The sequence below is a fragment of the Klebsiella sp. A52 genome (assembly GCF_018388785.1).
In the GTDB taxonomy this organism is placed as follows: domain Bacteria; phylum Pseudomonadota; class Gammaproteobacteria; order Enterobacterales; family Enterobacteriaceae; genus Klebsiella; species Klebsiella aerogenes.
This window is the reverse complement of record NZ_CP074437.1, coordinates 1,550,303-1,607,973: the sequence shown is the minus strand read 5'-3', so window position 1 is coordinate 1,607,973 and position 57,671 is coordinate 1,550,303. Positions and strand designations below refer to the sequence as shown.

The following is a 57,671-nucleotide window of genomic DNA, read 5'->3' as shown; positions in this document are numbered from 1 at the left end:
AATGCTGGAATGTACCGATATCGCTTTTCTGACGCTGGATGATGAGGATGCGCTGTGGGGAGCGGTACCGGTTGCCGAGGTTATCGCCCGTACCCACGCCGCTGGCGTCGAAGAGGTGGTGGTGAAGCGCGGCGCCGACTCCTGTCTGGTGGCGATTGCCGGCCAGCCGCTGCTGGAGGTGCCCGCGGTGAAGCTGGCGAAAGAGAAAGTCGTCGATACCACCGCGGCGGGCGATTCGTTCAGCGCCGGCTATCTGGCGGTGCGCCTGACCGGCGGCGACGCGGAATCCGCGGCGAAACGCGGACACCTCACCGCCAGCACGGTTATCCAGTATCGCGGGGCGATTATCCCACGCGAAGCGATGCCGGACTAAGCTCCGATTCCCCCTGCTTGCGCTGCGCTTAGCAGGGCTACCAAATCGAACAGTGCTGTAGCCCCGGTAAGCGGTAGCGCCACCGGGGATTTTGAGGCCACCAACCGCGGCAGTTTCAGTAGCCATGGGGACAGAGGTAGAGTTAACAACTCCAGCTCGCAATGGCACGAACCGTAGGCCGGATAAGGCGTAGCCGCCATCCGGCGCAAAAGCGGATCCGCACCCGCTTCCTGTGTTACTGCGCTGGAGGAATATCCGTCGCCTCATTATGCGCATCAGCCGCATCCGGCGTGGCGCTCACCGCCGCAGCGGGCGCTGGCGCCATCAGTTTTTCCCACGTCGCTTTCAGATCCTTCATGTTGTACTCCGGCTCGCCTTTCGGCTGCTGCAGCACCAGCGCCATATCCTGCGATAACTGCTGGCGCAGATACTGGTTCAACATGTCGACCGTCAGTGAGTTAAGGAACTCCTGGCGCAGCTTTTGATACTGCTCCGGCGCGATATCCACCACCTGATTTTGCAGCGAACGCATGCGTTGGCTAATCAGAATATCGGTATCCGTGCGCGCATAGGTAGCGAACAGCTTTTGCAGTTCGAGGTTTTTCTGCGCAATCAGCGCATCAAACTCTTCCTGCGGCAGGCCGTTGTCGCGCACCTTCGCCAGCTCGCGCGATACCGCGCTCAGGTTGGCGTTCAGGCGTTCGCCCGGCGAGTCGATATTGATTGCGCACTGGGCGCGCTGGTACAGCACGCGGCAATCAAAACCGAGGCCGATATCTTTTACGTTGCTTTTGCTCAGGTTCTGCTGCACATGCCAGAACAGCGCTTCCCGAGCCAGGTCATCGCGCCAGTAGCGCTGCAGCGCGGCGGAATCGCGGATCGGCTGCCATGGGGAATCCCACATGATCGACAGCTTATCCTGACGCACGGCATCGGTCATGATGCTGACCGGCGTAGCCGGCAGAGGTGACAGCGTTGGCACCGCCGCCGGCGTCTCGCGTTTACCTTTCAGTTCGCCGAAGATTTTGTTGATTTGCTCCGCGACGCTGCGGCTATCGACGTTGCCGACGACAATCAGCGTCATCGCGTCCGGGGTGTACCATTTCTGATAAAATTCTTTCAGCTGTTTAATATCAACCGGTTGTTTCAACGGCGCCGCCGGATCGTGGCCGAGCATCGTCGAGCCCTTCAGGCGATAGCGCCACCAGCCTTCCTGAGTATCCAGCGGCCAGGTCGCCACCATATCGCTGCCCTGCAGCGCATGATTGACCGCTTGCTGGGTGATGCTCAACTTACCGTTAGCATCCGCCAGCCAGTTCAACGCCTCTTTAAGCAGGTCGTTGCGGTTGTTCGGCAGGCTCAGATTAAACAAGGTGAAATCGTACGAAACGATCGCCGGCGGCAGAGGACGCTTCGGGTCAATACTCTGCTGCCACAGCGAACGCGCCTGCATCGTCGGGAGGCTGCCGCTTTGGGTCAGCGCCAGGCGCGGAATGAAATGACTGAAGCCGCTCTGCTGAGTGCTTTCGCTCAGCGAGCCAATATTCACAGCCAGGCGGACTTCGACGCGATCGCTAGGACGCTGCGGCGTGGCCAGTACCTGCCACGAAAAACCGTTCGCCAAAGTCCCCTGTTGCCAGGCCGGGTCCGGCTGGAGCGCTTCTGCCTGCACAGAACCGGCCGTCGCTATCATCAGCAAACCACCGGTTAAGAGTCGAATTTTTGTGCCCTGCATGTGAACCCCTGATGAACATTCCTGGTTACATAGGCAACCCATCGTCGGATTGCCGAAAAAGGTGGTGAATCAAATACGTCGGTTAGACCACGCGAAGGCGAAAATGTCGCATGAAGACGTAAAATAATCATGAGGTATCATTCCCCCAGAAGGGGAATGATACCTAATTTTGCGCAGGAGCCCATAGTTCATGGGCATAACATGAGGAATTACGAGGATAATTCTTGTGATTTGTCCGCGGGAACGCGGTTATTCAACACATCATCGAGCTGTTTGGCATCGAGTTCTTTCACCCATTTCGCGACGACCACGGTCGCCACGCCGTTACCCACCAGGTTGGTCAACGCGCGCGCTTCCGACATAAAGCGGTCGATACCGAGAATCAGCGCCAGACCCGCCACCGGCAGATGCCCCACCGCGGAGATGGTTGCCGCCAGTACGATAAATCCGCTACCGGTAACGCCCGCCGCCCCTTTCGAAGAGAGCAGCAGCACCACCAGCAAGGTGATCTGATGGAAGATATCCATATGGCTATTGGTGGCCTGGGCGATGAACACCGCCGCCATCGTCAGGTAGATGGAGGTGCCGTCGAGGTTAAAGGAGTAGCCGGTCGGTATTACCAGCCCCACCACCGACTTACGACATCCCAACTTCTCCATCTTATCCAGCATTCGCGGCAGCGCGGACTCCGAAGAGGAGGTCCCCAGCACAATCAGCAGCTCTTCGCGGATATAGCGAATGAACTTGAAGATGCTAAAGCCGGTGGCCCGCGCGATTGAGCCCAGTACCAGCACCACGAACAGAATACAGGTGATGTAGAAGCAGATGATCAGTTGGCCCAGCTGTACCAGAGTACCGACGCCGTATTTACCGATAGTGAAGGCCATCGCCCCGAAAGCACCGATCGGCGCCAGGCGCATAATCATGTTAATGATGCCGAAAATGACCTGCGAGAAGCTTTCAATGACGTTGAAAATCAGCTGGCCTTTGCTACCTAAACGATGCAGCGCAAAGCCAAACAGGACGGCAAACATCAGCACCTGCAAAATATTACCGCTGGCGAAAGCGCCAATTACGCTGCCCGGGATAATATCGAGTAAGAAGGCGACAACACCCTGATCTTTAGCCTGCTCGGCGTAGACCGCCACCGCGTGCGCGTCCAGCGTCGCCGGATCGACGTTCATGCCCGCGCCGGGTTGCACCACGTTGACAATGATAAGACCGATAATCAACGCAATGGTACTCACCACTTCAAAGTAGAGTAACGCCACCGCACCGGTACGACCGACGGCCTTCATGCTTTCCATTCCGGCGATCCCTGTCACAACGGTACAGAAGATAACTGGAGCAATGACCATTTTAATCAGTTTTACGAAGGCGTCGCCGAACGGTTTCATCTGCGCGCCAAGTTCCGGGTAGAAATGGCCCAGCAAAATACCGATGGCTATGGCCGATAAAACCTGGACATAGAGGCTTTTGAAGAGAGAGAGTTTCATAGGGTGTCCTTTGGGAATAACCACAGACAATGAAAGGTTATCTGTGTCTGTGGCTTAAAAATAACACCCTGGAAACATTTCAGAAATAAGTAACCGCGAAGTTGCAACGGAATTGTTAAAATATTTGAGCTGACTCGCACAAACAACTAAAAATGTTACAAACTTGCATCATCCTTTTCAGCGTGCAGGAAGCGCTGCATAAAGCTTTCCAGCGGTAAGGCGCAACCAAACAGGTAACCCTGAGCGATGTCCACCCCCGCCGCTTGCAACCATTTCAGCTGTTCTTCTTTTTCGACGCCCTCAGCGACAATCCGCAGCTTGAGCCCGCGTGCCAGCTGAATTATCGCCGGGACCATGCTGGTATCATCCGGCACCATATCAATAAACGCCTTGTCGATTTTCAGGATATCCACCGGCAGCGATTTCATATGTTGCAGCTGGCGCAACCCGGCATAACCCATGCCGAAATCATCCAGCGCAATGCGCGTACCGGCGTCGCGCAGCGGGCGCAGCAGGGCAATCACCGCCTGCGGATCGTCAAGACGGCGGCTTTCCGTCACCTCCAGCACCAGCGTGCCCGGGGCGATACGGTAGCGTTCAATGAGCGCCAGTAGCTCAACGCCGCGCTCGGGATGCAGCAGTTGCAGGAGAGAGACGTTCACCGACAGCGGCAGCATGATCCCTTGTTGCTGCCAGGCTGCCAGTTGACGGCAGGCTTCTTCCATTACCCAATAACCTACCGGCACCATCAACCCGCAGTTTTCAATACGCTCGATCAGATCGCACGGTAGCGACCAGCTGCCATCGGCCTGTCGCTGACGCAGCAGAACTTCCGCACCGCAAATATCGCCGCTGGCAATATCCACCTGCGGCTGGAACCAGATGGCGAACTGCTGATTATCGAGCGCGGTGAGGATGTCATGCTCTTCCATTAACCGGCGCTGGGCTTTTTCCATCTGCTCAGGGTCAAAGAACTCGATCTGATTTTTACCCTTACGCCGCGCCGTCACCGCGGCGGAAACCGCACGGCGGTAGAACTGCTCGGCATTCAGCTCGCTATTAAACATCGCGATGCCGACGCTGGCGCAAGGGCGCAGCTGGACACCGTGCAGCGGCAATCGCTCGCTAATAGAAGTGAGCACTCGCTTACTTAGCGACACCGCTTCCCAAGGCTCGCTAAGTCCGGGCGCGTAAATGGCGAAATCGTAACCGCTCACCTGCGCCAGTACCATATTGGCCGGGATAACCGCTTTTAGTTTCTCGACCAGCGTTAAGAGCAGCATCTCGCGCTGGCTCTCTTTCAGGACGCCCGCGGCATCTTGCAGGGTTTCACACGCCACCACCAGCAGCGCCGAAGGCTGCGGACGGGTCGCGGTCTGCTCCAGCATCGCCATCAGAAAGGCTTTGTTGGGGAGCTCAGACACCGGAAAACGGGTCGATTGCAGCGATAGCTCATCATACTGGCGCAACAAGGACTGCTGATTGCGGTTGTAGCAGCGCACCAGCATGCCGATTTCATCGTCCTGGTGCAGTCGCGGTAGGCTCAGTTGATGCCCGAGACGATCCTGAGGCGGAATATCGTTGAGCTCGCGAGCGATGGCGCGCAGTGGGCGAACAATCAGTCGGTTGATGCACCAGGTGAGCGCTACCGTTAAAACCAGCACCAAAAGTAAGTAAGTAGTCACTAACGTCGCAAGCGCGCTCATGACGAATTTGTACATGCGATAGGAATCCGCCTGCAGCACCAGATAAGCCAGCGGCTGCGGGTTAGCAGGGCGTTCCAGCGAGTAGATTGGCAGAGATATCTGCACCGGCAGTTCAAACAGGCGAGTGATCATCACCGGCACCGGGCGTTCGGGAATAAAGCGCATCCGCAGCGCCTGGAATTGATTCGGTAGCACCACATCCGCCCGGCTGACGATGCCAGCAGGCTGAATGCGGCCCAGAATGGCTTCCGCTTCGGGAATGTCGGCTTTCAAAATTGCCGCCGACAGCGGTTCGCGAACGGAACGGGCGATACTTTCTAATTGCGTGGCCGTGGTATAGCGACTCTGTTGCACAAAGTGAAACAGTAAAATGGAACAAAAGACCAGGACAAACGCCATGGACACGCTCGCGACCATCGCCATCTGTTTAATTGTAAGTGAGCGGCTGACGCGCAACTGTGTTCTCCACTGAAACTGAACGACTATCCGGCGAGATCCATCACTACCGGTCGTTTTCAGGCTGATTATATACGCAAATTGTTCGCTCTCGCCCGCAAGACGGGTTCTTCCCGAAAGCGGCGGGCGAGGTACGGCGAGTATACGCGAACAGCGGGGTGGATTGGCGATTAGACGTAGAAATCAGGCTAATCTGCTACCAATCCGCATAAGGTACCAACGGCTGCGGCGGCATATCCATGTCGCCCTGCCAACCGGAAGCGGAATAGCGCACGTACAGCAGCGCGTGGCTCGGCGTGTAATCTTTGGCCTGCTGAATATCCACCGCCGCGCCGACAAACCAGTTGCCGGTAACTCGCCGTTCCACCAGCGCCCGTGCGGTATAACCGAAGCCCTGGCTGCTGCCGCCCTCTTCTTTTAGCTGGCTGGCCTCGTAGCGATACTGCGACGGAATCAAATTCAGCAACGGATAGCGCGCCTGAGTTTGCGTGCGCGAATGGGACCATGACACCGAACCGCCGAGTTCCCATGACCAGTTTTCGGTACGCTGACGCCAGATGACCGGCACCGAGAAAGAGAGATACTCCTGCGGGCTGTAGTAACCGCCCTGACCCAGCGTGTAGCCGCTGAGGTCTTTGTCGTAGTGCCAGATCATATTGGTCAGGCCGACGGTCACCCGGCGATTATTTTCATTGATCGCTTTATAGTAGTAACCGGTCATCCAGCGCACGCGCCAGTTGTCCTCGACGTTTTTGCCGGTGAGTTGGTCCGCACCCAACGATGACCAGATGCCGTTCGCCTCGCCTTTATCGTAGCTCAGGCTGATACCGCCGCCGGCGGCGCGTACCCCGCCCCAGGTTGTACCGGTGTGGCCGTCGTTAGGGTTATCTTTTTGCCCGCCGAAGGAGAGCAGCGAGCTGGAAATGGGCCGCCGGTGGACGTTGACGGTATAGCCGACCGGCCCGGCATCGCCGCTATAACTCAGTCCCCCCACGACATCGACCACGTTAAAGCCCATCGGCGTGGTGCCGATATCGCCGCTCCAGGTATCGTTCTTCCAGCCGACCGCCACGCTGGCGCCGCCGTCGCTCTGATTTTTGCTGCCGCCATAGCAGCTAATTTCGCCGCAGGTCCCCCAGCTCGGCGAGTAGCCGCCGTCGCTATTGGTGGAAAACGTCCCGGCGTTCATATTCACCACATCGGTACGGAAGAACATCCGTCCGTCATACAGCGGCGCGTCCACCTGCAGCATGGTGGTGTGCGCTTTGAGGTCTGAATAACCGCCGGTGCCGCTCGATCCCCAGTAGTCGTGCTCAAGGGTAACGTTAAGATCCTGCTGGCGATAAAGATCGGCGGCGTCGCTGCGGATCCCGCGCTTCAGCCAGTCATCCTGGCTATCGTTGCGGGTCAGGCGGGTAAAGGTGTCATTATCCTGCGGGCGAACGCGGGTCACGCCAGAGGCTACCATCGCGTCTTTATAGCTTTCCAGGGCCTGCTGTGGTTGATCGCTTTGCGTCTGGAAGCGCGCGGCATCACGCAGCACCAGCGCGCTTTCCATCGACGGCGGCTGGCTTTTCGCCTGCGGCACGATGCGGTCGAATATTTGTTGCGCGCCCGCGGTATCGTCAAATCCGGCGCGGGCCAGCGCTACCCGGCGCTGCATGTTGATCGATTCCGTATCCGCATCCTTCAACTGCGCGACCTGCGCGCGGGCGGCATTTTTATCGCCCTCGGCAAGATAGACTTCCGCCAATCCCAGGCGCGCATCGCCATTATCAGCCTGCTGGCTCAGCACCCGATGATACTGGGCTATCGCCTCTGCGCTATCGCCGCGCTGCTGCGCCCAATCCGCCAATGCCAGATCGTAGCGTACCGATTCCGGCTGCCGTTTAATCAAGGCAATAGCCTGCGCTTCCTGCCCGCTATCGCGAAGTTGGTTGGCCTCGCGCATCACTTTGTCGCTTTGCAGACGCCCTTCCAGTTCACGGATATTATCGGTCCACTGTCCGCGCGGCAGCGCGTTAATTTGCGCCAGCGCCGCATCATCCTGATTATTACCGGACAGATAGAGCCCGTAGGCGTAAACCCGTTCGGCATCGCCCGGCTTGCGGTTGGCCATGTTACGCATCAGCGCGTCCGCTTCCGGCCGCTGGCCGGCGCTGACCAGATCTTTCGCCAGCCGATAGGTTATCCACACGCTTTCGGGATCCAACGCCAGACGCCGCCGCTGCACCTCCGCGGCCTGCGCCCAACTGCCCTGGCTTTCCAGCGCTTCAGCCTGTTTTTCCAGTCGGTCGTTAGTGAGACTGCGTTCGATATCATCAATACTGCGCCGCTGACTAGCGGATAGGCTGGCAATATAGGCGCTGGCTTTTTCAGGCGACTCACGGCGATAAACATTCGCCAGACCGCGTACCGCGAGGTTATTGCCGCGATCCATCCGCAGCGCCTGTCGATAGTAGCGCTCGGCAGCGGCGTCATCTTTGCGCGCCGCGGCGACATCGCCTAACCCCAGTACCGCGTAGCTGTCAGTGTTATCCACCCGCTGCGCCTGGGCGTAAGCATTTTGCGCCTGCGCCAGTTGGCCTGCTTTCAGCGCGTTATCACCCTGTTTAATCAACAGCCAATAGCGGTTGGTCTTCAGCAGACTGTCCCACTTATCGCGATTCGGGCTTTTCGGATCCATCGCGATCGCTTTATTGAGCTGCGCCACCGCCCGCACCCGGTCGCCGCGCTGTGAGTAAGCGGCGCCCAGCGCGCCGACGGCATCGCTATCGCGGGCATCGGCGCGTACCGCCTGCTGCAGATCGGCCACCGCCTGCGCCGCATTGCCGGATTTCACCGCCGCCAGTCCTTCGCTTTTAGCGCGGAAGGTCGGATCTTTCAGTTGAGTTTGTTGCTGCGCCAGCAGCAGCCGGGCATTAGCGGCGGCGGATCCGGCGGGAAACAAGAGCAGGAATCGCTGTAATGCCTGAACGCTGCCGCTGCTGACCGGCATAGTTTTAATTTCGCCGAGCCACATATCTGCCGCGATACCGCGACCTGAAGCCGAACGCGCCATCTGTTCCAGATAGGCGAAGCCTTCCTGCTGCTTGTTATCTGAAAACATCTGCTTCGCCAGCGAGGTCAGCAGAGTGACGTTATCCGGGGTACTGGCATTGAGTTTTTTTAGCTGGCTAACGCCTTCACTATGGCGAGCGGGCAATCGCGCCACCAGCGTCCAGTATTCGATAGCCGCTTCGGTATCCGTCGGGACGCCGCCGAAGAGCTTTTCATAGGCGGCGATGGCTTCATCGACCTTTCCGGCCACGCCGAGCAGGCGCGCCTGCTGCAGCTCTTGCTGTCCTTTGCCTCCGCTGAGATCGATCTCGCTGCGCGTCGCTTTTAATACCGCTGAGTCAGGGGCCAGTTTCGCCAGCAGATCGAGCTGCTTTTGCGCGCCGGCGGTGTCGCCCTGACGCAGCAGGTAGCGAGCCCGCGCGGCGAGATAATCCGGGTTATTCGGGTCGATCAATTCCAGTCGATAAAGCGACTGACGTACCAGGTCTTCACGGCTGCTCGCCTCGCCGAGACGCACTTGTTCCAGCAGATGCTGCTGCGCAGGGGTATTCGCCGCCTGCGCCAGCGGCAGTAGTGCGAGACCGACAGACAGCGTGATGAAGCTTAGTGAGAACTTGCGCATTCCTGGTTCCAGTCAGGTTGTAATTCGCCACCTGCGGCGAAACGAAAACGATGTTGATCCCACCCCTGGCCGAACAGCGTCAGCACCGCGCTATAGTAGGCATCCGCGTCGGGATAATGATCGGCGACCCGTTGGCGCTGTAGCGCGCGGGCGTCCTCATCTTGTAAAAACGGCAACATGGAAGCGGAGAAACCAACCGGACCCTCGCCGGTGGTTTTCCCGCTGGCGATATTGGTTTTTTCCGGCGGCAATCCCTGTTTGATCGTCTGAGTCGCCATCGGTTTGAAACGCGCCAACAGCGGCGCTTTTTGTTTATCGGCGTTATTGAGCATCCCGACCCACAGATAGACGCGAATAGCGTCATAGCTACCAATAATCGGCTTATCGGTTTTCAGCTGCCAGCCGCTGCCTTTCTCATAGCGCACCCAGTCCGGCGAGAAGCCTTTCGGCGCCGTTTCCAGCAGCAGCCGCAGATTGCTGTCGCGGATCTTCGGCCACGGCGCGCCAAAGCGGGTAAAGTAGGTGGCGAGCTGCGGCGGCAGATAGCTTGGATTAAAGCGCCAGCCCTTGTCGTCCGCGAAACCGACTTTCCCCGGCAGTACCGACGGCCCCAGTCCCGGAACATCAGCGACTTCTTCATCGGCAATCCGCGCCAGCAGCGCTTTTCCTACCTCAGTATAGTTATCAACCTTCCACAGGCGTCCGGCTTCCAGCAGCGCCCAGGCAATCCACAAATCAGAATCCGATGCCGAATTGGTGTCCAGCACCGTCCATTCATCCTCGCTCTTTTTCCCCCATAGCCATCCCGGCAGATGGGCGCGCAGATCGCCCTGCGCCAGGTTGTTCTGCGTCCACTGAAATAGCTTATCGAAGCCCTGACGATCGTTGGCCGCCAGGGCGAAGAACAACGCGTAGCTTTGCCCTTCGGAGGTAGTGATTTTGCGCGCATCGCTGGGGTCGATCACTCGCCCTTCGGCGCTGACATACGCTTTTTTAAACTGCTCCCAGGCGGGCCACTGGCAGGCGGCGCTCACCTGCCCCGCCGCCAGCATTAAAACCGAGAGAAGTACCCCACGAAATGCGTTCATCAGCAATTACTCATCATCAGGATCAAGACGGCGACGGCTGAGAATACGCAGCATACGCCACAGCACCCACGCCAGCAGCACAATGCTGACGGCCGCCAGAATCGCCAACAGTATCGGATGGCTGGAGAGCGCAAACCAGATGCGCTCGAACCACGGCAGGTGGCCGACATAATAGATATCGCCAACCCGCAGGCTATTGACGCCGGATTCACGAATCACCGCCACCGAACCGAACATCGCCGCCCGTTTACCGCTGTCATTTAAGGCGTTTGTGAGCAGCTCGTTACCGCGTGGGCTATCGGCCATCAGGGCGATCACGCTGCGTTGGTCGTTGTAGGGCGACTGGAAGCCAATAATGGCCGCCATCGGCCCGGAAGAGGTGATGTCGGTTCGCGTATGCGGCGTGCGCGCGTCATCATCCGGATAGATGCTCGCCAGGTCATAATGACGCATCGGCGTTTTCACCCAGCTTTTGGTCGCCTCGACCAGTAGATTGATTTTGGTATCGTCTTTCAGCGACGGCGGAATAGCGCCAATCAGCATCAGATCGGCATCTTTGCCCTTAATCTGGTTGCCGTCGTCGGTCATCTGCACGTTGATAGCCGCCAGCCCGGTCTGTGCGCCGATGCCGCCTACCGCCTGCAGCAGCGTCTCAACCTGACCCGCATCAGGCGTTTTCGGCACCACGATTAGCGTCTGAGAAAGATCGGCCATGCGGGTATACGGGAAACCGGCATTAGCGAAGACGCGCAGATCCGGCATCGCCAGGAAGTGGTAATACTTCGAAAAGTCGATGGTGGAGTCATCGCCGATCACCACGTGGTTCTGCACCGGCTGGAAGGTAATACAGTTATCGATGTTGCCGCCGGGCATCGGGTTCATGTACTGAAAATCGAAGCGCAGCTGGTTCATCGCGCCAAGACGCAGCGCGGGTATGGTCACCTGGTTCTGGCCATCCAACAGCCCCTGCAGCACCGGCAGGCGTAAAATTAGCTTATTCACATCCTGCGAGCTATTGAGGCTAAACGACTGCAGGAACTGATCGTTAAGGCTGATATCCATCCGCGAGCTGTCTTTGATAGGCGGCATGGTATAGCGATATTTCAGATCCATATCGATGCCGTTGGCGCGAAGCAGGTATAGATCCGGCGGTAGGTTCAGCGCCAGGTTAATCGAATCTGGCACCAGGCCGCTTGATTGCAGCTGCTGCTCATAGGTTTTCAGCTCGCCGAAAGTCACCGGTCTGTCGGTACGGACCCAGTTCGGCGCGTCATACGGCTGGCGCGCCTTCAACTCTTTCACGCCATCCACTACCACGCTATCGCCGCGGAACAGAATATTGCCCTGGGCAATACCCTTCGCCGCCACCAGCAGGTCTTGATCGTTGCGACCGAAGATCACCAGCAGCTTGACGTACGGGTTGCTCGGGTGGTTGACCATTTCGATGGTCGGCGCTTTCACCGGCGGATGGTCGCGCAGGAAGTCCGGACGCTTATCGTTGGTGGCGAAGATGATAGCGTTGCGTTCCGGTATCTCATTGAAGTGGACCGGGAACTGCTGACCGCGCCAGCCGGCCTTGCTGCCAAACCAGGAGGCGACAATCGCCGCCGCCTGCTGCTGTTTGACGTCAGGCGCAGCAGCAAAAACCATCGGCAACGTCAGCGGACGGTTGTCGCGCGAGTCGTAGAACGGTACCGGGAAGTGGGACAGGTCGTTACGTACCTGCAGCGACTGATAGGTTAAATCCAGCGAGCTCTCACGGCCGATATCGAGCCACAGCGTACTGCTGGCCGGGTTTTCGCAAACGTCGCGATAGTGGCCGACAAACTCCAGCCGCACGCGGTTAAAATCGGTGATATACAGTGGATCGACGGGGATCTGGGCGCTCACTTTTTTACCCAGTTGCTCTTTGGTGACCGGCAGTACGCCCATCAGCTCGTCGTTGAGATAAACCTTCAGCTGCGATTGCACCGGCAGCAGCGATGGCGACGGCGTGTAGTCAAGATTGAGCAGCGCTTTGGCGACCACTTCATCACTGCGCATGCCGAATTCCACGGCGCCCTCTGGGTGCGAACCGCGTAGCACCATACTCCCCGGCGGCGGTGCGATTTGCGCAAAAGTCAGCTTCACGTCGCGAGAGGGAATGTTGTCCGCCACCACCACCGGCGCGGCAGGATCGATAACCGCCGCCGTCGGCTGGCCATCGATAATCACCGGCGCTGGCTGGGCCGCACCCGTTGTGGCGGGAGCGTCGACCACCGCGGCATTCGGCGTCGCCGCCGGAGCCGAAAATGTTGCGAAGGGGTACCAGCTGCTCATTCCCACCGCCACTGCACAAATCAAGGAAAGTTTTCTTTTCATCGCATTATCATCATTGTTGAGCCATTGCTGGTTCTGCCGAAAGCACCGCCGCGGCGCGTTCGGGACGGCGCGGCAAAAACGATACAATCCAGGCCACCAGCGAGGTGAGCGAGCGGAAAATAACCTTCACCGACGGCGGCGAGAACTCCGCCAGGTGACGATATCCACGGAACCCCAGCTTGAGGATATCCAGCAGGCTTTCCATCGGCTTATCTTCCGGGAAGCTGTCCTGCCAAAGCGCCCACGTATCAGCGCGGGCAAACGTACACTGCACAAAATCAATATGTTGCTGGTTAGTCAGCGGCAGCAATTGCAGGCCGACTTCACCGCCGTTGACCCGCGCGACGCGAACCGGGAAGACGTATTCTTGCTGTCCGCGTTTGAGCAGCAAATTCACGTGTTGCCCTTCCAGTACCCGCGCGTCGCCGTGAATTTTTATCCCCAGGCCGCCGTCAGAGTAGTCATGAACGGTACAGGAGAACAGGTGGCCATCCGGGCGGGCAATCGCCGCCGGCATCGACATCTCTACGCGGTGCGAACGCCGCACCTGCTTGCTCTCCACCGACACCGCCACGGCGCCGCCGAGGATAATTAAGTTATAAAACACCCAGATGATGCTGACCCAGACGGTTAAAATTTCGTTCTCGGGTCCGTACATAAAGCGCCAGATGCCGACCGCCACGCCCACCAGATTAAGCAACACCAGATAAATATAGGGGCGTGAGATAACCCAATCGACATACTCGTCTTTCACTAGTCCGCCTTTGGCGGTGACGTTGAACTTGCCTTTGTGCGGGTTAATCAGCGCGACGAAGGTCGGCGGCGCGATATACCATGCCAGCACCGTTTCGTAGATTTCACTCCAGAAGGAGTGGCGGTACTTGCCCTGGATCTTCGAGTTCGTCAGGCTGGCATGGATCATATGCGGCAGCACGAACAGCGCGATCATAAGCGCCGGCGCATAGATGATATAGGCGTGTAACAGCAGGAATGCCAGCGGCGCGGTAAGGAAGATAAGCCGCGGGATACCGGACAAAAAGTGCAGCATCGCGTTGACGTAGCAGATACGCTGCGCCAGCTTCAACCCTTTACCAAACAGCGGGTTATCAAGACGGAAAATCTGCACCATTCCGCGCGCCCAGCGAATACGCTGGCCGATATGCGCCGACAAGCTTTCCGTCGCCAGCCCCGCCGCCTGAGGGATGCGCATATAGGCGGAGGTATGGCCACGACGATGCAGGCGCAGTGAGGTGTGGGCATCCTCGGTGACCGTCTCGACGGCGATACCGCCGATTTCATCCAGCGGGCCGCGGCGAATGACCGCGCAGGATCCGCAGAAAAAGGTCGCATCCCACATATCGTTGCCGTCCTGCACCAGGCCGTAAAACAGCGTCCCCTCGTTCGGCGTTTTACGAAAACGGCCCAGGTTGCGTTCGAACGGATCCGGCGAGAAAAAGTGGTGCGGCGTCTGCATCATCGCCAGCTTTTTATCCTTCAGGAACCAGCCCATGGTCATCTGCAGGAAGGAGCGGGTCGGCACGTGGTCGCAGTCGAAAATAGAGACGAACTCGCCCTTCGCATACTTCAACGCATTGTTGATATTACCGGCCTTGGCATGTTCGTGGCTGGTACGCGCGATGTAATGGACGCCGACATCTTTTGCGAACTGGCGAAACTCTTCGCGCCCGCCGTCATCAAGGATCCAGATATTGAGCTTATCCTTCGGCCAGTCGATACCCTGCGACGCGTAGATGGTATTTTTCACCACGCTAAGATCTTCGTTGTAGGTCGGGACGAAGATATCCACCGTCGGCCATTCGTTCATATCTTCCGGCAGCGGCACCGGCTGGCGATTGAGCGGCCACACCACCTGGAAATAGCCCAACACCAGCACAATCCAGGCGTAGGTTTCGGCAAACAGCAAAATCAACCCGCACACCAGGCTGACCGGATCGTTCCAGTTCAGCGTGGAGGTATAGCGCCACCAGATGTAGCGACAGGAAACGGTCAGCGACAACACGATCAACATCAGGGCGGAGAAACGCCCCGGAATACGCCGCACCAGCAGCGCGACGCCCCACAACAGCAGCAGGAAAATAAATTGCGACAGCGGGTTAAACGGCTGGGTGATACACAACAGCGCCAGAATCAGCGAGAAGAAGGTGATGGTACCCAGCACCAGCCGCCGCAGCTGTGGATGCAGGTGCTCAAGCTCTTTCTGCTTATCGAGATGGCCGGTACGGGTGTTGACCTTTTCCGGTAATTTTTCCATCCACTGCGCGTAGCGCCCGTGAACCCCTTCCAGCGCCGCCAGCGAGCGCCAGTTAATTTTTTTATCCGGTTCCGGCACCCGGGTCGCCAGTAGCCAGAGCGACTGCAGCAAATAGCGTATCGGATCTAACGGGCGTGGGCGATGCGGATTAATATGCGGAAAATAGTCGCCGTGGTGTTCGCGAATAGCTTGCCAGCGCGGCGTCTCAAGCGGCATTAACGCCCACGCCAACGACACCCACAGGCATCCGAGAAAAGCTGAAAGCACCGACGCGCCATGCTGACGATAGTCATCATAACGTGCGCTCAAGCGCTCGCCCACCGGCGGCGCCAGCAGCAACGTACTCAGGCGGATCATGCCGCTCCCTCTCTGGCATAGTGCAGCAGACACCAGTTGGCCAGCGTCAGCACCTCTTCCGCCGCCAGCGAATCCTGGCGATATTCGCCAAGCGGCTGTTTAGCCGCCAGACATTCCGCCATCGCTTCATCGCGGTGAATCGTGACCGGCAGAATACGGCGCTGGCTTTCCAGCCACAGTTGATAGAGATCTTCCTGCAGCTGACTGCCGACGCGCAGGTCGTTAATCAAAATATCCGCATTAGCAGGCAGCGCCTGCTGATGCAGGCGAATATGGCTATTGCCGTCGGGATGCACAACCTGTAGAGCGCGATGGCAAACGCTCAGTAATTCGCGGGTAAGCGGAGAGTAGCCTTCGGGTATATCAATCAGCAGCCAGCGGTGGCTCCCCTGCTGGTCGAGCAATTTGATTTGCTCCGCGATGGGTTCCAGCGTCGGACTGAACTTATCTACGTGCTCACGTTCGCCAGGCGTCAGGCGGCCAAACGGCAGAAGATCGATATGCGCGGTGTAGCGCAGCCCGGCGTCGCGCCAGTCACCTCCGTCAATCAACGAGCGCGCCCAGCCGTTGCGATGGTCGAAATCAACGTTGAAGAAAAAGCGCAGCATATTGTCCGGGCTGGCATCGACCACCAGCACGGTTTCACCGAGCAGCTGTAGCGCCCAGGCCAGTGCGGCGGTAATAGATGTGGTGCCTACGCCGCCGCGTATGCCTTGTAATCCCAGAATCGCCATCGACGGCTTCCTTACTTTTTCTCAGCTAATTCGGCCAACAGCGGCCAGCGTTGCAACGCCGCAGCGAGCTGCTCGCGTCGGGAAATGTCGTGGTAATCAATATCCGGCAGGGAAAATGCCCGGCTTAATGCCAGGAAATCATTTTGGAAGGTATATCCCAGCGTTGCGTCGCCAGGTACCGTAGGGTCTTTTTCCGGCATTTCTCTGTCCATTCGAAAAACACATTATAAAACCAGGAAGTGGAAACCGCTCATCCCTAAAATTACGTGTACATGCTAAAACTGATGTCCTTTAATTTCAATGTTAGGTTTACTCTCACGCTTTCGCTAGTAAACTAATCATTGTAAATAGGGCACGCGAGGAACATCGTGGATATTGTATATACATTGGGTATTTCATCATTATGGGACGAAGTATGCCATATGCCCGTTGGCGGGGTATGGTGGCTTAATGTCGACCGCTATGCCGACGCCGTCAGCCTGCTGAATCAAACGCTGGAAAGCCAGGCTCCGGAAAGCAAGGTCGCCGCCATAATAATGGGTAAAAAACCTAATGAAGTCATATCATTAAAAAAAGATCGCGGTCCTGATAAAATCGCACTATTCACGATGCCAGATCGCCCGGAAGGCCTGCAGGAGTTGCACCGCGACATACTTTGTTCTATGGAACCTGGCAACTATTTATTTATTCTGCTATGTACAGAAAATTCCTGGCAAAATATAAAAACCGAAGAATTACTCCATTGGGTAGAAAAATCTAATCGATGGGCCAAATACCATAACTGCTCTCTTATGGTACTTAATTCGGCTAATGATACCGACAAACAACTTTCTCCGTTATTACGCCAGTACCGCGCCCTTTCCGGGCTGGCGAGCATTCGTTATCAGGGCGATAGCCATCTATTTGATATCGCGTGGTGGGGCAGTGAGAAAGGTATTAGCGCGCAGCAGCAGCTGGTTATTTTACACGATGATGAGGGCTGGCGGCTGGCGCAGAGCGAAGAAGCGGCAGTGCAACCGCGTAGCGACGAAAAAATCGTCCTCAGTAATTTGCGCGTGCTGGAAGGGGCGCCTGCGCTTTCCGAATACTGGACGCTGTTCGAAACCAATGACGCCGTCTTTGAAGCCGGTCGTACCGCGCAGGCGGCCACCTTGCTATTTTCCATTACCCAAAATGAGCAAATAGAGCAGCTCGGACGCTATATCCATACCCTGCGTCGCCAGCGCGGCAGCGCCTTAAAAATCGTGGTACGTGAACAAACGCCGAGCCTGCGCGCCACCGATGAACGCTTGCTGTTAAGCAGCGGCGCCAACATGGTAATCCCCTGCAGCGCCGGGCTTTCTCGCTGCCTCACGCTTATTGAAAGCGTGCAAAAGCAGAAATTTACTCGCCACGTTCCGGAAGACTTCAACACGCTGTTGACCTGGAGCCGGCCGCTTAAACTTCGCGGTTATCAAAAGTGGGACGCCTTCTGTGAAGCGGTCAGCAATATCATGGCCAACACGCTGCTGCCGCCGGATAGCAAAGGGGTAATGGTGGCGCTGCGCCCCGCGCCGGGGCTACGTGTCGAACAGGCGTTAACCCTTTGTAAACCCAACCGCATGGGCGATATCGCGACGATCGGTAATAATCGATTAGTGCTGTTTTTATCGTTTTGCCGGGTAAATGACCTGGACACGGCGTTAAACCATATCTTCCCTTTACCGACCGGAGACATTTTTTCTAACCGTATGATTTGGTTTGAAGATAAGCAAATTTCCGCGGAAATCCTGTTGATGCGCGGCATATCTCCTGACAACTGGAACACGCCGCTGCCGATTACGGTGGGCAAAAACGAAGCCCTTAACGTTAAACACGATGGGCGCCAGTGGCGGCGAATCCCTGAACCCTGGCGACTCTCCACCGACGGAGAACCGCGGTCATGATGTCTATCGCCGATATCATTCAGCTGATCGTATTGTGCGCCCTGCTATTTTTCCCGCTGGGATACCTGACGCGCCATTATCAGCGCCGTATTCGCACCACTTTACGTTTGATGTTCTTTAAACCCCGTTTCGTGAAACCGGCCGGCGTACTGCGCCGGGAGAGCGCGACCAGGCAGGGCAAACCGAAAAAATGACCAAAGCAAAAACTACCGCTACGCCGCTTCCGCTATGGCAGTACTGGCGCGGCCTGTCCGGCTGGAACTTCTATTTTCTCGTGAAGTTTGCCCTGCTGTGGGCGGGATACCTGAACTTCCATCCAATGCTCAACCTGGTGTTCCTCGCCTTTTTGCTGGTGCCGATCCCCCGTGAAAAACTGCACCGGATACGCCACTGGATAGCGATTCCGCTCGGCTTTGCCCTGTTCTGGCATGACACCTGGTTACCGGGTCCGGAAAGCATCATGAGCCAGGGCTCGCAAATCGCCGGTTTCAGCGCCGATTACATCTGGGACCTGATCACCCGTTTTATTAACTGGAATATGGTCGGCGCCTTCTTTGTGCTGCTGGTGCTGTGGCTATTCATCAGCCAATGGCTGCGCGTTACCGTCTTCGTTTCGGCGATCATGGTCTGGCTGGTTATCAGCCCGCTGCTGCCCTCCTTTACTTTATGGCCCGCCGGCCAGCCGAACACCACAGCGGCCACGCCAGCGGCAACGACCGGTGGAACGACATCAGCCGCGGCATCAACCAGCGCCGCCGCCAGCGGCGATATCCCACCGCAGACCGAACCGCCAACCTCAGCTAACCTTAGCAATTGGCTGAAAACTTTCTATGCTTCTGAACAGAAAAGAAAAACACCGTTCCCGGATCAGCTGCCTGGGGATGCGCAGCCGTTCGATCTGCTGGTTATTAATATCTGCTCCCTGTCATGGTCAGACATTGAGGCTGCCGGGTTGATGGATCATCCGCTGTGGAAACATTTCGATATCCTCTTCAAAAACTTTAACTCCGCCACTTCCTACAGCGGCCCGGCAGCCGTTCGCCTGCTGCGCGCCAGCTGCGGCCAGCTATCGCATAACAACCTGTATCAGCCGTCTGGCAACGAGTGCTACCTGTTCGAAAATCTGGCCAAACTCGGCTTTACCCAACAGCTGATGCTGGGGCATAACGGCGTATTCGGCGACTTCCTCAAAGAGGTTCGCTCGCTCGGCGGCATGCAGAGTCCGCTGATGGATCAGAGCGGTTTACCGGTAATCCTGCAAGGCTTCGACGGATCGCCGGTTTACGACGACCAGGCGACGCTCGATCGCTGGCTACAGTCTACCGAGAAGCTTAACACGCCCCGTACCGCGACCTTCTACAACACGCTGCCGCTGCACGATGGCAACCATTATCCCGGCCAAAGCAAAACGGCCGACTATAAGGCCCGCGCGCAGAAGTTCTTTGATGAGCTGGACGCCTTCTTCACCGAACTGGAAAAATCGGGGCGTAAAGTGATGGTGGTGGTGGTGCCGGAACACGGCGCCGCGCTGAAGGGGGATAAGATGCAGGTTTCCGGGCTGCGCGATATCCCAAGCCCGTCGATTACCAACGTACCTGCGGCGGTGAAATTCTTCGGCATGAAGGCTCCGCATCAGGGCGCCGCGGTGGAAATCACTCAGCCTTCCAGCTACCTCGCGGTTTCTGAACTGGTGGTGCGCGCCCTGGACGGTAAGATGTTTACCGAAGATAACGTCAACTGGCAGCAATACACCGCAAATCTGCCGCAGACCGCGGCGGTATCAGAAAACTCCAACGCCATTGTCATTCAGTATCAGGGCAAACCCTACGTGCAGCTAAACGGCGGCAGTTGGGTACCGTATCCGCAGTAAAGACGAAAAAGGCCGCAGGAGAATTCCTGCGGCCTGTTCGGGCGCAAATTGCCAACGCAGCAGACTCACGCCCGCCGGTCCGTCACTTCTGGTTGTGCATCCAGCTGACGATAATGCTGACCACGATGCCAGCAATTATCGGCGCCGCCAGATCGTCCCATAAGATCAGACCTAACTGTGTGAGCGTCATAGAGCCGCCTGTATTGCAATGGCAACCGTTCGCGGCTATCTTTAACTTGTCTGGAGTTAGTGATAGCCCTCGTTCAGTTGCCTGGTTAACACCAGCAACGTGCGAGGGTTTTCTCTTTCCAGCAACTTATCTATGCCGCCGGGGTTCAAGCCCCCGCAACATTGCGCCTCACCGGGCGAACCCGGCTTGGCGTCGATTCTACTGCTCCTTGTCATCGCCTTCACCACGCCCTTTGGCAATCTGCGAGGCGCATTCCAGCCCTCCCCCGCAGAAATCATCACGCGACAACCCGCTTCCCATCACGCCCGCGCTTTCTCGGGATTCTCATCCTGATCAACGGCAAAGCAGGCCACCAGTTGGCCACCGTAATCCTTAAGCTGCGGCTGAAGCTGGGTGCATGGGCCAAAGCGTCGGCGGCAGCGCGCATTGAAGGCGCAGCCCGGCGGCGGATTCAGCGGGCTCGGCAGTTCGCCGGTGAGCTTAATGCGCTCGCGTCGATCGTCCGGGTTCAGACGCGGCGTCGCTGACAACAGGGCCTGAGTATACGGATGACGCGGGTTATTAAAGATCTGGTCCTTGGTCCCCTTCTCCACGCAGCGGCCAAGATACATCACCATGACTTCATCAGCGATGTGCTCGACGACCGAGAGATCGTGGGAAATAAACACGTAGGACAAGCCTAAATCCTGCTGCAGGTCCATCATCAGGTTCAGCACCTGGGCACGTACCGAAACATCCAGCGCGGAGACCGGCTCATCGGCAATCACCACATCCGGATCCAGCATCAGCCCGCGGGCAATAGCGATACGCTGGCGCTGGCCGCCGGAGAACATATGCGGGTAGCGATCGTAATGTTCCGTTTTCAGACCCACCTTCGCCATCATCGCCAGCGCTTTTTCACGCCGCTGCTCTTTGCTCAGGCTACTGTTGATCAACAGCGGCTCTTCCAGAATCTGCCCCACTTTTTTACGCGGGTTCAGCGAACCATATGGATTCTGAAACACAATCTGGATTTTTTGCCGCCGCAGCTTTTGCGCCTGCGGGTCGTGCTTGAGCAGATCCTGCCCCTGATAATACAGCTCGCCGCCGGTGGGAATTTCAATCATCGTCAGCAAACGACCCAGCGTCGATTTGCCGCATCCCGACTCTCCCACCACCGCCAGCGTTTTACCGCGTTCAAGGGTAAAGGAGACGCCGTCCAGCGCTTTTACCAACCGTTCCGGAGCAAACAACCCTTTCTTTACCGGATAGTGTTTTTTCAGATCAATGGCCTGCAACAGCGGTTGTTGCGTGGCGGCCTTTTGCGTACTCATAATCCAGGCCTCCCGGCATCATCGAGTGGGTAGTGGCATTTTGACTGACGGCCGCCGTCGAGATCCGCGAGCGCGGGCTCTTCGCTCCGGCATTTATCCGTGGCATAGGGGCAGCGCGGGTTCAGCAGGCAGCCGTTTGGGCGGTCATATTTCCCCGGAACAACCCCCGGTAGCGATGCCAGACGCGCCTTATCCTGGGCAAACTCCGGCAGCGCGCGCAGCAGCGCCTGGGTGTAAGGATGGCGCGGCGCGCGGAAGATATCTTTCGCATCCCCGGTCTCCACCACCTGACCCGCGTACATGACGATAATTTTATGCGCGGCTTCCGCCACCAGCGCCAGGTCATGGGTAATCAACACCAGCGCCATATTTTCTTGCTGCTGCAACTCCAGCAGCAGTTCGATAATCTGCGCCTGAATGGTCACATCCAGCGCGGTGGTCGGTTCATCGGCAATCAGCAGTTTTGGCCGGCAGGCGATAGCCATCGCGATCATCACGCGCTGGCTCATCCCACCGGAAAGCTGATGCGGGTAAACGTCCAACCGCGACGCCGGGTCAGGAATACCCACCAGGTTCAGCAGGTCGATCGCCCGCTGGCGGCGGGTTTGCTTATTGCCGCCCTGATGGACCTTAATCGCTTCCATTATCTGATAGCCGACGGTAAAGCACGGGTTGAGGCTGGTCATCGGATCCTGGAAGATCATTGCCACTTCCGCCCCCACCAGTTGACGCCGCTCTTTTTCCGAAATTCGCTGCAGATCGCGGCCGTTAAATTCCAGTTTGTCCGCCATCACCCGACCGGGGTAGTCAATCAGGCCCATAATCGCCAGCGAACTCACCGACTTACCTGAACCCGACTCGCCTACGATACCGACCACTTCGCCCTGCTTCACGCTATAGCTGATGCGGTCCACGGCGCGGAACGGCGCATTTTGCTCGCCGAAATGCACCGATAATTTATCTACATTTAATAACGCCATCTCGAACCTCTTACTGCTTCAGTTTGGGATCGAGCGCGTCACGCAGACCGTCACCCATCAGGTTAAATGCCAGCACCGTCAGCAGGATCGCCACGCCCGGGAAGGTCACCACCCACCAGGCGCTTTGTGCGAACTGCAATACGTCGGAAAGCATGGTGCCCCACTCAGGCGTCGGCGGCTGCGCGCCCATGCCGAGGAACCCCAGCGCTGCCATGTCGAGAATGGCGTTAGAGAAGCCCAGCGACGCCTGAACGATCAACGGCGCAAGACAGTTAGGGAGAATATTAACGAACATCTGGCGCATCGCGCCGGCGCCCGCTACGCGGGAAGCGGTCACGTAATCGCGGTGCACTTCCACCAGCACCGCCGCGCGCGTCAGACGCACATAGTGCGGTAGGGCGACGAAGGTGAGCGCCAGCGAAGCATTGACGATTGATGGTCCGAAGATAGCCACCAGCACCAACGCCAGCAGCAGGCTGGGCAGCGCCAGCATGATATCGACCACGCGCATGATGATGGAGTCCACCACCCCGCCGAAATAGCCAGCAACCAGCCCCAGCACCACGCCGAGGATTAGCGACAACACCACCACCAGACAGCCCACCAGCAGCGACAGGCGCGCGCCGTACATCAGGCGCGAGAGAATATCGCGCCCCACGTCATCGGTGCCAAGCAGGTGCGCCATACTGCCGCCATCCTGCCAGAACGGCGGCGCCAGCAGCGAATCACGGAACTGATCCGCCGGGTTATAAGGGGCGAGAAAGTTGGCGAATACCGCGATGATAATCATCACCGCCACGTATACCAACCCGACGACTGCCCCTTTGTTGCGTTTGAAATAGTGCCAGAACTCCTGCAGCGGGGTCATTGGCACCGGCGCGGCGACAACTTTATTTTCTGTAATTTGTGACATGATGGCCCCTTACTTCTTATGCCGGATACGCGGGTTCACCACGCCGTACAGCAGGTCGACCAGCAGGTTGACGAGAATAATCATCGTCGCCACCAGCAGCACCCCGCCCTGCACAACTGGATAATCGCGGCGCTGTAGCGCATCGATAAGCCAGCGGCCTAAACCTGGCCACGAAAAAATCGTTTCGGTCAGAATGGCGCCCGCCAGCAGCGTGCCCACCTGCAGACCAATCACCGTGACCACCGGCAGCATCGCGTTGCGTAGCGCATGGATGACAATCACCCGCATGCGGGTTAACCCCTTAGCGCGAGCGGTACGGATGTAATCCTCGCCAAGCACTTCCAGCATCGACGATCGGGTCATACGCACGATCACCGCCAGCGGAATCGTACCCAGCACGATGGCGGGTAGGATCATATGCATTAAGGCATCGATAAAGTCGCCCTGTTCACCCCAGATGGCGGTGTCAATCAGCATAAAACCGGTCAGCGGCAGGGTATCGTCAAGGAATACCGTATCGCTGATACGCCCGGATACCGGCGTCAGGTTCAACTGCACCGAAACCAGCATAATCAGCATCATGCCCCACCAGAAGATAGGCATCGAGTAGCCGGTCAGCGCCAGGCCCACGGCGGTATGGTCAAAGATGGAGCCGCGTTTTACCGCAGCCAGCACGCCCACCGGAATACCGACGGCGACGGCGAAAATCATCGCGCAGACGCCCAGTTCGAGGGTGGCCTTAAAACGCGGGACAAACTCTTGCCACACGGGAATGCGGCTTTTCAGCGAGATCCCTAAATCACCGTGCAGTACGCCCCAAATATAATGGGCATATTGCTGCCACAGCGGCTTATCGAGGCCCATTTCGGCCAGCAGCTGCGCGTGACGTTCGGGGGAAATACCACGTTCGCCCGCCATAATCATCACCGGATCGCCGGGGATCATATGCACGAAGGCAAAGGTGAGAAGGGTAATACCGATAAATGTCGGGATGACGAGTCCCAAACGTCGGAGAATAAACTGCAACATAACCCGGATTCTCTCTAGTGACGCCAGGCCTGGTGACAAGGCGTCTGTATTGCTCACAAATGTATTCCCCGAATAGCGGGAATACGCCCCCCGCCTCTCCCACGCGGGGAGAGGGGGTCAGGCATCGTGCTTATTATTCGACAGAGACGTTATCGAAGTGGTGTTTGCCAAGCGGATCAACCACATAGCCTTTGACTTCTTTACGCACTGGCTCGTAAACGGTGGAGTGGGCGATGATCAGCGCCGGAGCCTGGTCATGCATCACTACCTGAGCCTGTTTGTACAGTTCAATACGCTTGTTGTGGTCGTCGGTGGCGCGCGCCGGTTGAATGAGGTCTTCAAACGGCTTGTAGCACCAGCGAGAGTAGTTAGAGCCGTCTTTCGCCGCGGCGCAGCTGAACAGAGTTGCGAAGAAGTTATCCGGATCCCCGTTGTCGCCGGTCCAGCCCATCATCACGGTCTGGTGTTCGCCCGCTTTTGCACGTTTCAGGTACTCGCCCCACTCATAGGTGACGATCTTGGCCTGTACGCCGACTTTCGCCCAGTCAGCCTGGATCATTTCAGCCATACGGCGCGCGTTCGGGTTATACGGACGCTGTACCGGCATTGCCCACAGGTCGATGGTGAAGCCTTTTTCCATGCCCGCTTCTTTCAGCAGCTGCTTCGCCTTTTCAGGATCGTAGGTGTAGTCTTTAACGTCATCGTTATAGCCCCACATGGTCGGCGGGATCAGGTTCTTCGCCGACTGGCCGGCGCCCTGATAAACGGCTTTGATGATCGCTTCTTTGTTCACCGCGTAGGTCAGCGCCTGGCGAACTTTGACGTTATCGAGCGGTTTTTTCTCGGTGTTGAAGGAGAGATAACCCACGTTCAGACCCGGCTGTTCCAGCAGGTTGATGTTTTTATCTTCCTTCATGCGCGCGATGTCAGCCGGGTTCGGATAAGGCATCACCTGGCATTCGTTTTTCTGCAGCTTGGCGTAGCGTACGGAAGCGTCAGGGGTGATGGAGAAGACCAGACGATCGATCTGCGGCTTGGTGCCCCAGTAGCCCGGGAAGGCTTTATACAGAATGCGCGAGTCTTTTTGGTACTGCAGCAGTTGGAATGGGCCAGTGCCGATTGGGTTAAGGTCTACTTTTTCCGGCGTGCCGGCTTTCAGCATGTTGTCGGCATATTCTTTCGACAGGATAGAAGCAAAGTCCATCGCCAGGTCAGCGAGGAACGGCGCTTCCGGGCGAGTCAGCACGAACTGGACGGTATTATCGTCCACTTTCTTCACTTCGCTAATCAGGTCCTGCAGGCCCATCCCTTCGAAGTACTCATAGCTGCCGCCAGAGACTTTATGGTAAGGATTTTTGTCATTTTTCTGACGGTCGAAGGAGAACACCACATCGTCGGCATTCAGATCGCGCGTCGGTTTAAAATCTTTATTATCCTGCCACTTCACGCCTTTACGCAGGTGGAAGGTATAGGTTTTACCGTCCTCGCTGACATCCCACTTCTCAGCCAGGCCAGGAATAACTTCTGTCGTCCCGGTTTTGAATTCAACCAGGCGGTTGTAAATAGGCACCGAGCTGGCGTCATAGGTGGTACCAGAGGTGAATAGCTGTGGGTTAAAGCCTTCCGGCGAACCTTCAGAACAATAAACCAGGGTTTTAGCTTGTACGCTTGCGGCGACGGTCATGGCGACCAGGCTCAGACCAAGCTTCAGCATCCCTGACTTTTTCAAGGAAATACTCATTATTCTGCTCCAAAACTGTGATGTTGTTTGCATATAGCCGCCAGACCTTTATTTATTTTTTACCCGGTCTGGTCGGTGGTGCCCGAAGGCGTTGAGAGAGATGGGGATTCCGTTCGCTAAAACGACTGAGTTGCAGTACGGATTCTCCATGAAATGCCCCTCATGCCGTACAATCTGTCAACAGAATGGAGAAACGTCAATACAGCTAACCGGGTTTTGCGTCAGGGGTGAGAATCGGTGGGCAAAGATTAAAAAAACTTGATGGCGCTATTTTCAGCAGAGAAATTTATGCTACCGGCAATAAACCAGAATAAAGCCCTTAATAGTTTGCAACATCTGGTGATAAACAATTCTTAAAAATGGTGAAAATTTCTTCCCATGTGGCCATTATGTGAGCGATTAATAGCGCGAACGTTAAAACGCACAGCGGAAAATGCTGTACTTAGTCATAAGCTTCGCGAAAAAAGATCTATTCATCGATAAAAAAAAGCAATGGAAGATGTCACAAAACAGCGAACAGCTGGCGAGATGCGCGGGGAAATGCGATTTTTGTGATTCTGACAAGGTTTTCACCCCGGCTTGCGCTGCGCTGAGCCGGGCTACCGGGCTGGTTATGCGCTGTGCGAATGTAGCCCTGATAAGGCGCTTGCGCCGCGATCAGGGAAGCGCTCGAGTCGAACCTCTGCTCCCGGAGGTTCTCATCCTCTTCGGGCCGCAGATGCAAAAAAGCCTGCTCGTTGAGCAGGCTTTTCGAATTTGGTCGGTGATAGAGGATGACTCGCCACTTCGTGGCTCGCCCTACGGGCCGTTGCTGACGCAACGTTCTCTCGCTACGCTCGAGTCGAACCTCTGCCCCCGGAGGTTCTCATCCTCTTCGGGCCGCAGATGCAAAAAAGCCTGCTCATTGAGCAGGCTTTTCGAATTTGGTCGGTGATAGAGGATGACTCGCCACTTCGTGGCTCGCCCTACGGGCCGTTGCTGACGCAACGTTCTCTCGCTACGCTCGAGTCGAACCTCTGCCCCCGGAGGTTCTCATCCTCTTCGGGCCGCAGATGCAAAAAAGCCTGCTCATTGAGCAGGCTTTTCGAATTTGGTCGGTGATAGAGGATTCGAACCTCCGACCCCTTCGTCCCGAACGAAGTGCGCTACCAGGCTGCGCCAATCACCGAATGCGGGGCGCATCTTACTGCTGGGATGCACACCCGTCAATGCCTTATTAGCAAAAAATCAATCAAGCGGCGAGAATCTCGCCACTGCAGCTATTCTTTCACCGCTTTCTTCGAAGCCGGCACGCGACACCAGTTATTGTTTTCATTAATCCCGCCGTCCGGCGAGGTATAACCAAGACAACCCATAATGGTGTCATACAGCTCAACGTGACGGTGCGGAGCCTTCGTCGCCGCCTGCTGCTTGAGACGCGCAAAGGAGGCGGCATGGTCCGGGTTCGCCAGATACTTATCCGACATCCAGACCATCATCGGCACGCGGAACTGTTCCGGCGGCGCCATCATGCGCGGCGTACCGTGCAGATGTTCGTGTTCATTAATCGACTCGCCGTGATCGGCGGCGTAGAACACGATAGCCTTTTTATCCCGCAGTTGGTCCAGCACGCTAACGATAAAGTGATCCACGTAGGTGACGCTATTATCGTAAGAGTTTATCAACTCGGCCTTCGAACATTTGCTATCCACGCCGATACACTCCGGTTTCCATTGCGCGAAGCTGCGCGGATACCGCTGGGTGTAGTTAAAGTGCGATCCCTTGGTATGCAGGATAATCAAGCGCTTGCCATCAGGATTTTGCTCCATACCGCGCTTCATCTCATCGACCAGCAGCATATCATCCACGTTCTTGCCGCGGTTGCGCGGCTCGGCGCCGATCTGCTCGCGATAGGCGATATTGTTGGCCATCGTATTGCTGTAGAACCACATCTCGCTCTGCATGGCGTACAGGTCGCCGGCAAAACCTAGCTGGTGCAGAACAGCGAACACATTCTGCTCTTTCAACGTCCGCTGCGGATTATCATCCGCCCCGCCCTCGCGCACAAACATACAGCGCAACGACAGCTTGGTGGCGGTATCGCAAGAGGTGCCGCGGAAAGCGACAAGATTCTTCTCTTGCGCCAGCTTCGGCGTGGTATTGCGGTTATAGCCGAGTATACCCATATGATCCCAGCGGGTGGTCTCGCCGATGATAAACACCACGTAAGTATCATCAAGATCCTGCGGCGCCACGTAGGTGAATTTTTTCGCCGGATTAATCAATGATTTATTATCAGACGACTCATCCACCTGCGCCCAGGCGTACAGCCCGAGCGCCGACAGCCAGTTAGAAGGCAGATACGAGTTGGCAATGACGCCGCCGTAGCTTGGCATATCGACCTCTGAATTGCGCTCAACGTTCTTCTGGCGCACTTCCAGCAGGCGAATCGGCCCCCAGACCATCAGCCCGGCCAGCACGACTATCAGGATATTTTTCACCCGCTGACCCGGCGTTTTGACCTGTTGCAGCAGCGTCTTACGGCAGCGGTTGCTCCAGATAAGAAGGAGCGGCAACACGCTAACCGCGGCCAGCCAGAGGATCAGATGCCAGCCGATAACCTCTTTCGACAGGTCAATATCGGTGGTCATCACCGAAGCGATTATGCCGTAGCCAATGACCACATTGAGGAAAGTCATGTAATAACTCGCCCCAGCGGAAAACAGCACCACCAGCGTGGCTAAGATGCGCCAGACCCGACGGCCAAATAACGAGAGCAGACGCAGCAGGAAGAAGGTGACCAGCACCGTCGCCACCAGTTCCACCACTCCGGACAACCCTTTCCAGACGGTAAACTCTTGAGCGTAACCATCGAAACGACGGAAAAACACCGCGGCGTTCATAAACCAGCCGATGTACAGCGCAAGCCAAAAACTCAGCTTCTGCTGCGACATCGTTTTAATGTATTTCATGCAAGCAAACCTGGGAAACGAAGAGATAAAACCGCCCTGATTAAAACGATATAAACAGGAAGATTAATTAAGTGCGTCTGGGTTGGTTATCGGAAACCTCTACAAAGCGCGCTAAGTAGACCACAGCAAATGGGAAAAGTATCCGCGAGGAATGTGATTCAGCCAGATATTTACAAAATATCTGGCTGGTAAGGCATTATTCGCTTAGGAAGGGCGATGCTATCAGGCGTGCGCCTGGTGGTAAATTTCGCTTTTCGGCTGACGAATGGTAGTGGAAAGCGCCAGCGACAAAATCAGCAGAGCGAAGATGACGCAGAAAGTGACGTAGAAGCCGCCGAACACGGAGGCAATCAGCGAACCGCAAATACTACCGATACCGAAGCCGAGATAAATCACGCCGTAGTTTTTCGCCAGGTTATTGAGGCCAAAGAACTCGCTTACCAGCGACGGGAAGACGGTAATGGTGCCGCCGAAGTTAAAGGCCACACAGGCAATCGCCGCAAAGAAGGTCATCGCATTTAGCGGCGCGAACAGCAGGGCCGCCATACCAACCAGGGAGACCACCTGACCGATGGTAATTACGCGGATACGGGAGATTTTGTCGGACAGGATACCCAGCACCAGGCGGCCGCTCAGGTTAGCGATAGAAATCACGGTAACCGCATTCGCCGCCGTCGCCACGTCGAGATGCACCATGCCCTGCGCGATATCTTTTGCTACACCAATCACATACAGACCGCTCATGCAGGCCGTCAGGAACATCACCGCCAGCATCCAGTACTGCGGTTTACGCATGGATTCAGCAAGGGTGAAATCATTTTCGACAACGCCGTTGGCGGTAGTGGTCGCGGGATGATTCGGCGCATCTTTCATCATGGTGGCGCCAAAGACGATCATCACCAGTACGATAGCGCCCCAGATAACAAAGGTTTTTTCCAGCCCGACCGTCGCCAGCAGGTGACTATCGATAAATTTAAAACCGAGGCTGCCAAGGCCATAAGCACCAATTGAGAAGGCGGAAATCAGACCTTTACGCTCGGGGAACCACTTCACGCAGTTCGACAACGTCAGCAGATAGCCCGCGCCGTCCGCCAGACCGACCAGCAGGCCGGCGCTCAACCACAGCATCATCAGGCTGTTGGCATGGGCTGTGAGGAAAAAGCCGACGCCAAGCAGGATGCCGGATGCCATGGTGACGCGTTTCACGCCAAAGCGTTCCTGCAATTTACCGGCAACGGAAGAGGATAGCGCCAGCCCAAGACTTAACAGGCCGAAAGAAAATGCCACCTGGCTTACTGGCTCGTCCAATTTGCTGGCCAGAGAACTATTAAACAAACTCCATGTATAAACCGATCCCAGAGCGAATTGCGTAATGATCGTGCCAATCAGCGTGAGCCAACGGGTATATTGAGTGTTTGCAGCGTTCATAGCAGATGTCCTGAAGGATTAACTGCCGCCACAATAACCAAATCCCCAAATCCGGTGGGGGAAAACGGCATGAACTGCCATCAACGAGGAATGAAATGCATTTATGGCGGAATGAATGACATTGCAAAACATTCATTCCCTAAATTTCACTCAAAAAGTTAGTGTGCGCTACCTCACAGAAACGCGCCGTTACTGAGATTTTACAGTAACGACTGCATTTCAAATGCGTAACAAATTCGGTCAGAAATTGGCACTGACGCCCATCAGATACAGCGTATTTTCACCCGACGGAACGTTATCTGCCTGTGAAAGTGTGGCCCACGCCGCCAGATGTGAACCCAGCGGCATATCTGCGCCCAGCGTGACGTCGCCCCAGCTACCGTCTTTTCCGCGGCTAATCGACGCATTGTTATCGATAGAGATAGACTGGTTATAGCTCACCTGCGCCCATGGATGCACGCCCCATAGCTGTTGGTAATCCATACGCCAGCCGAGCGTGTTGACGTAAATACTTTCGCCCGCGCGACGCGTCGCGGGCGGCGGGTTGAGATCGCTACGCAAGCTGGCGACCGGCCCGGAGGTCACGCCGCTGGCCAGCGAGTAGTTCCATCCCACGCTCATGCCGTGACTCAAATCCGGCGGCGCCAGCGCCTGATTCAACGCCAGTCCGGCGGGCGCTTCTGACGCCCTCATTCGCTCGGCGAGAATATCTTCATAACGCGGTTGGTGATCGCTATCCCATGTATAGCGTTCCGACGTATTACTTTTTGTATCGTTAGCGATATATTCCTGTTGCCAGGCATTGGCGCCTGAAACACACGACACCCAGATAGTGATGCACGCCGGGGCCAACCCACCCCGGAGGCCATTGCATTTCTTTATTATCATTAATGCGACTCCAAAAGAGCCGAATCGGCAATGTTGCTGTGTTTTTATACTCAAAATAATTCGAGCTGCCGCCCACTTCTACGCAACTTGAAGTATAAGGAGTTGATGGGAAGTGGTTTCCCTGTATTAACTATTATCTTTATCTTTCAGCCGTCAAGGCGGATGAAAAAGTTTTCTGACGAAAGGGAGAGAAACATGCAACGTTGCGGATGGGTAAGCCAGGATCCTCTTTATATCCAGTATCACGATAACGAATGGGGAGTCGCCGAGAGAACGCCGCAAAAGCTGTTTGAAATGATCTGCCTCGAAGGCCAGCAGGCGGGACTCTCGTGGATAACCGTACTGAAAAAACGGGAAAACTATCGTCAGGCCTTTCACCAGTTTGACCCGGTTCGCGTAGCGGCCATGGATGAAGCAGACGTCGAGCGCCTGCTACAGGATGCGGGCATCATCCGCCATCGGGGAAAGATCCAGGCCATCATCGGCAATGCGCGGGCGTTTCTCGCCATGGAAGCCAACGGCGAAGCATTCAGCGATTTCGTCTGGTCGTTTGTCGATAATCAGCCGCAAATTACTCATGCCGCGACGCTCGCCGAAATCCCCACCACCACACCAGCCTCCGATGCTCTATCTAAGGCGCTGAAAAAGCGCGGCTTTAAATTCGTCGGCTCCACTATCTGTTATTCATTTATGCAGGCCTGCGGGTTAGTCAACGATCACGTGACCGGTTGCTGTTGCCACCCCGGGAGACCAGCATGATCAAAAAATGGGATGCCGCAGAGACCGGCCCGCTACTCGAGTTGTGGCTGGAAAGCACTATTTACGCGCATCCGTTCATTGCAGAAAGCTACTGGCGGGAGAGTCTGGAAGTCGTGCGCGATGTCTATCTTCCCGCCGCCGCCACCTGGGTGTGGCAGGAGAATGATGCGCTGAAAGGGTTTGTCAGCGTGATGGATTCGCGCTTCGTCGGGGCACTTTTCGTCGCCCCGCAAGCAATCCGCCACGGTATCGGCCGCGCGCTGCTTGATGAGGTCAAGCAGCACTACGACTGGCTAAGTCTGGAGGTTTATCAGAAAAACGTGCGGGCGGTGAATTTCTACCACGCGCAGGGCTTCCGTATAGAAGACTGCGCGTGGCAGGACGACACCCAGCATCCGACCTGGATTATGCATTGGCCGGCGGGTCAAATGCGCTGAGCGCCAGCGCGGGTCCATCATATTTTTCCAGCCATGCCAGCGCCGTATTCCCGGCGCAACCGTTGCCCAGACGCGAGGTCGGAATATCTTTCGTCAGCACGTTCACCGCGCCGTTTTTGCAAATTCCGGCATCGGGGTCGATATCCGGCCACGCGCCTTCATGCAGGCAAATCACCCCCGGGCGAATACCTTCCGTGACCACCGCGCCGGCCAGTACCTGACCACGTGAATTCCACACCCGCACCAGATCGCCGTCGGCGATATTGCGCGCCTGCGCGTCCAGCGGATGGATAGTCAGCGGTTCGCGCCCGGCGACGGCGTAGCGTTCTCGCAGCGAAGTCTGGTTCAACTGGCTATGCAGGCGGTGCGCCGGGTGGGCGGAAAGCACCTGTAGCTGACCCGCCTCGGCGTTGCCGTGCCACTCATCAGGCTCGAGCCACATCGGGTGCGGCGGACAATCGGCATAGCCAAAGCCGGCAATGGTCGGCGAGTGAATTTCAATTTTCCCGCTCGCGGTTTTTAACGGGTTAGCCTGCGGGTCTGCGCGGAATGCCGCGAAGCGGGAGAAACGGGCGTTATCCGGGTTTTCCGGCATTTCAATTAGCTGGTTAGCCTGCCAGAATTCGGCAAACGGCGGCAGCGTCACCTGCTGCTGCGCCCCGCGTTGGACGGCAATCTGGTAGAAGGTCTCCAGCCATTGCAAATCGTTTTTTCCTTCGGTGAAACGTTCGCGACCGCCCGCCTCCCAGCGTTCGCTCAGGTCCGCAAAGACATCAAAATCGTCGCGCGCTTCATCGCGCGGCGCGACTACCCGCTTCATCGGCACCAGATGCTGATTGCTGTAATCGCCGGTCATGGTCAGATCATTGCGCTCAAACGAAGTGGTCGCCGGTAAGACGATATCGGCATGGCGCGCGGCGGCGGTCCAGAAGCATTCGGAAATCACAACCAGCTCCGGCTTCTGCCAGGCCTGAATCAGGCGGTTGGTATCCTGATGATGGGTAAAGTTGGCGCCGCCCGCCCACCAGATAAAGCGGATATCGGGAAAGCGTCGCGTCATCCCGTTGTGCTGATAGCTTGCCCCAGGGTTTTCCAGCGCCTCAACGATACGGGCGACCGGGATTTTCTCCACCGCATCGGTTCCTCCCGCCACGCTCCCCTGCATAGAGGCCAGCACCGCGGCGCGGCGCGTCGGGTTGCCGCCGTTGGCAAAGTGGTAAGAAAGACCAAAACCGCCGCCGGGCGTGCCAATCTGCCCCAGCATCGCCGCCAGCGTCACCAGCATCCAGTGTTTTTGCTCGCCAAACTGCTGGCGCTGCATGCCCCAGCCGGACATCAGCATGGTGGTATTTTCATGGAAAAGTTTTGCCAGTTCGCGGATTTTATCCGCCGCTACGCCGCAGATCGCCGCAGCCCATTCGGCGGTTTTGGCGACGCCATCGCTTTCACCACTCAAATAGCGGGCGAAAATGTCATAACCGCTGGTACAGCGGGCGAGGAATTCATCGTCCTGCCAGCCATGCTCGACCAGGGTATGGGCGATCCCCAGCATCAACGCGACGTCAGTGCCCATATGCGGCGCGATCCACTCCATTGATTCGCCAAAGAAATCAACGCTTTCCGATCGCATGGGATCGATACAGATCAGCCGTTTGCCGCTCTGGCGCAGGCGATCAAACCAGGGGATCCCTTGTTCATCCGAGGCGTTCCAGGCAATTTTCAGCGTATTCAGCGGATTAGCGCTCCACAGCACCACCACCTCGCTGTGCTCCAGAATAAGCGGCCAGCTGGTCTGCTGCTGATAAACTTCATTACCGCCTACCACGTAAGGCATGATCGCCTGCGCCGCGCCGGTTGAATAATCGCCGAGGTGTCCGGTATAGCCCCCGGCAAGACTCATATAGCGCTGCAGCAAGGTTGCCGCCTTATGCAACACGCCGTTAGAACGCCAGCCATAGGAACCGGCGAAAATCGACTGCGGGCCGTAGCTTTCGCGGATCCGTCGATGCTGGGCATCAATCAGATCAAGTGCCTGCTCCCAGCTTACCCGCACGAATTCATCCTGGCCGCGTACGCCCTGCGGCTGTTGCGGCGAGGCGAGATAGCCTTTTCGCACCATCGGATAGCGAACGCGAGTTTTACTATGCACCTGTTCGCGCACCGCCGTTTGCAGCGAGTTGGCGAAGGGAGTGTCCAGCGCGCCGCGGGACGAAATCACATTTTCACCATCCGTCTCTACCAGCATTGGCCCCCAGTGGGCCGCGGTTAGGATGGTTTTAGTTGCAGATGAGGTTGGCAAAGCAGGCTCCTGGGTCAGCGAATGCAGGTGTTGTGGCGGTTTGTTAGTCAACCGTTCAATGTTACTTACAAAAAGAGATACCCTGCGGGGAATTTTCTCCGTATTCGGACGTCATAATCAACCGTCACGCTTGCGGTGGCAAAGAATAAAAAGGATTAAGGAAATAAGATGAAAAAACGCGTACTGATGATTGCTGCTATCGTTAGCGGCACACTGGCTATTTCTGGTTGTACTACCAACCCTTATACCGGCGAACGCGAAGCAGGAAAATCCGGCATCGGCGCGGGTATCGGCTCCTTAGTGGGCGCAGGCGTCGGCGCGCTCTCCTCTTCCAAACATGACCGCGGCAAAGGCGCGCTGATTGGCGCAGCGGCAGGCGCGGCGCTCGGCGGCGGCATCGGTTACTACATGGACGTGCAGGAAGCGAAACTGCGCGAAAAAATGCAGGGAACCGGCGTCAGCGTGACGCGAAATGGCGACAATATCGTGCTTAACATGCCGAATAACGTCACCTTTGACAGCAGCAGCGCCAACCTGAAACCTGCAGGCGCCAACACCCTGACCGGCGTCGCGATGGTGCTGAAAGAGTACGAGAAAACCGCCGTTAACGTCGTCGGATATACCGATAGCACCGGCAGCAACGATCTGAACATGCGTCTGTCACAACAGCGTGCCGACAGCGTCGCCAGCGCGCTCATCACTCAGGGCGTGGCAGCTAACCGTATTCGCACCACCGGCATGGGCCCGGCGAACCCGATCGCCAGCAACAGCACGGCGGAAGGCAAAGCGCAGAACCGTCGCGTGGAAATTACCCTCAGCCCGCTGCAGTAATCTTCTCGTTTCCGGCCCGGCAGCCTTCCTGCCGGGCAAAATGCTTGATATCGCTATTTTTCGCGCTAAGGTGTTGGCAGATTTTCAGCAAAGGAAGCCATCATGGCGAAAGCGGCGCGAGCAACCATCAGCGACGTGGCGAAAGCCGCGAAGACCGGTAAAACCAGCATTTCACGCTATCTCAACGGCGAAAAACATCTGCTATCCGACGATCTACTGGCGCGGATTGAAAAAGCGATTGCCGAGCTCAACTACCGTCCCAGCCTGATGGCCCGTGGCCTGAAACATGGCCGTACCCGCCTGATTGGCCTGATCATCGCCGATATCACTAACCCTTACTCCGTGAACGTGTTAAGCGGGATCGAAGCCGCCTGCCGCGAAAAAGGCTTCACCTTGCTGGTATGTAATACCAACAACGAAATCGATCAGGAGCTCCACTATCTCGACCTCTTACGCAGCTATCAGGTTGAAGGGATTGTGGTTAATGCGGTCGGCATGCGCGAAGAAGGCCTCAACCGTCTGCAGCAATCCGCGCTGCCGATGGTGCTTATCGACCGTAAAATCCCCGATTTCGCCTGTGATGTCGTGGGGCTGGATAACACCCAGGCCGCCACCACCGCCACCGAGCATCTGGTAGAAAAGGGTTTTGAAGCGCTGCTGTTTTTAAGCGAGCCGATTGGCTCCGTTAACACCCGCCGCGAACGTCTGGACGCCTTTCGCGCCACCCTACAGCGCTATACTGGCGTAGTGGCGGAAAACGCCGAGGTGCCGCTCAACGACGGCGCTATGATGGATAACGTCCTGCGCCAGTTCCACGCCCGCCACCGCGGAATGCGCAAAGCGGTGATTTCCGCCAACGGCGCCCTGACGTTACAGGTAGCCCGCTCGCTGAAGCGCGTTGACCTCATCTGGGGCAGCGATATCGGCCTGCTGGGCTTCGATGAGCTGGAATGGGCGGAGCTGGCCGGCGTCGGCATCACCACCCTCAAACAACCAACCTGGCAGATTGGCTATGCCGCAGTCGAACAGGTCGTCAGACGTATCGAAGGCGGCAGCGACCCCATCTGCGAGCGGGTGTTCTCCGGCGAGCTCATTGTGCGGGGATCAACTTCTCGTTAACGATTCATCGTGATGACGATCATAAATTAAACATCCTGGCCTTTTCTTTGGAACCGGTACCATCTAGCGTAATAGGGAGTTAAGCCCCACCACGCCAGGAGTTTGTTCAATGGCCAGAAAAATCATTGTCGTCACCGCCGCTTATGGCAACGACCACGTTAAAGCGCTTGGCGGGCAGTCCGCCGTATTACCCTTTATCGCCGGTTCCGGCGCCGATGGCGTGGAAATTCGCCGCGAGCTGTTCAGCGCGGCGGAACTGAAGCAGTTGCCGACGCTGGCGGCCGACATTGAAAAACGGGGCCTGCTGGCCTGCTACTCCGCGCCGCAGGCGCTGTTCGCCGACAATGGCGAGCTCAATCCTAATCTCCCGTCATTACTTGAGGAAGCGCAAGCCCTCAACGCCCTGTGGCTGAAGCTCTCCCTCGGTCATTTCATCCATAATCAACAGCTGGAGACGCTGCGCGATATTCTGAGCGACAGCGGCATGGCTCTGGTGGTCGAAAATGACCAGACCGATTGCGGCCAACTGGCGCCGATGCAGCGTTTCAAAGCCGCCTGCCGGGTCCATCAGATGCCGGTGACGCTGACTTTCGACATGGGGAACTGGCTGTGGGTTGGCGATTCGCCGGAAGAAGCCGCACGCCATCTGGCCCCCGCAGTCAGCTATATTCATGTGAAGGCGGCGGAGCCTCATCATGAGAAGTATCGCGCCGTCCCACCGGACCAGGCGGACGCACGCTGGCTGGCGCTGCTCGATAACCTGCCCGCCGACGCGCCGCGCGGTATTGAATTCCCGCTGGTCGGCGACGACCTGACCGCCGTCACCCGCCATTACGTTGATCTGTTACGCGAGGATTAAGCCATGGAAAACTTAGATGTCATTACCATTGGCGAAGCCATGGCGATGTTTGTCGCCACCGAAACCGGCGAACTGGCGGAAGTTGAACGCTTTATCAAACGCGTGGCCGGCGCTGAACTGAACGTGGCGACCGGACTGGCGCGACTGGGGCTGAAGGTGGGCTGGGTGAGCCGCGTCGGCAACGATAGTTTTGGCCGTTTCGTGCTGAATTCACTGGCCAAAGAAGGTATCGACGCGCGCGGCGTAGCCGTTGACGAGCGCTACGCTACCGGCTTCCAGATGAAATCTAAAGTCGAAAATGGAACCGATCCCATCGTGGAATATTTCCGTAAAGGATCGGCTGCCAGCCATCTGTCGACGGAAGATTTCCGCGCCGATTACTTCACCAGCGCCCGCCATTTGCACTTAAGCGGCGTCGCCGCCGCGCTGTCCGACAGCTCGTATGCATTGCTGGAACATGCTGCCAACGTAATGAAAGCCGAAGGGAAAACCCTCTCTTTTGACCCAAACCTGCGCCCGGTACTGTGGAAAAGCGAAGCCGAGATGGTGGAGAAACTGAACCGCCTCGCCTTCCAGGCTGATTGGGTTTTGCCAGGCTTAAAAGAGGGTGTGATTCTTACCGGCCAGCAGACGCCGGAAGGTATCGCTGATTTCTATCTGTCGCGCGGCGTTAAGGCGGTGGTGATTAAAACCGGCTGCGACGGCGCCTGGTTCAAGACCGCTGACGGCGAACAGGGCGCCATCGCCGCGATTAAAGTCGATAACGTGGTGGACACCGTCGGCGCGGGCGATGGCTTTGCCGTCGGCGTGATCAGCGCGCTGCTGGAAGGCAAAACGCTGACGCAAGCCGTGAACCGCGGTAACAAAATTGGCTCGCTGGCCATTCAGGTCCAGGGCGATAGCGAAGGGCTGCCCACCCGCGAAGCGCTGGGCGAATAATCTTTTCACCTAAAACAGCCGTCCTGTACCCTACATGCAGTGCGGCACAGCAGCGCCCGTCCCGGCGGGCGTATGTCACCTCATTGACAGAGGCAAGCCTATGAACAGTTCAACAAATGCAGCAAAACGTTGGTGGTACATCATGCCTATCGTGTTTATCACGTATAGCCTGGCGTACCTTGACCGCGCCAACTTCAGCTTTGCATCGGCCGCGGGCATTACCGAAGACCTTGGCATCACTAAAGGCATCTCATCGCTGCTGGGCGCCCTTTTCTTCCTTGGATACTTCTTCTTCCAAATCCCCGGAGCGATTTACGCCGAACGCCGCAGCGTGCGTAAACTTATCTTTATCTGCCTGATCCTGTGGGGCGGCTGCGCCTCGCTGACCGGCGTAGTGCATAACATCCCGGCGCTGGCGGCCATCCGCTTTATTCTTGGCGTGGTGGAAGCGGCGGTCATGCCGGCGATGCTGATTTACATCAGTAACTGGTTCACCAAATCAGAGCGTTCGCGCGCCAACACCTTCCTGATCCTCGGCAACCCGGTCACCGTACTGTGGATGTCGGTCGTATCGGGTTATCTGATCCAGGCCTTCGGCTGGCGTGAAATGTTTATCTTTGAAGGGATCCCTGCAGTAATTTGGGCCTTCTGCTGGTGGGTACTGGTGAAAGACAAACCGTCGCAGGTGAACTGGCTGGCGGAAAGTGAAAAAGCGGCGCTGCAGGAACAGCTGGAGCGCGAGCAGCAGGGTATCAAAGCGGTGCGTAACTATGGCGAAGCCTTCCGTTCACGCAACGTGGTGCTGCTGTGTATGCAATATTTCGCCTGGAGCATCGGCGTGTACGGTTTCGTACTGTGGCTGCCGTCAATCATCCGCAGCGGCGGCGAAAACATGGGGATGGTCGAGGTAGGCTGGCTCTCTTCAGTACCCTATCTGGCGGCAACGATTGCGATGATCGCCGTCTCCTGGGCTTCCGATAAGATGCAGAACCGTAAGCTGTTTGTCTGGCCGCTGCTGCTCATTGGCGGGCTGGCGTTCATCGGCTCGTGGGCCGTCGGCGCCAACCATTTCTGGGTCTCTTATACCCTGCTGGTGATCGCCGGCGCGGCCATGTACGCCCCGTACGGCCCGTTCTTTGCGATTATCCCGGAGATGCTGCCGCGCAACGTCGCCGGCGGCGCGATGGCGCTGATCAACAGTATGGGAGCGCTGGGTTCCTTCTTTGGCTCGTGGTTCGTCGGCTATCTCAACGGCGCAACCGGCAGCCCGTCCGCCTCGTACATTTTCATGGGTGTGGCGCTTTTCGCCTCGGTATGGCTTACTTTAATTGTTAAGCCTGCTAAGAATCAAAAACTTCCGCTTGGCGCTCATCACGCCTGAACTACTTACGCTACGGAGATTCGCATGAAGCCGTCTGTCATTCTCTATAAAACGCTTCCCGACGACCTGTTACATCGTCTGGAGGAACATTTTTCCGTCACCCAGGTGAAAAACCTGCGTCCGGAAACCGTTTCACAGCACGCGGAGGCTTTCGCCCAGGCGGAAGGTTTACTGGGTTCGAGTGAAAAGGTTAACGCCGCGTTACTGGAGAAAATGCCGAAGCTGCGTGCGACCTCTACCGTGTCTGTCGGCTACGACAATTTTGATGTCGATGCGTTGAACGCGCGCAAGATTTTGCTGATGCATACGCCGACCGTGCTGACCGAAACCGTCGCCGATACGGTGATGGCGCTGGTGCTGAGCACCGCGCGTCGGGTGGTTGAGGTCGCTGAACGCGTGAAAGCGGGCGAATGGACCAAAAGCATCGGGCCGGACTGGTTCGGCTGCGATGTACACCATAAAACCTTAGGCATCGTCGGCATGGGCCGCATTGGCATGGCGCTGGCGCAGCGCGCCCACTTCGGTTTCGGCATGCCGATTCTGTATAACGCGCGCCGTCAGCATCCGCAGGCGGAAGAGCGCTTTAACGCCCGCTACTGCGATCTGGATACCCTGTTACAGGAAGCGGATTTCGTCTGCCTGATCCTGCCGCTGAGCGAAGAGACCCACCACCTGTTCGGCGCAGCGCAGTTTGCCAAAATGAAATCTTCCGCCATCTTCATTAACGCCGGGCGCGGTCCGGTGGTTGACGAGCAGGCGCTGATTGCGGCGCTGCAGGCCGGTGAGATCCACGCCGCCGGTCTTGATGTCTTTGAACATGAACCACTGGCAAAAGATTCGCCATTACTGAAACTGTCGAACGTGGTCGCGCTGCCGCACATTGGTTCCGCTACCCACGAGACGCGTTATAACATGGCGGCCTGCGCGGTAGACAATCTGATTGACGCGTTGAACGGCAAGGTAGAGAAGAACTGTGTGAACCCGCAGGTGAAGTAAGCGAGAAAAGCAGAAGACCGGCCGGCGGCGCTTACGCCGTCAGCCGGGAGAACAGCGATATACCGATTAACGCGTGGCGTTAACCGCCGCCGTCCAGGCCTGATTAAAGGCCTGATGCTGTGCGGCCAGCGGGGCGATCAGCGCATTGTACTGGCTCGCCTGCTGTGACGTCGGGAACTGAATACCGTTGGCCACGAAGCTCACCTGCGTCCCCTGCTGAGCGACAAAATCACCCACCTGGACCAGCTGCTGAGTAAAGATCTGCGCGGCCGGGATCAGCGGCTGCAGCGCATTCGCCGGCGCCGTCACGACTTTATTAAACACCTGGTCATAAACCGGCTTAAGGTCATCAGCCTGCTTCAGCGCGCCATGCGCGGCATCGGCCTGCATTTTGGCGTTTTCCAGCTGCTGGCTCAGCACGCCCAGCGCGCCGTTAGCCTGACGCAGCGGTTCACGCTGAGTGGTATAATCCTGCGCCACGCGAATGGCGTTAACGCTATCAACCACCGGGCGCAGACCTGCATCCATCGCCTGGCTGACCTGCTGTGAATAAGCGTAAATCACCGCATAATCGGAAACGAAGGGGCCGAACTGTTTTTTCTGATCGGCGGTAAGCGTTGGCAGACGTTCGCCGCTACGCATCGCCGTATTCTGCAGGAAGTCGATGAACGCTTTGCGCTGATCGCCTTCTTTATCAAAACACCCACTCAGGCTAACCACCATTAATATGGCCGCAACGGCCGCAAACCAGCGAGAGCAGGACTTTCCTGTCGCCATTTTTTTACTCCTTCAGCCAAAAAAAGCGCAAACAGGCACACGCGTGCCAGACGCTGACAAGGATAGTCCAGGACGGGCTTGCAGGATACCCTTTCCTGATAATCTTACCGTGGAAAATGCCCTTTTTTGCCACCCCGGCGCCAGCCATGTCCGCTGTTAAGTTCATCACATTTAACGCGATAACTTAACCGGCAAAAATAGTAAATATCTTTTTGATTTAATTAAAATTAATAAAATCATCGGTGAATGAATTGGGCAAAGCGGACGATAATCGCACGCTTCCTGACGGCGGCACATTGTCTACAGGCAGGTTCAATGGTTTGATTAATGAGCGATTAACGGCGTTATGTTCGATTATCGCACAGCCAACATCAATGATAGCGAGGGAGACTATAACAATACCTCTGTCCCCCGCTCAGCCTGCCAGGAATGCCGTATGAAGAAAACAACCATCGATATTCAGGCTTTTATCAACGAACATCCATTCACTAAGTACCAATGGATGATTCTCGCCTTATGTTTTATTACCGTCGCGATGGACGGATTTGATACCGCGATTATCGGATTTATTGCTTCAGACCTGGTACAGGAATGGGGCGTTGAGAAATCCGCGCTGGGCCCGGTAATGAGCGCCGCTCTGGTCGGGCTCGCCGTCGGCGCGCTGACGGCCGGGCCGCTCGCCGACCGTATTGGCCGCAAGAAAGTGCTGATTATGTCGATCCTGGTGTTCGGCGGCTTTAGTTTGTTAACCGCGTTTGCCAGCAGCCTGAACCAACTGACATTATTACGCTTCCTCACCGGTCTGGGCTTAGGCGCGGCAATGCCGAATGCCGCGACGCTAATGAGCGAATATGCTCCGGAACGCCGCCGCGCGCTGATGGTAAACCTGATGTTCGTCGGCTTCCCGATGGGATCGTCGCTCGGGGGCTTCCTGTCAGCCTGGATGATCCCGCACTATGGCTGGCAAAGCGTGTTAGTGCTTGGCGGCGTGATGCCGCTGCTGCTGGCCGTGGCGTTAATGTTCCTGCTGCCGGAATCCGCCCGCTATATGGTCGTGAAACGGCAGCCGGCACAACGCATCGCCGCCATCCTGAAGCGTATCGCGCCGCTGCCGGATGCGGTTGAATTTGAGCTACGTGAAGCAGGCCAGGTGAAGGAAAAGTCGGCCATTGGCGTGATTTTCTCCCCGCGCTACGCCGTGGGCACCGTGATGCTGTGCCTGACCTATTTTATGGGATTATTGATTTTCTATCTGCTGACCAGCTGGCTACCGCTGCTGATCCGCGAAACCGGCGCCTCGATGAGCCAGGCTTCTATCATCACCGCGCTGTTCCCGCTCGGCGGCGGGATTGGCGTACTGATACTCGGCGCGCTAATGGACAAGATCAACCCTAACAAGGTGGTTGCCGTCGGCTGGCTGCTCACCGGCGTCTTTGTTTGCCTGGTCGGTTTCTCAACCAGCAATCTGCTGCTGATGGGAGTGATGGTGTTCATCGCCGGCAGCATTATGAACGGCGCGCAATCATCAATGCCGGCGCTGGCTGCCGGGTTCTATCCAACCCAGGGCCGTGCCACCGGCGTTGCCTGGATGCTCGGTATCGGCCGCTTCGGCGGGATCCTCGGCGCCTTCAGCGGCGCTTTCCTGATGCAGGCGCAATTGTCGTTTGAAACTATCTTCACGATGCTGGCGATCCCGGCGTTTTTATCCGCTATCGCTCTGCTGGTGAAATACAAAATGAGCCAGCGCCAGCCAACCGTCAGCGAAAATGACAGCAAGAATTTACAAAAAGCCTAATCAATCCAGCCAGCGCTCTGCGCTGGCTTTTTCTTGCCGCAAACCATCATTTACATAAATTTTCTAAAGCCGCTGTCGATGTTAGGAATCATCATCTTAGCTTTTACGCACGCCGCTTTTCCGGGTGATTAACGAAACCACGCCAACAAATAATCACTGCGGTTATTATTTTCCTTACTTTTGCGACTATTCTTAAATGGCTCGATGTATTTTCCTCTCCGCAGTGAGACAGAATAGGAGCTCTCAATGGAATATAAAGATCCCGTATTTGATTTGTTGAGTAACCTGGAACAAATTGTTTTTAAAGATCAGCCGCAAACGGCCACGCTTGCCCGTACCCCAAGCGTTTTTAATGAATTTGAACGGCTGCGTAAAGGCACAGGGCTTAAGACCGATGATTTCGCCAATGCCATGGGCGTCAGCGTCGCAATGGTCGAAGAGTGGGAGTCGCGACGGGTAAAACCGTCATCCACGGAACTCAAACTGATGCGCCTGATGATGGCCAATCCGCAGCTCTCAAGGCAGCTAATAGATTGAAAAACTGGTTTACTATCTTCTTTTGGTAACGGTCCTGATGCAGGGCCGTTTTATATCCTGATGAAAAAAAGTTTGCTATCCGACTGAGAACATGCGTTAATGCTCGCAGGTTTGATGTACAGACCACAGAGCAGTCGAATAGAGCAGTCCTTCAAAGGTTATCCATTAGATATCCCCGTAGTGAACTTTCCCTTTATCGCTTTAAATCTGTAGTCCAGACCACTACGCCGCAAGGCTCACTAATTTTTTTAAAGGTAATTCACTATGTCCGGTAAAATGACTGGTATCGTAAAATGGTTCAACGCTGACAAAGGCTTCGGCTTCATCACTCCTGACGATGGCTCTAAAGACGTGTTCGTACACTTCTCTGCTATCCAGAACGATGGCTACAAATCCCTGGACGAAGGTCAGAAAGTTTCCTTCACCATCGAAAGCGGCGCTAAAGGCCCGGCAGCTGGCAACGTAACTTCTCTGTAAGTTCAAGCCGCTAAGAATAATAAATCCCTGCCTTATGGCGGGGATTTTTTTTATCTATTATTCCGGCGCCACAATCTCACTGATAAACAGTCGCAAGGACAATCCAGATCCGGCAGATTATCCGGCACCAGGTGGGAACAGCACTTACCGTCGCAGCCAGTGACAACATCACAACCATCGCAAGCATCGCGCTTTCTTCCCGGTTTACGTCTTTTTTTACCCGCTGGGTTAGCCGCGAGTTTTTGTTGCTGTAGGGTTTCCGCAGCCACCCGACAGTCGGCGAATCGCTGACGAATTTCTCGCCAACCGTCAACGACGCCTTTGTTATGAATAATGTCTTTTACCGCACCTGAACAACCCTGCGTATGATGTAAAACGCTATAGGCGCAGCGGTAGCCCTTACGGGGAGAGACAATCCGTTGATAGAAAACAATTAATTTTAAAATTAGGTTGTCCATATATACCTAAAATGTACTGGCTATCAGTCATCATATCCCTCCCGATCGACCGACAGGTATAAATGAATTCCCAAAAACGACCACTTTTAAATGACAGTGAAATGCCAGCCCGTATCCCGCCACTCCAGGCAATGGGTCAATTTCAGGCCTTGTAAAAATGCCTCGTCATGCGATACCACCAGTATCGCGCCGGGAAACGCCGCCAGCGCGCTTTCAATTGCCTGGGTCGAAGCCAGATCGAGGTGATTGGTCGGCTCATCCAGTAGCAGAAGTTGTGTTGAGTCCCGCCGCCAGAGCGCGCAGGCAAGCGCCGCTTTCAGTCGCTCGCCGCCGCTTAACGCCGCCAGCGGAAGGCTGACCTTGTCAGCCCCCAGCTGGAGCTGCGCCAGACGGCTACGCAGCATTCCTTCATCCAGCGGAGTGTTTCCTAAGTTCAGGTGCTCCATTGCCGATAGTGATAAATCCAGCTGCGACAGATGCTGATCGAGATACGCCGCGCTCACCGACAGCCGAACATCGCCAGAGGTTGCCTGCTCCAGCCCCATCAGGGTTTTCAACAATGTTGTTTTGCCACAGCCGTTTGGCCCCTTTAGCGCGATGCGCATCGGGCCATCTACCCGCCAGTCGAGCGGCGCGGTGGATGAGTGAGCTAACTGCAGTGATTCCAGCACCAGTACCTGCTTGCCGGCGGCCACTTCACTGCCCGGTAGCGTGAACATCACCGGACTATCTTCTTCTACCCGCTCCCACGCCTGCTGCACGGCGGCATTCAGGCTGCTGTTCTGTTCACGATGCTGACGGCGCAGCGTGCCCGGGCGCTCTTTTGCGGCACCCTTGTACTTCACACGTTCGAAAGAGGCGATATTCAGCGAATCGACGGTACGCAGCGTCTGCGCCGATCGCCGCTGGGCCGCATCATGCTCCTTTTGCATCCGCGCCCGGGTGCGCCGCCGTTCGATAGCGGCATGCTCCAGCGCCGCTCGGGCGGCCTGTTGCTCCGCTTCGCGCTGCTGCTGATATGCGGCATAATTACCGCCGTAGCTGCGCAGCGCCGCCGGCGTTAGCTCAATAATCTTCGACATCCGAGCCAGTAATTCACGGTCGTGGCTGGCGATTAATGCCCCGCCCCGCCAGATTTCCAGCTGCTGATACAGCCACTCCCTGCCCTGACGATCGAGATGATTCGTGGGTTCATCCAGCAACAGATAGTCCGCGCCGGAAACAAATGCGCCGCACAGCAGCGCCTTCATCCGTTCGCCGCCGCTGAGCGAAAAAGCGGGACGATCGGCGGAGAATGCCGGGAGATCGGCATCGCGAAAGGCTGAACTCAGGCGATCGGGCAGATCCCAACGACCATCTAACAGTTCGAAGTCATCTGCCAGTCCTTTCCCCTGTTCAAGACGGGACAAAGCGTCAAATAGCGGTGCATAACCCAGTAGCGAGGCAATGGTGGTCCCGGCCGTGAGGGTCGGCTGCTGCGCCACCCAGGCAACCGTAGCCGACCGTTCGATATGTCCGCCGGAAGGAGAATCGAGGCCCGCCAGCAGACGCAACAGGCGTGTCTTGCCAACGCCGTTGCGTCCAACAAGGCCGCAAAGCAACGGTTCCAGCGATAAATTCAGCGGGCCAAAAAGCGTCTGCCCCGTCGCGAACTGACAGGTGACCTGATGTAAAACAAATGAGGGGGTGTGGGCGCAATGAGCCATAAGCACTCCTGAATGAAATCAATACTCCCCTACCCGCAGCGTCTGCAAGGTAAGGCGTGAAATTCATCAGTCGTGTTTGTTCATTTGTCGTGCGCGCTCCAGTGAGACGAGGGATTCGTCGGGACATAGGATAGCCAGGCCTGAACCTGGATTTCAAGATTATTTTTTCACCATCGCGATAAGGCAAAAAAAAGCCTGCCGGATGGCAGGCTTTTGACCTTTCTCGAGATAGTTACTGCAGCAGCGAAATATCCGCAACCTGCAGGAACAGCTCGCGCAGTTTGGACAGCAGCGTCAGACGGTTGATGCGGACATCTTTGTCTTCGGCGTTAACCATCACATTTTCGAAGAACTCATCAACCGGCTCGCGCAGCGCAGCCAGCTCAATCAGCGCATCCTGATAACGGCCTTCGGCGAAGTATGGCTGCAGCTTATCACGCAGCACCACCAGATTACCGGCCAGCTTGATTTCCGCCGCTTCTTTCAGCACCGAGGCATGAACGATATCGTTCAGGGTCTCGTCGGATTTCGCCAGGATGTTGGATACGCGCTTGTTTGCCGCCGCGAGGGCGGAGGACTCTTCCAGCGTACGGAAGTGCGATACGGCCTTCATGCGCGCATCGAAATCCGCCGGGCGAGTCGGACGACGCGCCAGTACCGCCTGAATAGTGTCAACGCCGTAGCCTTCGTCCTGATACCAGGCGCGGAAGCGTCCCAGCATGAAGTCGATGACGTCATCAACGACGTTGGCGTTAGTGAGTTTCTCGCCGTACAGACGCACCGCTTCTTCGGTCAGCGTTTGCAGATCGAGATTCAGGTTCTTCTCAACGATGATACGCAGCACGCCCAGCGCGGCACGACGCAGCGCAAACGGGTCTTTATCGCCTTTCGGATGCTGGCCGATACCGAAAATACCCGCCAGGGTGTCCATCTTGTCGGCAATAGCCACCGCGCAGGCAACCGGGTTAGACGGCAGCGCATCGCCGGCAAAACGCGGCTGATACTGCTCGTTCAGCGCCACTGCGACGTCTTCCGCTTCGCCGTCATGACGCGCGTAGTGCATCCCCATCACGCCCTGCGTGTCGGTGAACTCGAAGACCATATTGGTCATCAGGTCACACTTGGACAGCAGACCCGCGCGGGTCGCATGGTTAACGTCAGCGCCGATTTGCTCGGCAATCCAGCCCGCCAGCGCCTGAATGCGATCGGTCTTGTCGCGCAGGGTTCCCAGCTGCTGTTGGAACAGCACGGTTTCCAGACGCGGCAGGTTATCTTCCAGACGTTTTTTACGGTCGGTATTGAAGAAGAACTCGGCATCCGCCAGACGCGGACGAACGACCTTCTCGTTACCGGAGATGATCTGCTGCGGATCTTTGGACTCGATATTCGCCACGAAGATGAAGTTCGGCAGCAGTTTGCCGTCGTTAGCATAGACCGGGAAGTACTTCTGGTCGCCCTTCATGGTGTAAACCAGCGCTTCGGATGGCACCGCGAGGAATTTCTCTTCAAACTTCGCCGTCAGCACTACCGGCCACTCGACCAGAGAGGTCACTTCTTCCAGCAGGCTTTCGCTCAGGTCAGCGTTACCGCCAATCTTACGCGCCGCCGCTTCAGCGTCCGCTTTGATTTTGGCTTTACGCTCGGCGTAGTCCGCCATCACTTTACCGCGCTCCAGCAGAATCTGCGGATACTGATCGGCATTGTCGATGGTGAATTCCGGCTCGCCCATAAAGCGATGTCCGCGGATGATACGGTCGGAAGCGATGCCCAGAATGGTCGCCGGAATAACCTGATCGCCCAACAGCAGGGTCACGGTGTGTACCGGACGCACGAAGTGAACGTCAGAAGCGCCCCAGCGCATCAGTTTCGGGATCGGCAGCTTCGCCAGCGAGGTTGCAACCATGTTCGGCAGCAGAGTCTGCGCGCTTTCACCTTTAACGTGGGCGCGATACAACAGCCATTCGCCTTTATCGGTGGTCAGACGTTCAGCCTGATCGACGGTGATTCCACAGCCGCGCGCCCAGCCTTCGGCCGCTTTGCTTGGTTTACCTTCCGCGTCAAACGCCTGGGCAATGGCCGGGCCGCGTTTTTCGACTTCGCGATCCGGCTGCGAGGCGGCCAGATTCGCCACTTTCAGCGCCAGGCGGCGCGGCGCGGCAAACCATTCGACGGCGCCGTGCGCAAGGCCAGCGTTGTCCAGTTCCGCAGTAAAGTTGGCAGCGAAGGATTCAGCCAGGCTGCGCAGTGCTTTTGGTGGCAGCTCTTCGGTGCCGATCTCCACCAGGAAAGTTTTCTCAGACATGGCCGCCTCTTATTTGTCTTTGTTGCACATCGGGAAGCCCAGGGCCTCACGGGAAGCATAGTAAGCTTCTGCCACTGCTTTGGTCAGGGTGCGGATGCGCAGAATATAGCGCTGACGCTCGGTGACGGAGATGGCTTTTCGCGCATCCAGCAGGTTAAAGCTATGGGCGGCTTTGAGAATACGTTCGTAGGCAGGAAGCGGCAGCGGGTTTTCCAGCGCCAGCAGTTGCTGCGCTTCTTTCTCGTACTGCTCGAAGCAGGTGAACAGGAAGTCTACGTCCGCATATTCAAAGTTATAGGTGGATTGTTCCACTTCGTTCTGGTGGAACACGTCGCCGTAGGTGGTTTTGCCCAGCGGGCCATCGCTCCAGACCAGATCGTAGACGCTGTCCACGCCCTGGATGTACATCGCCAGACGCTCCAGGCCGTAAGTGATTTCACCGGTAACCGGTTTACATTCCAGGCCGCCAACCTGCTGGAAGTAAGTGAACTGCGTCACTTCCATACCGTTCAGCCACACTTCCCAACCCAGCCCCCAGGCGCCCAGCGTCGGGTTTTCCCAGTTATCTTCAACGAAGCGGATGTCGTGAATGGTCGGATCCATACCCAACTCTTTCAGAGATCCGAGGTACAATTCCTGAATGTTGTCCGGAGACGGCTTAATCACCACCTGGAACTGGTAATAGTGCTGTAAGCGGTTCGGGTTTTCGCCATAGCGACCGTCGGTCGGGCGACGAGAAGGCTGCACGTAGGCGGTCGCCATCGGCTCTGGCCCCAACGCGCGTAAGCAGGTCATCGGGTGGGAGGTGCCGGCGCCAACTTCCATGTCCAGTGGTTGAACAATGGTGCAGCCCTGACGAGCCCAGTAATCCTGTAAGGTCAGGATCAGGCCCTGGAAGGTCCTGGTATCAAACTTTTGCATATTATTTCGTGCTGGATACGTGTGGATTTAAAGGAAGGGATCAGTATACCCGCTGGCTGCGAGATATACAGTATGAAACGCCTTTGTTTAGCGAAATTTGAGCAAAGCGGCACCATCATGCGGCGTTCAAGCCGCATTTAGCGCATAGAAAGATGCAAAAACTGGCCGTCTGGATCAAAAGAACAGATAAAACGTTCATTCCTCGAAGTCAGGCCGGAAAGCTCATAGCTCGCCTGGAACTGCTCGAAATGATTGACGTCGACGCGACGGGTGTCTGTGCTATAACGTAACGCCGCCTGATCCTTGCATAGTTTTTCCATATTCAGCGTCGTTTGCGGCGTGATACGTGCCTTTTGCGCTTTTTGGACAGGTTGAGCAGGTGTCTGGCTGCAGCCGACCAGCAGCAGCGCCACCAGGACTGATACGAAATATTTCATCACTATTTTTCTCAACCGCCTTGTTAGCCAATTGTTATCGTGCAGACCATGTAAACCCAGACAAACATTTTGCGAATCTCACTGATGCTCTACAAGAGTGTGGCGATAAACTCAGAATATTCCATTGTGATGACGACAAACTACGGGAGTCAGACTCTTTTTACGCAGGAGCCATGAGGTACAGATGCAGGAAAAAATAAGCTGGATTACCAACTTGCGCGGCATAGCATGTCTGATGGTCGTGATGATTCACAGCACCACCTGGTATATTACCCATCCGCATAGCATCAGCCTGTTTGAATGGGATATCGCTAACCTGCTTAACTCGGCATCGCGCGTCAGCGTCCCGCTTTTTTTCATGATTTCAGGTTATCTTTTTTTTGGCGAACGCAGCGCCCAGCCGCGCCATTATCTGCGCATCGTGCTGTGTATCCTGTTCTACAGCGCGCTGGCGCTGCTCTATATCACCCTGTTTACCCATATCAACGTTGGGCTGTCATTAAAAAACTTACTGCAGAAGCCGGTGTTTTATCACCTGTGGTTTTTCTTTGCCATTGTGGTGATTTATCTGCTCTCGCCGCTGATTCAGGTGAAGCAGGTCAGCGGCAAAATGCTGCTGGCGCTGATGCTGGTGATTGGCCTCATCGCCAACCCTAATACGGTAAGTATTAAAGCCGGCGGCATTGAATGGCTACCGATCAATCTTTATATCAACGGCGATACCTTTTACTACGTACTGTACGGGATACTGGGCCGGGCGATCGGCGCCATGAACACCGACAGAAGAGGATTAACCCTGCTGTGCGCGCTGCTGTTTACCGCCGCGGTGTGGGTCATTTCACGCGGCACGCTGCATGAACTGCAATGGCGCGGCGATTTCGGCGATACCTGGTATCTTTATTGCGGACCAGCAGTATTTGTCTGCGCGACCTCGTTGCTGACGCTGGGCAAAAACATCCTCAATAATCGCGAGCTCCCGGGTATTGCGTTAATTTCCAGACATTCGTTAGGCATTTATGGTTTTCACGCGCTGTTTATACACGCGCTGCGCGCAAGTGGTCTTGAGCTTAGCCGCTGGCCATTACTGGATATTGTATGGATTTTCGCCGCTGCGCTCTTGGGTAGCCTGGCGCTGTCTGTACTGGTTCAGCGAATTGACCGCCGCCGGTTAGTGAGCTAAAAAAGCGCCCGCCGTTCAACGCGGGCGCCGTCGGTTACTCTGCGGTCTCTTCGATTACTGCGTTCCCCTCGCTTAACGGCGAGCGATCCCAGGCGTCACGAATATTCTTCTGTACTGCTACCGCGCCGAACAGGCTCAAAAAGAATGCCAGGCCATAGAAGCCTTTCTCGCTTAACATCAGCGTTGCGTTCCACAATCCCACTACCAGCAGGCCTATCGCAATCACGAAGGCGATCAGGCAGGACATGTAATACATAGCGGTGGTTGGAATTTTGTCGTATTTATCACGTACCGTTTTCTGATAAGAAGCGGCGGAAAAAAGACCCAATACCAATACGGCAAAATAGTAGCCCTTTTCATTGAGCTCCATTGGCGCGTTCCACAGGCCAATCAAATACACGAGGATACCGCCCACCAGCGCAATCCATGAGATCAGGTGAAACGCGGGTGAATATGTCGTCGCTTTCATTTCCATTACTGACTACCTCTCTTCGCTGTCGACTGACAGCTTATTCCACTGAGCTATTGCGAGCTTTATCCGCGACTTTGGTGGGATAAGATATCGCTGAAGCGCCATACATACAGACAAACCATGCCATCACGTAAATGCTTTTTTCACGCCACGGCGCGGGGACAAACCAGGCGCCGACCAGCAGCAATCCCACCGATAGCAACAGCACCAGCCGGCACAGAGAGATAAAATCGTCGTCTCGCTGCGCTTCCAGCTCCGTTCGCTGATGCGTGAGCACGGCAAACATCCCCATCACCAGCACACCAAGAAAGTACCCTTTGCCGCTGAATAGCGGACACGTTCGCCAGATGCCGATTAAGTAAACCAGCGAGCCCAGCAGCATGACCAATCTTGCCGTCGTACGTTTTAATTTCATTGCGCCTCCCTGGCCATCGTAACGCTCATTATGACCGGGGAATTGCCAGTTGCGGCGGTTTCAGCGAATTGAAATCCACAATTCGGAATAAATAAATATGTGAATTAAATCAATGCAAAGTGAATCATTCAGAAAGGGAATTCGCCCCAATAAATGGGGCGAGAACATCTTATGACATCAGTGGCTTAAGCTGCTGATAGATCTGGCGGAATGTTTCACGACGCGGCGCATAACGGGCAAACCGTTGAGCATCAGGCAAGTGCGCCTGCTCCAGCGGCAGCTGCGGCAGGAGGTCAGAGAAAGCCGCACCTTGATGAACGCCCAGCTGCGCCAATCTTGCCGCGCCTAACGCCGGGCCGACATCGCCGCCGGTGCGGAAATTCAGCTGCTGCCCGCTAATATCGGCTAGCATTTGCCGCCAGTATGCGCTCCGCGCGCCGCCGCCGATAAGAGTGACGCTTTCCGGTTTCACGCCACAGGAGTGCACAACATCCATACCGTCGGCCAGCGCGTAACCCACCCCTTCAAGCACCGCCCGCGCCAGTTCGGCGGGACCATGTTGATGGGTAAGGCCGAAGAACACGCCTTTAGCCTGCGGATTGTTGTGCGGGGTACGCTCGCCGGAAAGATAGGGGAGAAACCACACCGGATCGGCATTTTCGTCCGCCCCCTGCGCCGCGGCGAGCAGCGCCGGTACGCTGCCAAGGCCGGTCAACTTCGCCGCCCAATCCAGACAAGACGCGGCGCTGAGCATCACCGACATCAGATGCCAGCGGCCCGGCAGCGCGTGGCAGAAACTATGCACCGCGCTTTCCGGTTTACTCAGAAAACCATCGCTGACGGCGAAATAGACGCCGGAGGTTCCCAGCGATAACATCGCCTGCCCGGCATCGGCCATGCCAACGCCGACAGCGCCTGCGGCGTTATCACCGCCGCCCGCAACCACCAGCGCCCGCGGCATATTCCACGCCTGGGCTACCTCAGCGCGCAGTTGGCCGGTCACCTCACAGCCTTCAAATAGCGACGGCATATTGTCGCGGCTGAGCCCGCAGGCGGCGAGCATCTCATCGCTCCAGTCACGACGCGCAACGTTCATCCACATCGTGCCGGCGGCGTCGGACATATCGCTGGCGAATTCACCGCTCATGCGTAGCCGCAGATAATCTTTCGGCAACAGGACCTTATCAACCTGTTTAAAGATATCGGTTTCATGACGCTGCACCCACAGCAGCTTCGGCGCCGTAAAACCCGGCATCATCAGGTTGCCGGTGATTTGCCGCGAAGCGCCGACTTTTTCTTCAAGCAGCATGCATTCTTCGCCGCAGCGGCCATCATTCCACAAAATCGCCGGACGCAGGACCCGCTGCTGTTTGTCGAGCAGCGTGGCGCCATGCATCTGTCCGGCAATCCCTAAAGCTTTTACCTCGCGCAGAGCGTGTTGCGCTCCCAGCGCTTGCATCGCGGTATTCGTCGCCTGCCACCACTGTTCGGGATCTTGTTCGGACCAGAGCGGATGTGGGCGCGAGACGGTCAGTTTTTCGGTATGCGTCGCCAGTACGTCGCCCTGTTCATTGAGCAGAATGGCTTTTACGCCCGAGGTCCCTAAATCAATCCCGATATACATGCAGCGTCTCCTTAACACGAACGCCACGGCAAAGCGTGGCGCAGCAAAAATGGTTACAGCCAGCGCCCGGATTTAGCGGGCGCTTTTGTCGGCATTACTTATCGAACAGGTAATGATTCACCAGGTTTTCCAGCAGTTCCTGATGCCCGCTGTGGTGCTGCGGCGCCAGGTTATGCTGAGTCGCATAGTGCGCGATGTCGGTCAGGGTCATCTGGCCTTTAAGGATCTGCTGGCCCAATTCACCGTTCCAGCCGGCGTAGCGTTTTGCCACGCGTTTATCCAGCTCGCCATCTTCAATCATGCGCGCCGCGACCTTCAGCGACAGCGCCATGGTGTCCATCGCGCCGATATGACCGTAGAACAGGTCGTATTTGTCGGTGCTCTGGCGACGAACTTTAGCATCAAAGTTCAGGCCGCCGGTGGTGAAGCCGCCCGCTTTGAGGATCTCATACATCACCAGGGCGTTCTCTTCCACGCTGTTCGGGAACTGGTCGGTATCCCAGCCAAGCTGCGCATCGCCGCGGTTAGCATCAACCGAACCGAACAGGCCCAGCGCAATAGCCGTCGCGATTTCGTGATGGAAAGAGTGGCCGGCAAGGGTGGCGTGGTTGGCTTCAATGTTCAGTTTAATCTCTTTTTCCAGACCAAACTGTTTCAGGAATCCATAAACCGTGGAGGCATCATAATCATACTGGTGCTTGGTCGGCTCCTGCGGCTTCGGCTCGATCAGCAGGGTGCCCTGGAAACCAATTTTGTGTTTGTGCTCAACCACCAGCTGCATAAAGCGGCCGATCTGCTCGCGTTCCTGACGCAGGTCGGTATTAAGCAGGGTTTCATAGCCTTCGCGACCGCCCCACAGAACATAGTTTTCACCACCCAACTTGTGGGTCGCATTCATTGCGGTGACTACCTGAGTCGCCGCCCAGCTAAAGACTTCCGGATCGGGGTTAGTCGCCGCCCCTGCGCCATAACGCGGGTTGGTAAAGCAGTTTGCCGTCCCCCACAGCAGTTTGACGCCGCTCTGCTGCTGTTTTTCCGCCAGCACGTCCACCATCTGCGCGAAGTTGTTGCTGTACTCTTTCAGCGAAGCGCCTTCCGGAGAAACGTCGACATCATGGAAGCAGTAATACGGCACATTCAACTTATGGAAAAACTCAAATGCCACTTCGGCTTTACGCTTCGCCATTTCCAGCGCTTCGCCCGGCTGCTGCCATGGTCGATCGAAGGACCCCACGCCAAACATATCCGCGCCATTCCAGCAGAAAGTGTGCCAATAGCAGGCGGCGAAACGCAGGTGGTCTTCCATGCGTTTACCCAGTACTAATTCATCCGGATTGTAGTGGCGGAAAGCCAGCGGGTTAGTCGATTTCGGGCCTTCATAACGAACGCGTTCGAGTTGATCGAAATAGGTCTGCATAGAGAACTCCATATTCAGGGGTGCGGCGAGTAACAAGTTATACGCCAATATAGAATTCCACTTTCGCCTTCCTCAATTACGTTATTTCACACCGCCATTGAGAGAATCCACAAACGTGCGCCAGCTCGCAAAAATAATTCCTCTCCGCATAATTTCTGGAATCCTATGATGGAAGAAGAATGAAATAATCTGCATACTCTTGAATAAAATACGATCGCGGTCATAAATTACAAAACAAACTAAATTTCATAATGCGAAAATAAGAACAGGTAATTGCCAGCCCTCGCTTCCCCGTTAAGAATCTGCAACGTATCTGCAACCTGAAGTTTATTCCTGTACGCCTTACCTACCCTTTGAAAAGGTATCGTTATTATGAAGATAAAGAACCTTTGCCTTACGCTCTGCGCCTCATCGCTCCTTCTCGCCAGCATGGCGGGTATGGCTAAAGAAGTTAAGATTGGGATGGCCATCGACGACCTTCGTCTGGAACGCTGGCAAAAAGATCGCGATATTTTCGTTAATAAAGCAGAATCCTTAGGCGCCAAAGTATTTGTGCAGTCCGCCAATGGCAACGAAGAAACGCAAATGTCGCAAATTGAAAATATGATCAACCGCGGCGTCGATGTTTTAGTGATTATTCCTTACAACGGCCAGGTGCTCAGCAACGTTATTAAGGAAGCAAAACAAGAGGGAATTAAAGTCCTCGCCTACGATCGCATGATTAATAATGCTGATATCGATTTTTATATTTCTTTCGATAATGAAAAAGTCGGTGAAATGCAGGCCCAAAGCCTGGTTGACAAAGTGCCGCAGGGTAATTATTTCCTGATGGGCGGCTCGCCGGTGGATAATAACGCCAAACTGTTCCGCGCCGGCCAGATGAAGGTACTCAAACCTTATGTCGATGAGGGCAAAATTAAGATCGTTGGCGATCAGTGGGTCGACGGCTGGCTGCCGGAAAATGCGTTAAAAATCATGGAAAACGCGCTGACGGCGAATAACAACAAAATTGACGCGGTAGTGGCTTCCAATGACGCGACCGCCGGCGGCGCTATCCAGGCGCTAAGCGCCCAGGGGCTGGCGGGTAAAGTCGCTATCTCCGGGCAAGACGCCGATTTGGCTGGCGTGAAACGTATTATTTCCGGCACCCAGACGATGACCGTTTATAAACCTATCACCACCCTTGCCACCAACGCTGCCGAAATCGCCGTTGAATTAGGCAACGACCAGCAACCCAAGGCCGACGCCACGTTGAATAACGGCTTAAAAGATGTCCCCTCGCGCCTGTTAACGCCAATTGAAGTCAATAAAGAGAATATTGACGCCACGGTGATTAAAGACGGTTTCCACAAAAAGAGTGAACTGTAATGGCTGACGCCCCGATACGGGGCGTCATTTTCGTCCTGCCGGATATCGCTTTTGCGGAGTCTCTATGTCCTGGTTACTCGAAATGAAGAACATCACCAAAGCCTTCGGCGCGGTTAAAGCCGTGGATAACGTCAGCCTGCGGCTGAATGCCGGGGAAGTGGTGTCGTTATGCGGTGAAAATGGTTCGGGGAAATCAACGCTGATGAAAGTGCTGTGCGGGATCTATCCGCACGGCAGCTACGAAGGTGAAATTATTTTCGCCGGCGAGACGCTGCAGGCGAATCATATTCGCGATACCGAGCGTAAAGGTATCGCCATTATTCACCAGGAGCTGGCGTTGGTGAAGCATCTCACGGTGCTGGAAAATATCTTTCTCGGCGCCGAGATCTCACGCCATGGCCTGCTGGATTACGAAACCATGACCCTGCGCTGCCAGAAGCTGTTGGCGCAGGTGAATTTATCGATCTCGCCGGATACCCGCGTCGGTGATTTAGGTCTGGGCCAGCAGCAGCTGGTCGAGATCGCCAAGGCGCTGAATAAACAGGTATGTTTGCTGATCCTCGATGAACCCACGGCATCGTTAACTGAACAAGAAACCGCGACGCTGCTGGCGATTATTCGCGATCTGCAAAACCACGGTATCGCCTGTATTTATATTTCGCACAAGCTCAATGAAG

At 56.2% G+C, this 57,671-nt stretch carries 47 protein-coding genes, 1 tRNA gene and 2 other RNA genes (2 of these 50 running past the window's edge); 18 read left to right on the top strand and 32 right to left on the bottom strand.

What is annotated here, in order from left to right:
• On the top strand, nucleotides 1-373 hold the 3' end of the coding sequence (locus tag KGA69_RS07465) for a 2-dehydro-3-deoxygluconokinase (RefSeq protein ID WP_045397203.1). 557 nt of this gene lie to the left of the window's left edge; 373 of the gene's 930 nt are visible here — the last part of the coding sequence; the start codon falls outside the window, past its left edge; its stop codon occupies nucleotides 371-373.
• A gap of 235 nt (nucleotides 374-608) precedes the next feature.
• Here the strand turns inward: KGA69_RS07465 and KGA69_RS07460 are convergent, their stop codons facing one another.
• The 9 genes from KGA69_RS07460 to bcsR all read right to left on the bottom strand — a co-directional run bounded on the left by KGA69_RS07460 (nucleotide 609) and on the right by bcsR (nucleotide 16,460).
• Complete coding sequence (locus tag KGA69_RS07460; RefSeq protein WP_045390815.1) at nucleotides 609-2,108, bottom strand: M16 family metallopeptidase; 1,500 nt, start codon at nucleotides 2,106-2,108, stop codon at nucleotides 609-611.
• A gap of 209 nt (nucleotides 2,109-2,317) precedes the next feature.
• Entirely contained in the window at nucleotides 2,318-3,604 is a 1,287-nt protein-coding gene (locus KGA69_RS07455; RefSeq protein WP_015369244.1) for a dicarboxylate/amino acid:cation symporter, read from the bottom strand.
• A 155-nt stretch (nucleotides 3,605-3,759) separates the two neighbouring features.
• Nucleotides 3,760-5,766 carry a biofilm formation regulator HmsP gene (gene hmsP / locus KGA69_RS07450; protein WP_063415745.1) on the bottom strand — a complete coding sequence of 669 codons (2,007 nt, stop codon included), beginning with the start codon at nucleotides 5,764-5,766 and terminating at the stop codon, nucleotides 3,760-3,762.
• 196 nt (nucleotides 5,767-5,962) lie between these two features.
• Nucleotides 5,963-9,448, bottom strand: a complete 3,486-nt coding sequence (gene bcsC / locus KGA69_RS07445) for a cellulose synthase complex outer membrane protein BcsC (protein WP_049061123.1) — start codon at nucleotides 9,446-9,448, stop codon at nucleotides 5,963-5,965.
• Complete coding sequence (bcsZ, locus tag KGA69_RS07440; protein WP_045390827.1) at nucleotides 9,430-10,536, bottom strand: cellulose synthase complex periplasmic endoglucanase BcsZ; 1,107 nt, start codon at nucleotides 10,534-10,536, stop codon at nucleotides 9,430-9,432. The genes bcsC and bcsZ overlap by 19 nt, the downstream gene beginning before the upstream one ends.
• A gap of 6 nt (nucleotides 10,537-10,542) precedes the next feature.
• Entirely contained in the window at nucleotides 10,543-12,897 is a 2,355-nt protein-coding gene (gene bcsB / locus KGA69_RS07435; RefSeq protein WP_045390806.1) for a cellulose biosynthesis cyclic di-GMP-binding regulatory protein BcsB, read from the bottom strand.
• A 10-nt stretch (nucleotides 12,898-12,907) separates the two neighbouring features.
• Nucleotides 12,908-15,526, bottom strand: coding sequence for a UDP-forming cellulose synthase catalytic subunit (bcsA, locus tag KGA69_RS07430; protein ID WP_045390803.1), 2,619 nt, complete (start codon nucleotides 15,524-15,526; stop codon nucleotides 12,908-12,910).
• Nucleotides 15,523-16,260, bottom strand: a complete 738-nt coding sequence (gene bcsQ / locus KGA69_RS07425) for a cellulose biosynthesis protein BcsQ (protein ID WP_045390800.1) — start codon at nucleotides 16,258-16,260, stop codon at nucleotides 15,523-15,525. Before bcsQ ends, bcsA begins: the two co-directional genes overlap by 4 nt.
• Before the next feature lie 11 nt (nucleotides 16,261-16,271).
• Entirely contained in the window at nucleotides 16,272-16,460 is a 189-nt protein-coding gene (bcsR, locus tag KGA69_RS07420) for a cellulose biosynthesis protein BcsR (RefSeq protein WP_045390797.1), read from the bottom strand.
• 168 nt (nucleotides 16,461-16,628) lie between these two features.
• Between bcsR and bcsE the strand changes: the two genes are divergently transcribed.
• From bcsE to bcsG, 3 genes are read left to right on the top strand one after another with little or no spacing between them, the layout of a single operon-like run.
• On the top strand, nucleotides 16,629-18,185 hold the full coding sequence (gene bcsE / locus KGA69_RS07415; RefSeq protein WP_045390794.1) for a cellulose biosynthesis protein BcsE: 1,557 nt from the start codon (nucleotides 16,629-16,631) through the stop codon (nucleotides 18,183-18,185).
• Nucleotides 18,182-18,379: a cellulose biosynthesis protein BcsF gene (gene bcsF, locus KGA69_RS07410; protein WP_045390791.1), complete on the top strand. Its 198-nt coding sequence runs from the start codon at nucleotides 18,182-18,184 to the stop codon at nucleotides 18,377-18,379. The genes bcsE and bcsF overlap by 4 nt, the downstream gene beginning before the upstream one ends.
• Nucleotides 18,376-20,055: a cellulose biosynthesis protein BcsG gene (gene bcsG / locus KGA69_RS07405; protein ID WP_049060483.1), complete on the top strand. Its 1,680-nt coding sequence runs from the start codon at nucleotides 18,376-18,378 to the stop codon at nucleotides 20,053-20,055. Before bcsF ends, bcsG begins: the two co-directional genes overlap by 4 nt.
• Nucleotides 20,056-20,137: 82 nt before the next feature.
• Here the strand turns inward: bcsG and KGA69_RS07400 are convergent, their stop codons facing one another.
• The 12 genes from KGA69_RS07400 to KGA69_RS07345 all read right to left on the bottom strand — a co-directional run bounded on the left by KGA69_RS07400 (nucleotide 20,138) and on the right by KGA69_RS07345 (nucleotide 31,425).
• The gene (locus KGA69_RS07400; protein ID WP_015703763.1) at nucleotides 20,138-20,245 is read right to left on the bottom strand and encodes a type I toxin-antitoxin system toxin Ldr family protein; all 108 of its coding nucleotides are present in this window, start codon (nucleotides 20,243-20,245) and stop codon (nucleotides 20,138-20,140) included.
• A gap of 299 nt (nucleotides 20,246-20,544) precedes the next feature.
• Nucleotides 20,545-21,558, bottom strand: coding sequence for a dipeptide ABC transporter ATP-binding subunit DppF (dppF, locus tag KGA69_RS07395; protein ID WP_015369233.1), 1,014 nt, complete (start codon nucleotides 21,556-21,558; stop codon nucleotides 20,545-20,547).
• Nucleotides 21,555-22,538: a dipeptide ABC transporter ATP-binding protein gene (dppD, locus tag KGA69_RS07390; RefSeq protein WP_045390786.1), complete on the bottom strand. Its 984-nt coding sequence runs from the start codon at nucleotides 22,536-22,538 to the stop codon at nucleotides 21,555-21,557. Before dppD ends, dppF begins: the two co-directional genes overlap by 4 nt.
• Nucleotides 22,539-22,548: 10 nt before the next feature.
• Entirely contained in the window at nucleotides 22,549-23,451 is a 903-nt protein-coding gene (gene dppC / locus KGA69_RS07385; RefSeq protein ID WP_045390783.1) for a dipeptide ABC transporter permease DppC, read from the bottom strand.
• 9 nt (nucleotides 23,452-23,460) lie between these two features.
• A complete protein-coding gene (gene dppB, locus KGA69_RS07380) occupies nucleotides 23,461-24,480 on the bottom strand; it encodes a dipeptide ABC transporter permease DppB (RefSeq protein ID WP_002921786.1) in 1,020 nt (339 codons plus the stop codon).
• 133 nt (nucleotides 24,481-24,613) lie between these two features.
• Nucleotides 24,614-26,221 carry a dipeptide ABC transporter periplasmic-binding protein DppA gene (dppA, locus tag KGA69_RS07375; protein ID WP_047047780.1) on the bottom strand — a complete coding sequence of 536 codons (1,608 nt, stop codon included), beginning with the start codon at nucleotides 26,219-26,221 and terminating at the stop codon, nucleotides 24,614-24,616.
• 757 nt (nucleotides 26,222-26,978) lie between these two features.
• Nucleotides 26,979-27,111: non-coding RNA, RtT sRNA (locus tag KGA69_RS07370), on the bottom strand.
• Nucleotides 27,112-27,145: 34 nt separating this feature from the next.
• A non-coding RNA gene (locus tag KGA69_RS07365) (RtT sRNA) lies at nucleotides 27,146-27,278 on the bottom strand.
• A 34-nt stretch (nucleotides 27,279-27,312) separates the two neighbouring features.
• Nucleotides 27,313-27,389: transfer RNA gene (locus KGA69_RS07360), tRNA-Pro, on the bottom strand.
• A 91-nt stretch (nucleotides 27,390-27,480) separates the two neighbouring features.
• The gene (gene eptB, locus KGA69_RS07355) at nucleotides 27,481-29,172 is read right to left on the bottom strand and encodes a kdo(2)-lipid A phosphoethanolamine 7''-transferase (RefSeq protein WP_047067268.1); all 1,692 of its coding nucleotides are present in this window, start codon (nucleotides 29,170-29,172) and stop codon (nucleotides 27,481-27,483) included.
• A 222-nt stretch (nucleotides 29,173-29,394) separates the two neighbouring features.
• Entirely contained in the window at nucleotides 29,395-30,600 is a 1,206-nt protein-coding gene (locus KGA69_RS07350) for an L-lactate MFS transporter (protein ID WP_045390772.1), read from the bottom strand.
• A 240-nt stretch (nucleotides 30,601-30,840) separates the two neighbouring features.
• Complete coding sequence (locus tag KGA69_RS07345; protein WP_161801957.1) at nucleotides 30,841-31,425, bottom strand: autotransporter outer membrane beta-barrel domain-containing protein; 585 nt, start codon at nucleotides 31,423-31,425, stop codon at nucleotides 30,841-30,843.
• Between the two features lie 258 nt (nucleotides 31,426-31,683).
• Here KGA69_RS07345 and tag point away from each other — a divergent pair, with 258 nt between their 5' ends.
• Together tag and KGA69_RS07335 are read left to right on the top strand one after the other, a co-directional pair.
• Nucleotides 31,684-32,247, top strand: a complete 564-nt coding sequence (gene tag, locus KGA69_RS07340; RefSeq protein ID WP_047067270.1) for a DNA-3-methyladenine glycosylase I — start codon at nucleotides 31,684-31,686, stop codon at nucleotides 32,245-32,247.
• Nucleotides 32,244-32,684: an N-acetyltransferase gene (locus KGA69_RS07335; RefSeq protein ID WP_049061521.1), complete on the top strand. Its 441-nt coding sequence runs from the start codon at nucleotides 32,244-32,246 to the stop codon at nucleotides 32,682-32,684. Before tag ends, KGA69_RS07335 begins: the two co-directional genes overlap by 4 nt.
• Here the strand turns inward: KGA69_RS07335 and KGA69_RS07330 are convergent.
• Nucleotides 32,653-34,983 carry a molybdopterin guanine dinucleotide-containing S/N-oxide reductase gene (locus KGA69_RS07330; RefSeq protein ID WP_063447372.1) on the bottom strand — a complete coding sequence of 777 codons (2,331 nt, stop codon included), beginning with the start codon at nucleotides 34,981-34,983 and terminating at the stop codon, nucleotides 32,653-32,655. The genes KGA69_RS07335 and KGA69_RS07330 overlap by 32 nt on opposite strands.
• A 168-nt stretch (nucleotides 34,984-35,151) precedes the next feature.
• Between KGA69_RS07330 and KGA69_RS07325 the strand changes: the two genes are divergently transcribed.
• The 6 genes from KGA69_RS07325 (at nucleotide 35,152) to ghrB (ending at nucleotide 41,108) form a co-directional block, all read left to right on the top strand.
• Nucleotides 35,152-35,814 (top strand): OmpA family lipoprotein, encoded by a 663-nt coding sequence (locus KGA69_RS07325; protein WP_015369222.1) that lies wholly within the window; start codon nucleotides 35,152-35,154, stop codon nucleotides 35,812-35,814.
• Nucleotides 35,815-35,916: 102 nt separating this feature from the next.
• The gene (locus tag KGA69_RS07320) at nucleotides 35,917-36,933 is read left to right on the top strand and encodes a LacI family DNA-binding transcriptional regulator (protein WP_045390758.1); all 1,017 of its coding nucleotides are present in this window, start codon (nucleotides 35,917-35,919) and stop codon (nucleotides 36,931-36,933) included.
• 109 nt (nucleotides 36,934-37,042) lie between these two features.
• The gene (locus KGA69_RS07315) at nucleotides 37,043-37,792 is read left to right on the top strand and encodes a sugar phosphate isomerase/epimerase family protein (protein ID WP_063447371.1); all 750 of its coding nucleotides are present in this window, start codon (nucleotides 37,043-37,045) and stop codon (nucleotides 37,790-37,792) included.
• A 3-nt stretch (nucleotides 37,793-37,795) separates the two neighbouring features.
• Complete coding sequence (locus KGA69_RS07310) at nucleotides 37,796-38,731, top strand: sugar kinase (RefSeq protein ID WP_047047762.1); 936 nt, start codon at nucleotides 37,796-37,798, stop codon at nucleotides 38,729-38,731.
• Nucleotides 38,732-38,831: 100 nt separating this feature from the next.
• Nucleotides 38,832-40,112 carry an MFS transporter gene (locus KGA69_RS07305; RefSeq protein WP_045390750.1) on the top strand — a complete coding sequence of 427 codons (1,281 nt, stop codon included), beginning with the start codon at nucleotides 38,832-38,834 and terminating at the stop codon, nucleotides 40,110-40,112.
• Between the two features lie 24 nt (nucleotides 40,113-40,136).
• Nucleotides 40,137-41,108 carry a glyoxylate/hydroxypyruvate reductase GhrB gene (ghrB, locus tag KGA69_RS07300; RefSeq protein WP_213292940.1) on the top strand — a complete coding sequence of 324 codons (972 nt, stop codon included), beginning with the start codon at nucleotides 40,137-40,139 and terminating at the stop codon, nucleotides 41,106-41,108.
• Between the two features lie 66 nt (nucleotides 41,109-41,174).
• On the opposite strand, the gene KGA69_RS07295 is transcribed toward ghrB, so the two are convergent.
• Nucleotides 41,175-41,885, bottom strand: a complete 711-nt coding sequence (locus tag KGA69_RS07295) for a DUF3053 domain-containing protein (protein WP_045390744.1) — start codon at nucleotides 41,883-41,885, stop codon at nucleotides 41,175-41,177.
• A 436-nt stretch (nucleotides 41,886-42,321) separates the two neighbouring features.
• Between KGA69_RS07295 and KGA69_RS07290 the strand changes: the two genes are divergently transcribed.
• From KGA69_RS07290 to cspA, 3 genes are all read left to right on the top strand, one after another.
• Complete coding sequence (locus KGA69_RS07290) at nucleotides 42,322-43,680, top strand: MFS transporter (RefSeq protein WP_047067277.1); 1,359 nt, start codon at nucleotides 42,322-42,324, stop codon at nucleotides 43,678-43,680.
• A 246-nt stretch (nucleotides 43,681-43,926) separates the two neighbouring features.
• The gene (locus KGA69_RS07285) at nucleotides 43,927-44,217 is read left to right on the top strand and encodes an HTH-type transcriptional regulator (protein WP_045390740.1); all 291 of its coding nucleotides are present in this window, start codon (nucleotides 43,927-43,929) and stop codon (nucleotides 44,215-44,217) included.
• Between the two features lie 264 nt (nucleotides 44,218-44,481).
• Entirely contained in the window at nucleotides 44,482-44,694 is a 213-nt protein-coding gene (cspA, locus tag KGA69_RS07280; protein WP_000014594.1) for a transcription antiterminator/RNA stability regulator CspE, read from the top strand.
• A gap of 50 nt (nucleotides 44,695-44,744) precedes the next feature.
• Here the strand turns inward: cspA and yidD are convergent, their stop codons facing one another.
• From yidD to KGA69_RS07255, 5 genes are all read right to left on the bottom strand, one after another.
• Entirely contained in the window at nucleotides 44,745-45,152 is a 408-nt protein-coding gene (yidD, locus tag KGA69_RS07275; protein WP_072047949.1) for a membrane protein insertion efficiency factor YidD, read from the bottom strand.
• Between the two features lie 86 nt (nucleotides 45,153-45,238).
• Nucleotides 45,239-46,858 carry an ABC-F family ATP-binding cassette domain-containing protein gene (locus tag KGA69_RS07270; RefSeq protein ID WP_163310975.1) on the bottom strand — a complete coding sequence of 540 codons (1,620 nt, stop codon included), beginning with the start codon at nucleotides 46,856-46,858 and terminating at the stop codon, nucleotides 45,239-45,241.
• A 232-nt stretch (nucleotides 46,859-47,090) separates the two neighbouring features.
• Entirely contained in the window at nucleotides 47,091-49,160 is a 2,070-nt protein-coding gene (gene glyS / locus KGA69_RS07265; RefSeq protein ID WP_020077709.1) for a glycine--tRNA ligase subunit beta, read from the bottom strand.
• Between the two features lie 9 nt (nucleotides 49,161-49,169).
• The gene (gene glyQ, locus KGA69_RS07260) at nucleotides 49,170-50,081 is read right to left on the bottom strand and encodes a glycine--tRNA ligase subunit alpha (RefSeq protein ID WP_001168551.1); all 912 of its coding nucleotides are present in this window, start codon (nucleotides 50,079-50,081) and stop codon (nucleotides 49,170-49,172) included.
• 137 nt (nucleotides 50,082-50,218) lie between these two features.
• On the bottom strand, nucleotides 50,219-50,518 hold the full coding sequence (locus KGA69_RS07255) for a YsaB family lipoprotein (protein WP_045390734.1): 300 nt from the start codon (nucleotides 50,516-50,518) through the stop codon (nucleotides 50,219-50,221).
• Nucleotides 50,519-50,702: 184 nt separating this feature from the next.
• Between KGA69_RS07255 and KGA69_RS07250 the strand changes: the two genes are divergently transcribed.
• The gene (locus KGA69_RS07250; protein ID WP_047047740.1) at nucleotides 50,703-51,698 is read left to right on the top strand and encodes an acyltransferase; all 996 of its coding nucleotides are present in this window, start codon (nucleotides 50,703-50,705) and stop codon (nucleotides 51,696-51,698) included.
• Between the two features lie 34 nt (nucleotides 51,699-51,732).
• Here KGA69_RS07250 and yiaA read toward each other — a convergent pair whose 3' ends face one another.
• The 4 genes from yiaA to xylA form a co-directional block, all read right to left on the bottom strand.
• Nucleotides 51,733-52,173 carry an inner membrane protein YiaA gene (yiaA, locus tag KGA69_RS07245; RefSeq protein ID WP_045390728.1) on the bottom strand — a complete coding sequence of 147 codons (441 nt, stop codon included), beginning with the start codon at nucleotides 52,171-52,173 and terminating at the stop codon, nucleotides 51,733-51,735.
• 34 nt (nucleotides 52,174-52,207) lie between these two features.
• Nucleotides 52,208-52,585, bottom strand: a complete 378-nt coding sequence (gene yiaB / locus KGA69_RS07240) for an inner membrane protein YiaB (RefSeq protein WP_047047737.1) — start codon at nucleotides 52,583-52,585, stop codon at nucleotides 52,208-52,210.
• 169 nt (nucleotides 52,586-52,754) lie between these two features.
• Nucleotides 52,755-54,209: a xylulokinase gene (xylB, locus tag KGA69_RS07235; protein ID WP_213292939.1), complete on the bottom strand. Its 1,455-nt coding sequence runs from the start codon at nucleotides 54,207-54,209 to the stop codon at nucleotides 52,755-52,757.
• Between the two features lie 94 nt (nucleotides 54,210-54,303).
• Nucleotides 54,304-55,626 (bottom strand): xylose isomerase, encoded by a 1,323-nt coding sequence (gene xylA, locus KGA69_RS07230; RefSeq protein ID WP_047047733.1) that lies wholly within the window; start codon nucleotides 55,624-55,626, stop codon nucleotides 54,304-54,306.
• A 372-nt stretch (nucleotides 55,627-55,998) separates the two neighbouring features.
• Here xylA and xylF point away from each other — a divergent pair, with 372 nt between their 5' ends.
• Together xylF and KGA69_RS07220 are read left to right on the top strand one after the other, a co-directional pair.
• Nucleotides 55,999-56,994 carry a D-xylose ABC transporter substrate-binding protein gene (gene xylF / locus KGA69_RS07225; RefSeq protein ID WP_045390717.1) on the top strand — a complete coding sequence of 332 codons (996 nt, stop codon included), beginning with the start codon at nucleotides 55,999-56,001 and terminating at the stop codon, nucleotides 56,992-56,994.
• A gap of 64 nt (nucleotides 56,995-57,058) precedes the next feature.
• On the top strand, nucleotides 57,059-57,671 hold the start of the coding sequence (locus KGA69_RS07220; RefSeq protein ID WP_213292938.1) for a xylose ABC transporter ATP-binding protein. It continues 929 nt past the right edge of the window; the window shows 613 of its 1,542 coding nt (coding positions 1-613); its start codon is at nucleotides 57,059-57,061; the stop codon falls past the right edge of the window.

Coding starts and splice junctions, on each gene's coding strand:
- KGA69_RS07250 (WP_047047740.1), top strand. CDS start 50,703: ATGCAGGAAAAAATAAGCTGGATTACCAACTTGCGCGGCATAGCATGT.
- KGA69_RS07320 (WP_045390758.1), top strand. CDS start 35,917: ATGGCGAAAGCGGCGCGAGCAACCATCAGCGACGTGGCGAAAGCCGCG.
- xylF (WP_045390717.1), top strand. CDS start 55,999: ATGAAGATAAAGAACCTTTGCCTTACGCTCTGCGCCTCATCGCTCCTT.
- yiaA (WP_045390728.1), bottom strand. CDS start 52,173: ATGGAAATGAAAGCGACGACATATTCACCCGCGTTTCACCTGATCTCA.
- yiaB (WP_047047737.1), bottom strand. CDS start 52,585: ATGAAATTAAAACGTACGACGGCAAGATTGGTCATGCTGCTGGGCTCG.
- dppF (WP_015369233.1), bottom strand. CDS start 21,558: ATGAGTACGCAAAAGGCCGCCACGCAACAACCGCTGTTGCAGGCCATT.
- bcsC (WP_049061123.1), bottom strand. CDS start 9,448: ATGCGCAAGTTCTCACTAAGCTTCATCACGCTGTCTGTCGGTCTCGCA.
- ghrB (WP_213292940.1), top strand. CDS start 40,137: ATGAAGCCGTCTGTCATTCTCTATAAAACGCTTCCCGACGACCTGTTA.
- KGA69_RS07255 (WP_045390734.1), bottom strand. CDS start 50,518: ATGAAATATTTCGTATCAGTCCTGGTGGCGCTGCTGCTGGTCGGCTGC.
- KGA69_RS07455 (WP_015369244.1), bottom strand. CDS start 3,604: ATGAAACTCTCTCTCTTCAAAAGCCTCTATGTCCAGGTTTTATCGGCC.
- KGA69_RS07350 (WP_045390772.1), bottom strand. CDS start 30,600: ATGAACGCTGCAAACACTCAATATACCCGTTGGCTCACGCTGATTGGC.
- dppD (WP_045390786.1), bottom strand. CDS start 22,538: ATGGCGTTATTAAATGTAGATAAATTATCGGTGCATTTCGGCGAGCAA.
- xylA (WP_047047733.1), bottom strand. CDS start 55,626: ATGCAGACCTATTTCGATCAACTCGAACGCGTTCGTTATGAAGGCCCG.
- bcsA (WP_045390803.1), bottom strand. CDS start 15,526: ATGATCCGCCTGAGTACGTTGCTGCTGGCGCCGCCGGTGGGCGAGCGC.
- glyQ (WP_001168551.1), bottom strand. CDS start 50,081: ATGCAAAAGTTTGATACCAGGACCTTCCAGGGCCTGATCCTGACCTTA.
- bcsQ (WP_045390800.1), bottom strand. CDS start 16,260: ATGGCGATTCTGGGATTACAAGGCATACGCGGCGGCGTAGGCACCACA.
- KGA69_RS07325 (WP_015369222.1), top strand. CDS start 35,152: ATGAAAAAACGCGTACTGATGATTGCTGCTATCGTTAGCGGCACACTG.
- KGA69_RS07305 (WP_045390750.1), top strand. CDS start 38,832: ATGAACAGTTCAACAAATGCAGCAAAACGTTGGTGGTACATCATGCCT.
- KGA69_RS07270 (WP_163310975.1), bottom strand. CDS start 46,858: ATGGCTCATTGCGCCCACACCCCCTCATTTGTTTTACATCAGGTCACC.
- yidD (WP_072047949.1), bottom strand. CDS start 45,152: ATGGACAACCTAATTTTAAAATTAATTGTTTTCTATCAACGGATTGTC.
- dppC (WP_045390783.1), bottom strand. CDS start 23,451: ATGTCACAAATTACAGAAAATAAAGTTGTCGCCGCGCCGGTGCCAATG.
- glyS (WP_020077709.1), bottom strand. CDS start 49,160: ATGTCTGAGAAAACTTTCCTGGTGGAGATCGGCACCGAAGAGCTGCCA.
- dppA (WP_047047780.1), bottom strand. CDS start 26,221: ATGAGTATTTCCTTGAAAAAGTCAGGGATGCTGAAGCTTGGTCTGAGC.
- KGA69_RS07310 (WP_047047762.1), top strand. CDS start 37,796: ATGGAAAACTTAGATGTCATTACCATTGGCGAAGCCATGGCGATGTTT.
- bcsB (WP_045390806.1), bottom strand. CDS start 12,897: ATGAAAAGAAAACTTTCCTTGATTTGTGCAGTGGCGGTGGGAATGAGC.
- KGA69_RS07400 (WP_015703763.1), bottom strand. CDS start 20,245: ATGACGCTCACACAGTTAGGTCTGATCTTATGGGACGATCTGGCGGCG.
- bcsF (WP_045390791.1), top strand. CDS start 18,182: ATGATGTCTATCGCCGATATCATTCAGCTGATCGTATTGTGCGCCCTG.
- KGA69_RS07315 (WP_063447371.1), top strand. CDS start 37,043: ATGGCCAGAAAAATCATTGTCGTCACCGCCGCTTATGGCAACGACCAC.
- KGA69_RS07285 (WP_045390740.1), top strand. CDS start 43,927: ATGGAATATAAAGATCCCGTATTTGATTTGTTGAGTAACCTGGAACAA.
- xylB (WP_213292939.1), bottom strand. CDS start 54,209: ATGTATATCGGGATTGATTTAGGGACCTCGGGCGTAAAAGCCATTCTG.
- eptB (WP_047067268.1), bottom strand. CDS start 29,172: ATGAAATACATTAAAACGATGTCGCAGCAGAAGCTGAGTTTTTGGCTT.
- bcsR (WP_045390797.1), bottom strand. CDS start 16,460: ATGCCGGAAAAAGACCCTACGGTACCTGGCGACGCAACGCTGGGATAT.
- KGA69_RS07295 (WP_045390744.1), bottom strand. CDS start 41,885: ATGGCGACAGGAAAGTCCTGCTCTCGCTGGTTTGCGGCCGTTGCGGCC.
- cspA (WP_000014594.1), top strand. CDS start 44,482: ATGTCCGGTAAAATGACTGGTATCGTAAAATGGTTCAACGCTGACAAA.
- dppB (WP_002921786.1), bottom strand. CDS start 24,480: ATGTTGCAGTTTATTCTCCGACGTTTGGGACTCGTCATCCCGACATTT.
- bcsG (WP_049060483.1), top strand. CDS start 18,376: ATGACCAAAGCAAAAACTACCGCTACGCCGCTTCCGCTATGGCAGTAC.
- KGA69_RS07460 (WP_045390815.1), bottom strand. CDS start 2,108: ATGCAGGGCACAAAAATTCGACTCTTAACCGGTGGTTTGCTGATGATA.
- tag (WP_047067270.1), top strand. CDS start 31,684: ATGCAACGTTGCGGATGGGTAAGCCAGGATCCTCTTTATATCCAGTAT.
- KGA69_RS07290 (WP_047067277.1), top strand. CDS start 42,322: ATGAAGAAAACAACCATCGATATTCAGGCTTTTATCAACGAACATCCA.
- bcsZ (WP_045390827.1), bottom strand. CDS start 10,536: ATGAACGCATTTCGTGGGGTACTTCTCTCGGTTTTAATGCTGGCGGCG.
- KGA69_RS07335 (WP_049061521.1), top strand. CDS start 32,244: ATGATCAAAAAATGGGATGCCGCAGAGACCGGCCCGCTACTCGAGTTG.